Annotated in this window: 45 protein-coding genes and 1 tRNA gene (1 of these 46 running past the window's edge); 14 read left to right on the top strand and 32 right to left on the bottom strand. The window is 70.2% G+C overall.

The window, feature by feature from the left end:
• Positions 1-476: 476 nt before the first annotated feature.
• Together murA and ACXVUM_RS15875 are read right to left on the bottom strand one after the other, a co-directional pair.
• Positions 477-1,760: a UDP-N-acetylglucosamine 1-carboxyvinyltransferase gene (murA, locus tag ACXVUM_RS15880; RefSeq protein WP_458522732.1), complete on the bottom strand. Its 1,284-nt coding sequence runs from the start codon at positions 1,758-1,760 to the stop codon at positions 477-479.
• Between the two features lie 58 nt (positions 1,761-1,818).
• A complete protein-coding gene (locus tag ACXVUM_RS15875; RefSeq protein WP_458522731.1) occupies positions 1,819-2,295 on the bottom strand; it encodes an SRPBCC family protein in 477 nt (158 codons plus the stop codon).
• Between the two features lie 90 nt (positions 2,296-2,385).
• Here ACXVUM_RS15875 and ACXVUM_RS15870 point away from each other — a divergent pair, with 90 nt between their 5' ends.
• Positions 2,386-3,003, top strand: a complete 618-nt coding sequence (locus tag ACXVUM_RS15870; protein WP_458522730.1) for a cob(I)yrinic acid a,c-diamide adenosyltransferase — start codon at positions 2,386-2,388, stop codon at positions 3,001-3,003.
• Here the strand turns inward: ACXVUM_RS15870 and ACXVUM_RS15865 are convergent.
• The 15 genes from ACXVUM_RS15865 to rpmE form a co-directional block, all read right to left on the bottom strand.
• Positions 2,980-3,423, bottom strand: coding sequence for a DUF2550 domain-containing protein (locus ACXVUM_RS15865; RefSeq protein WP_458522729.1), 444 nt, complete (start codon positions 3,421-3,423; stop codon positions 2,980-2,982). The two genes, ACXVUM_RS15870 and ACXVUM_RS15865, sit on opposite strands and share 24 nt — an antisense overlap.
• A gap of 307 nt (positions 3,424-3,730) precedes the next feature.
• Positions 3,731-4,117: a F0F1 ATP synthase subunit epsilon gene (locus ACXVUM_RS15860; protein WP_458522728.1), complete on the bottom strand. Its 387-nt coding sequence runs from the start codon at positions 4,115-4,117 to the stop codon at positions 3,731-3,733.
• A 9-nt stretch (positions 4,118-4,126) separates the two neighbouring features.
• Positions 4,127-5,578, bottom strand: a complete 1,452-nt coding sequence (atpD, locus tag ACXVUM_RS15855) for a F0F1 ATP synthase subunit beta (protein ID WP_458522727.1) — start codon at positions 5,576-5,578, stop codon at positions 4,127-4,129.
• A gap of 84 nt (positions 5,579-5,662) precedes the next feature.
• A complete protein-coding gene (locus tag ACXVUM_RS15850; protein ID WP_458522726.1) occupies positions 5,663-6,592 on the bottom strand; it encodes a F0F1 ATP synthase subunit gamma in 930 nt (309 codons plus the stop codon).
• A gap of 49 nt (positions 6,593-6,641) precedes the next feature.
• Positions 6,642-8,273, bottom strand: a complete 1,632-nt coding sequence (gene atpA, locus ACXVUM_RS15845; RefSeq protein WP_458522725.1) for a F0F1 ATP synthase subunit alpha — start codon at positions 8,271-8,273, stop codon at positions 6,642-6,644.
• A 64-nt stretch (positions 8,274-8,337) separates the two neighbouring features.
• The gene (locus ACXVUM_RS15840) at positions 8,338-9,690 is read right to left on the bottom strand and encodes a F0F1 ATP synthase subunit B/delta (RefSeq protein WP_458522724.1); all 1,353 of its coding nucleotides are present in this window, start codon (positions 9,688-9,690) and stop codon (positions 8,338-8,340) included.
• A 3-nt stretch (positions 9,691-9,693) separates the two neighbouring features.
• Positions 9,694-10,248 (bottom strand): F0F1 ATP synthase subunit B, encoded by a 555-nt coding sequence (locus ACXVUM_RS15835; RefSeq protein WP_458522723.1) that lies wholly within the window; start codon positions 10,246-10,248, stop codon positions 9,694-9,696.
• Between the two features lie 35 nt (positions 10,249-10,283).
• Complete coding sequence (locus ACXVUM_RS15830) at positions 10,284-10,535, bottom strand: F0F1 ATP synthase subunit C (RefSeq protein WP_045822205.1); 252 nt, start codon at positions 10,533-10,535, stop codon at positions 10,284-10,286.
• Between the two features lie 103 nt (positions 10,536-10,638).
• Positions 10,639-11,406, bottom strand: a complete 768-nt coding sequence (atpB, locus tag ACXVUM_RS15825) for a F0F1 ATP synthase subunit A (protein ID WP_458522722.1) — start codon at positions 11,404-11,406, stop codon at positions 10,639-10,641.
• The gene (locus ACXVUM_RS15820) at positions 11,403-11,819 is read right to left on the bottom strand and encodes a hypothetical protein (RefSeq protein WP_458522721.1); all 417 of its coding nucleotides are present in this window, start codon (positions 11,817-11,819) and stop codon (positions 11,403-11,405) included. Before ACXVUM_RS15820 ends, atpB begins: the two co-directional genes overlap by 4 nt.
• A gap of 245 nt (positions 11,820-12,064) precedes the next feature.
• A complete protein-coding gene (locus tag ACXVUM_RS15815; RefSeq protein ID WP_458522720.1) occupies positions 12,065-13,255 on the bottom strand; it encodes a glycosyltransferase family 4 protein in 1,191 nt (396 codons plus the stop codon).
• Positions 13,256-13,338: 83 nt separating this feature from the next.
• Positions 13,339-13,992, bottom strand: coding sequence for an L-threonylcarbamoyladenylate synthase (locus tag ACXVUM_RS15810; RefSeq protein WP_458522719.1), 654 nt, complete (start codon positions 13,990-13,992; stop codon positions 13,339-13,341).
• A 4-nt stretch (positions 13,993-13,996) separates the two neighbouring features.
• Entirely contained in the window at positions 13,997-14,884 is an 888-nt protein-coding gene (prmC, locus tag ACXVUM_RS15805) for a peptide chain release factor N(5)-glutamine methyltransferase (protein ID WP_458522718.1), read from the bottom strand.
• Positions 14,884-15,957 carry a peptide chain release factor 1 gene (gene prfA / locus ACXVUM_RS15800; protein ID WP_458522717.1) on the bottom strand — a complete coding sequence of 358 codons (1,074 nt, stop codon included), beginning with the start codon at positions 15,955-15,957 and terminating at the stop codon, positions 14,884-14,886. The genes prmC and prfA overlap by 1 nt, the downstream gene beginning before the upstream one ends.
• Before the next feature lie 108 nt (positions 15,958-16,065).
• Complete coding sequence (gene rpmE / locus ACXVUM_RS15795) at positions 16,066-16,296, bottom strand: 50S ribosomal protein L31 (protein ID WP_458522716.1); 231 nt, start codon at positions 16,294-16,296, stop codon at positions 16,066-16,068.
• A gap of 287 nt (positions 16,297-16,583) precedes the next feature.
• Between rpmE and ACXVUM_RS15790 the strand changes: the two genes are divergently transcribed.
• Positions 16,584-17,267 (top strand): DUF3105 domain-containing protein, encoded by a 684-nt coding sequence (locus ACXVUM_RS15790; protein WP_458522715.1) that lies wholly within the window; start codon positions 16,584-16,586, stop codon positions 17,265-17,267.
• A gap of 3 nt (positions 17,268-17,270) precedes the next feature.
• Here ACXVUM_RS15790 and rho read toward each other — a convergent pair whose 3' ends face one another.
• From rho to argS, 6 genes are all read right to left on the bottom strand, one after another.
• Positions 17,271-19,400 carry a transcription termination factor Rho gene (gene rho / locus ACXVUM_RS15785; protein WP_458522714.1) on the bottom strand — a complete coding sequence of 710 codons (2,130 nt, stop codon included), beginning with the start codon at positions 19,398-19,400 and terminating at the stop codon, positions 17,271-17,273.
• A gap of 372 nt (positions 19,401-19,772) precedes the next feature.
• Positions 19,773-20,696, bottom strand: a complete 924-nt coding sequence (gene thrB, locus ACXVUM_RS15780; protein ID WP_458522713.1) for a homoserine kinase — start codon at positions 20,694-20,696, stop codon at positions 19,773-19,775.
• Positions 20,697-20,735: 39 nt separating this feature from the next.
• The gene (gene thrC / locus ACXVUM_RS15775; protein WP_458522712.1) at positions 20,736-21,836 is read right to left on the bottom strand and encodes a threonine synthase; all 1,101 of its coding nucleotides are present in this window, start codon (positions 21,834-21,836) and stop codon (positions 20,736-20,738) included.
• Complete coding sequence (locus ACXVUM_RS15770) at positions 21,829-23,142, bottom strand: homoserine dehydrogenase (RefSeq protein ID WP_458522711.1); 1,314 nt, start codon at positions 23,140-23,142, stop codon at positions 21,829-21,831. The genes thrC and ACXVUM_RS15770 overlap by 8 nt, the downstream gene beginning before the upstream one ends.
• Positions 23,139-24,563: a diaminopimelate decarboxylase gene (gene lysA, locus ACXVUM_RS15765; protein WP_458522710.1), complete on the bottom strand. Its 1,425-nt coding sequence runs from the start codon at positions 24,561-24,563 to the stop codon at positions 23,139-23,141. The genes ACXVUM_RS15770 and lysA overlap by 4 nt, the downstream gene beginning before the upstream one ends.
• Positions 24,560-26,251 carry an arginine--tRNA ligase gene (gene argS / locus ACXVUM_RS15760; RefSeq protein ID WP_458522709.1) on the bottom strand — a complete coding sequence of 564 codons (1,692 nt, stop codon included), beginning with the start codon at positions 26,249-26,251 and terminating at the stop codon, positions 24,560-24,562. Before argS ends, lysA begins: the two co-directional genes overlap by 4 nt.
• Before the next feature lie 148 nt (positions 26,252-26,399).
• Between argS and ACXVUM_RS15755 the strand changes: the two genes are divergently transcribed.
• From ACXVUM_RS15755 to ACXVUM_RS15740, 4 genes are all read left to right on the top strand, one after another.
• Positions 26,400-27,302: a DUF3105 domain-containing protein gene (locus tag ACXVUM_RS15755; protein WP_458522708.1), complete on the top strand. Its 903-nt coding sequence runs from the start codon at positions 26,400-26,402 to the stop codon at positions 27,300-27,302.
• Between the two features lie 4 nt (positions 27,303-27,306).
• Positions 27,307-28,038 (top strand): DUF305 domain-containing protein, encoded by a 732-nt coding sequence (locus ACXVUM_RS15750; protein ID WP_458522707.1) that lies wholly within the window; start codon positions 27,307-27,309, stop codon positions 28,036-28,038.
• 56 nt (positions 28,039-28,094) lie between these two features.
• On the top strand, positions 28,095-29,123 hold the full coding sequence (locus tag ACXVUM_RS15745; protein WP_458522706.1) for a fused (3R)-hydroxyacyl-ACP dehydratase subunits HadA/HadB: 1,029 nt from the start codon (positions 28,095-28,097) through the stop codon (positions 29,121-29,123).
• 139 nt (positions 29,124-29,262) lie between these two features.
• Complete coding sequence (locus tag ACXVUM_RS15740) at positions 29,263-30,132, top strand: cyclopropane mycolic acid synthase family methyltransferase (RefSeq protein ID WP_458522705.1); 870 nt, start codon at positions 29,263-29,265, stop codon at positions 30,130-30,132.
• 28 nt (positions 30,133-30,160) lie between these two features.
• Here the strand turns inward: ACXVUM_RS15740 and ACXVUM_RS15735 are convergent, their stop codons facing one another.
• From ACXVUM_RS15735 to ACXVUM_RS15720, 4 genes are all read right to left on the bottom strand, one after another.
• Entirely contained in the window at positions 30,161-31,450 is a 1,290-nt protein-coding gene (locus tag ACXVUM_RS15735) for a glycosyltransferase (protein WP_458522704.1), read from the bottom strand.
• A gap of 20 nt (positions 31,451-31,470) precedes the next feature.
• Positions 31,471-31,546 (bottom strand) — tRNA-Arg (locus ACXVUM_RS15730).
• 71 nt (positions 31,547-31,617) lie between these two features.
• A complete protein-coding gene (locus ACXVUM_RS15725) occupies positions 31,618-34,602 on the bottom strand; it encodes an AAA family ATPase (protein WP_458522703.1) in 2,985 nt (994 codons plus the stop codon).
• A complete protein-coding gene (locus tag ACXVUM_RS15720; protein ID WP_458522702.1) occupies positions 34,599-35,864 on the bottom strand; it encodes an exonuclease SbcCD subunit D in 1,266 nt (421 codons plus the stop codon). The genes ACXVUM_RS15725 and ACXVUM_RS15720 overlap by 4 nt, the downstream gene beginning before the upstream one ends.
• A 68-nt stretch (positions 35,865-35,932) precedes the next feature.
• On the opposite strand from ACXVUM_RS15720, the gene ACXVUM_RS15715 reads away from it, so the two are divergent.
• Positions 35,933-37,456, top strand: coding sequence for a molybdopterin-dependent oxidoreductase (locus ACXVUM_RS15715; protein WP_458522701.1), 1,524 nt, complete (start codon positions 35,933-35,935; stop codon positions 37,454-37,456).
• Here the strand turns inward: ACXVUM_RS15715 and ACXVUM_RS15710 are convergent.
• The 3 genes from ACXVUM_RS15710 to ACXVUM_RS15700 are packed head-to-tail and all read right to left on the bottom strand — an operon-like array spanning position 37,449 to position 40,427.
• The gene (locus ACXVUM_RS15710; RefSeq protein WP_458522700.1) at positions 37,449-38,153 is read right to left on the bottom strand and encodes a TetR/AcrR family transcriptional regulator; all 705 of its coding nucleotides are present in this window, start codon (positions 38,151-38,153) and stop codon (positions 37,449-37,451) included. The genes ACXVUM_RS15715 and ACXVUM_RS15710 overlap by 8 nt on opposite strands.
• 34 nt (positions 38,154-38,187) lie before the next feature.
• Positions 38,188-39,735 (bottom strand): MFS transporter, encoded by a 1,548-nt coding sequence (locus ACXVUM_RS15705; protein WP_458522699.1) that lies wholly within the window; start codon positions 39,733-39,735, stop codon positions 38,188-38,190.
• On the bottom strand, positions 39,732-40,427 hold the full coding sequence (locus tag ACXVUM_RS15700; RefSeq protein ID WP_458522698.1) for a PadR family transcriptional regulator: 696 nt from the start codon (positions 40,425-40,427) through the stop codon (positions 39,732-39,734). The genes ACXVUM_RS15705 and ACXVUM_RS15700 overlap by 4 nt, the downstream gene beginning before the upstream one ends.
• A gap of 107 nt (positions 40,428-40,534) precedes the next feature.
• Between ACXVUM_RS15700 and ACXVUM_RS15695 the strand changes: the two genes are divergently transcribed.
• From ACXVUM_RS15695 to ACXVUM_RS15680, 4 genes are all read left to right on the top strand, one after another.
• Complete coding sequence (locus ACXVUM_RS15695; protein WP_458522697.1) at positions 40,535-41,638, top strand: glutathione S-transferase family protein; 1,104 nt, start codon at positions 40,535-40,537, stop codon at positions 41,636-41,638.
• Positions 41,635-42,333 carry a hypothetical protein gene (locus ACXVUM_RS15690; protein ID WP_458522696.1) on the top strand — a complete coding sequence of 233 codons (699 nt, stop codon included), beginning with the start codon at positions 41,635-41,637 and terminating at the stop codon, positions 42,331-42,333. The genes ACXVUM_RS15695 and ACXVUM_RS15690 overlap by 4 nt, the downstream gene beginning before the upstream one ends.
• Positions 42,330-46,154, top strand: coding sequence for an ABC transporter ATP-binding protein (locus tag ACXVUM_RS15685; RefSeq protein WP_458522695.1), 3,825 nt, complete (start codon positions 42,330-42,332; stop codon positions 46,152-46,154). The genes ACXVUM_RS15690 and ACXVUM_RS15685 overlap by 4 nt, the downstream gene beginning before the upstream one ends.
• 303 nt (positions 46,155-46,457) lie before the next feature.
• Positions 46,458-50,333, top strand: a complete 3,876-nt coding sequence (locus ACXVUM_RS15680; RefSeq protein WP_458522900.1) for a multifunctional oxoglutarate decarboxylase/oxoglutarate dehydrogenase thiamine pyrophosphate-binding subunit/dihydrolipoyllysine-residue succinyltransferase subunit — start codon at positions 46,458-46,460, stop codon at positions 50,331-50,333.
• An 88-nt stretch (positions 50,334-50,421) separates the two neighbouring features.
• On the opposite strand, the gene ACXVUM_RS15675 is transcribed toward ACXVUM_RS15680, so the two are convergent.
• Positions 50,422-51,063: a TetR/AcrR family transcriptional regulator gene (locus ACXVUM_RS15675; protein ID WP_458522694.1), complete on the bottom strand. Its 642-nt coding sequence runs from the start codon at positions 51,061-51,063 to the stop codon at positions 50,422-50,424.
• A gap of 69 nt (positions 51,064-51,132) precedes the next feature.
• On the opposite strand from ACXVUM_RS15675, the gene ACXVUM_RS15670 reads away from it, so the two are divergent.
• The 3 genes from ACXVUM_RS15670 to ACXVUM_RS15660 all read left to right on the top strand — a co-directional run bounded on the left by ACXVUM_RS15670 (position 51,133) and on the right by ACXVUM_RS15660 (position 54,415).
• Entirely contained in the window at positions 51,133-52,653 is a 1,521-nt protein-coding gene (locus tag ACXVUM_RS15670; protein WP_458522693.1) for a flavin-containing monooxygenase, read from the top strand.
• 20 nt (positions 52,654-52,673) lie between these two features.
• Positions 52,674-53,504 (top strand): SDR family NAD(P)-dependent oxidoreductase, encoded by an 831-nt coding sequence (locus ACXVUM_RS15665; protein ID WP_458522692.1) that lies wholly within the window; start codon positions 52,674-52,676, stop codon positions 53,502-53,504.
• A 71-nt stretch (positions 53,505-53,575) separates the two neighbouring features.
• Complete coding sequence (locus ACXVUM_RS15660) at positions 53,576-54,415, top strand: alpha/beta hydrolase (protein WP_458522899.1); 840 nt, start codon at positions 53,576-53,578, stop codon at positions 54,413-54,415.
• Positions 54,416-54,428: 13 nt separating this feature from the next.
• On the opposite strand, the gene ACXVUM_RS15655 is transcribed toward ACXVUM_RS15660, so the two are convergent.
• Positions 54,429-54,847: the 3' portion of an HNH endonuclease gene (locus ACXVUM_RS15655; protein ID WP_458522691.1), read on the bottom strand. Its footprint extends 853 nt past the window's final position; the window shows 419 of its 1,272 coding nt (coding positions 854-1,272); the start codon falls outside the window, past its right edge; the stop codon is at positions 54,429-54,431.

Below are 54,847 nucleotides of genomic sequence, written 5' to 3'. Positions count from 1 at the left end.
CTGAGCCAGGATCAAACTCTCCATGAAAAAACACTGAAACCACCAGGAAAACCCGGCATCTCAACACAATCAGGAAAGCAAAACCTGACCAAACAATCCAAAAAACCCACAGCCTCCACTGACGAAAAACTGCAGGCAAACAAAAACTCACCAACAATTGTCAACACACTATCGAGTTCTCAAAGAACACACACCCACGAACCGTTTGCCCTGCTCAGGCTCGTTTTCGTGAACTGTAGTCCGGTCGTTGCCCCGTCTCCGGAGCAACTCTTCCAGCCTAGCAGAGTCGCCCTGTCCGGTCCAAATCGCTGTCGCGTCCGATCCGGGGCTCCCCGCGCGCCATCACCTGCCGATTGTCTCGGCCGGTGGTGGTGGCTGGATGTCCGCGCAGGCCCGGTTTCCGGCTTCCCGGAGAGATCCGGGGCGGCGCCGTGGCGCGCTGACTGGGGAAAAGTTACGCACGTGGCGCGCTGACGTCAAATCGCCTGGTCAGGGGCGCTGCCATTGGTACCGACGCGTCGCACGTCCGCACCGAGGGCCCGCAGCTTCTCGATGAACTCCGGGTATCCCCGGTCGATGTGGTGCACGTCGTGCACCTCCGTCACACCGTCGGCCACCAGGCCCGCGAGCACCAGGCCGGCCCCGGCTCGGATGTCCGAGCACCAGACGGGGGCGCTCGAGAGTCGCTCGATCCCCCGGATCACGGCGTGGTGACCGTCGGTCCGGGCGTCGGCCCCGAGACGGACCATCTCCTCGACGAAGCGGAACCGGGCCTCGAAGACGTTCTCCGTGATGACCGACATGCCGTCGGCGACGGTCGCCAACCCGATAGCCATCGGTTGCAGGTCGGTCGGGAACCCCGGGAAGGGCAGCGTCGACACGTTGACCGCACGTGGACGCTCCTGCTGACGGACGCGGAACCCGTCGGGCATCCGCTCGACCTCGGCGCCGGCGTCGGCGAGCTTCTGCAGCACGAGGTGGAGATGCGCGGGGTCGACACCACGCACGCGGATGTCGCCGCGCGTCATCGCCGCGGCCACCCCCCACGTCGCGGCGACGATCCGGTCGCCGACGACGCGATGGGTCGTCGGCGACAGTCGTGCGACCCCGGTCACGGTCAGCGTGGACGTGCCGGCGCCGTCGATCCGTGCGCCCATCTGTCGCAACATCTCGCAGAGGTCGATGATCTCCGGTTCGCGTGCCGCGTTGTCGATGGTCGTCGTGCCCTCCGCGAGGACCGCGGCCATGAGGATGTTCTCCGTCGCACCGACGGAGGGGAACTCCAGTGCCACGGCCGCGCCCACGAGGCGGTCGGCGTCGGCCACCACACACCCGTGCTCGATCGCGCTGTGCGCGCCGAGCGCACGCAGGCCGGCCTGGTGCATGTCGAGGGGACGGGACCCGATGGCGTCACCACCGGGCAGGGCGACCACGGCGCGGTGGCACCGGGCGAGCAGTGGACCGAGCACACACACCGACGCCCGGAACTGCTTCACGGCGTCGAAGTCGGCGTGGAACTTCGGCTCCGCGGGAGTGTCGATGGTGACGACGTCCCCGTCGATCTCGACCGTCGTCCCCAACCCGCGCAGCACGTCGGCCATCAACGGCACGTCGGCGATCTCGGGACAGTTGGTGATGGTCGTCCGCCCCTCGGCCAACAATGCGGCGGCCATCAGCTTGAGGACGCTGTTCTTGGCCCCGACGACGGCGACCTCACCGACCAGACGGGCGCCGCCGGTCACCAGGAAACGATCGCTCACGCTTTCGAGCCTAACGAGGCCGTGGACCGGCACCGACGCCACCCACGACAGGTCGCCGTCACCTCTGCCCGCCGGTGGTCACGGCCGCGTCCAGACGGTCCAGTCCGCGTTCGAAGTCGCGGCCGACGAGTCGATCCATGGGGACCACGCGGGAGAAGACACCTGCGAGCCCGGACGTCTCCCCCGCCATCGACCAGGTGACACGTGTCGCCCCGCCCGTGTCGACCAGATCGAAGCGCACCGTGTTGGCCGCTCTCATGGGCCGGGAGAAGACCAGCCGGATCTCGATCGACCGAGGGTCGTCGAGCGCGACGATCTCCATCGATCCCTCCCCGGCCTTCCGGTTCCCGGACCACGTGTAGCGCGCCCCGACACCCGAGTCCGCCCCGCCGTATCGGCGTGACATGTCCGGGTCCGCGTCCTCCCACGGCGACCAGGTCGTCCACCGCCGGAAGTCCCGCAGTTCCGCCATGATGTCGGTCGCCGGCGCGGCGATTGTGTGACTGCGCTCCACATGGAAGGGCCTCGGCGTCATGTCGGGAGACTATCGCCCCGACCGGGGCCCGTCGGCCGCTCACCGCTCCTCGCGCCCGGTCGAGACCGCACCGTCACCTACGGTTGGACCATGGCAGTCCACCTCACCCGGATCTACACGCGGACCGGCGACGACGGCACCACGGGCCTCAGCGACTTCTCCCGGGTACGCAAGACCGACGTCCGTGTCGTCGCCTACGCGGAATGCGACGAGGCCAACGCCGCGATCGGCGTCGCGATCGCCCTCGGCTCCCCGGACGAGGCCATGACCCGGATCCTGACGACGGTGCAGAACGACCTGTTCGACGCCGGCGCGGACCTCGCGACACCGCTGGTCCCCGACCCGGAGTACCCCCCGCTGCGCGTGAAGCAGGAGTACGTCGACTCGCTCGAGCGGTGGTGCGACGAATACGGGGACCCGCTCCCCCCGCTCGACTCGTTCATCCTGCCCGGCGGGTCGCCTCTCGCGGCGCTGCTCCACACCGCACGGACGGTCACCCGCCGCGCCGAGCGCGCTGCGTGGGCCGCGGTGCAGGAGTACCCCGACACGACGTCGGTGCTGCCCGCCCGGTACCTGAACCGGTTGTCGGATCTGCTCTTCATCCTCGGCCGCGCGGCGAACGGGGGCGACGACGTGCTGTGGCGTCCCGGTGGCGACCGCCAGCGCAACCCGGGCGACGAGGCGTCAGGCGGAGCGACGTCGGCGTGACCGCTCGGACGGGCGCGACTCGACCCAGGACTGGAACGCCGTGACCGCACCCGGCGACATGGCCAGCTCGAAACGATTGCGACCCGCGGTGATCTCGACGACGGTCATGTCCTCGATGACGTCGATCTCCGTCCCCTGCGGCGCACGACGGCGTTCGACCTCGATGGCCTGACGCTCGATCACCCGGCTGGGCCCCGCACGCAGGCTGGAGAGCCGGTAGTAGACCAGCGCGTCGTCGTGGTACCGCACGATGCCGTGGCGCCAGCCACGATCCGCGCCCGCGGGAAGCACCCGGAACAGCACTGCGGTCCCCCGGGTGCGGAGCCGGGCGACACGAACCGCGACGCCGACGGCGAGACCTGCGAGGACGACCACGAACGCGACGAGGACGACGACCGCGATGACAGTCGTCCCGCTCATCCGCGCCTCCTCCGTGTCCCGGTCGAGGCCGGATANCGGGTGCGGAGCCGGGCGACACGAACCGCGACGCCGACGGCGAGACCTGCGAGGACGACCACGAACGCGACGAGGACGACGACCGCGATGACAGTCGTCCCGCTCATCCGCGCCTCCTCCGTGTCCCGGTCGAGGCCGGATACGGGGCGATCCCCGCAAACTCTGCGGTTTGCGGGGATCGCGACCCGTGATCTACGGCCCTGTCACCGGTTGGTGTGTGGTCACCAGCTTGCCACGACGGCCCGGACCATGGTCCGGGCCGTCGCCGACATCACTTCTCGTTGTTCAGTTGCTCCACCGCACGGATGCGGGACAGAGCGCGCTCGTACTCCTCGGATCCCTCCTCGGCCGACTCGAGCGCGCTGCGCGCCGCGTCGGCGTCGATGTCACGCGCCCATTCGGCCGACTCGGCGAGAACGGTGACCGAGTCGCCGGTGACCGACAGGAACCCGCCCTGCACCGAGGCCACGCGACGCTTGCCGTCGGTCTGCTCGATGAGGACGAAGCCCCCGGGGATGAGCTGTCCGAGCAGCGGCTCGTGGTGGTTGAGGACGCCCAGCTCACCCTCGGTGGTCTGGGCGATGACGAACGTCGCCTCACCGGAGTAGAGCCGCTCCTCGACCGAGACGACCTCGACCGGAAAGCCTGTGTCAGCCATGGGCCCGCGTCACTTCCCGGAGATCTTCTCGGCCGCGGCCTCGACGTCGTCGAGTCCACCGCAGCTGTTGAACGCCTGCTCCGGAAGGTGGTCGAACTCGCCCTTGCAGACGCGGTCGAACGCCTCGATGGTGTCCGACAGCGGCACGACGGACCCCTTCTGACCGGTGAACTTCTCGGCGACGATGAAGTTCTGGCCGAGGAACTTCTGCAGGCGGCGGGCCCGCTGGACCGTCACCTTGTCCTCCTCGGAGAGCTCGTCCATACCGAGGATCGCGATGATGTCCTGCAGCTCCTTGTACTTCTGCAGGATCTGCTTCACCTGGTTGGCCACCCGGAAGTGCTCGTCGCCGACGATCGAGGCCTCGAGGATGCGCGAGGTCGAGGTCAGCGGGTCGACGGCCGGGTAGATGCCGAGCTGCGAGATGGGACGCGACAGCTCGGTGGTGGCGTCGAGGTGGGCAAACGTGGTCGCCGGGGCCGGGTCGGTGTAGTCGTCGGCGGGGACGTAGATCGCCTGCAGCGAGGTGATCGAGTTGCCGCGCGTCGAGGTGATGCGCTCCTGGAGCTCACCCATCTCGTCGGCCAGGGTCGGCTGGTAACCGACGGCCGACGGCATACGACCGAGCAGGGTCGACACCTCGGAACCGGCCTGGGTGAACCGGAAGATGTTGTCGATGAACAACAACACGTCCTGGTGCTTCTCGTCGCGGAAGTACTCGGCCATGGTCAGGGCCGACAGCGCGACGCGCATACGCGTGCCCGGCGGCTCGTCCATCTGGCCGAACACCAGGGCGGTGTCCTGGAGGACGCCCATCTCCTCCATCTCGAGGTGGAGGTCGGTGCCCTCACGGGTGCGCTCGCCGACGCCGGCGAACACCGAGGTGCCGGAGAACTCGCGCGCGATACGCGTGATCATCTCCTGGATGAGGACGGTCTTGCCGACACCGGCACCACCGAACAGGCCGATCTTGCCGCCCTTCACGTAGGGCGTGAGCAGGTCGATGACCTTGATGCCGGTCTCGAGGATCTCGGTCTTGCCCTCGAGCTGGTCGAAGGCCGGCGGCTTGCGGTGGATGCTCCACTGCTCGCCGTCACGACCGGTACCCGGCGCGTCGAGGCAGTCGCCGAGGGCGTTGAACACGTGGCCCTTGACCACGTCGCCGACGGGCACGGTGATCGACTTGCCGGAGTCGACGACCTCGGCCCCGCGGACCAGGCCGTCGGTGGGCTGCATCGAGACGCAGCGCACGAGGTTGTCACCGAGGTGCTGCGCGACCTCGAGGGTCAGCGTCTTCGCGACGGCCTCGAGCGTGATCTCGGCGTGCAGGGCGTTGAACAGATCCGGGACGGCGCCGCGCGGGAACTCGACGTCGACGACCGGACCGATGACTCGGACGACGCGGCCGGCCGCGTCGCGTGACCCCGACGTGGTCGGGGCCTCGGTTGTTGCAGTGCTCATGGTGGTCACTTCCTGGCCTGGGGGCCGTTCACTGGAGTGGGTGTCGGGGGGCGGCGAGGCGGTGACCCCGCCGCGAGGGCGTGCTCACTTCGCCAGCGCGCTCGCCCCTCCGACGATCTCGCTGATCTCCTGGGTGATCTGCGCCTGACGCAGCTGGTTGGCCTGACGCGACAGGTCGGTCACCAGTTCGTCGGCGTTGTCCGTGGCGGCCTTCATGGCCGTGCGGCGGGCCGCCGACTCCGAGGCCGCGGACTCGAGCAGTGCCGCGTACACCCGGGTCGCGACGTACTTCGGCAGCAGTGCCGACAGCAGCGTCTCGGCACCGGGCTCGAACGTGTAGTTGCGCCCTTCGTCCGAGCTGTCGTCGTCGGAGTCGTCGGACTCCGAGACGACGAGCGGGGCGATGCGACGCACCTCGGGCACCTGACTCAGCATCGAGGCGAAGCGGGTGTAGACGAGGTGCAGCTCGTCGACGCCCTCGAGCGTCGGCGTGTCCTCGTCGCCCTGGACCTCGGTGCCCGACCCCGCGACGAACAACTCGACGAGTCGATCGGTGGCGGTCTTGGCATCGGAGTATCGCGGCTGCTGGGAGAACCCGGTCCACGACCCCGCGACCTCCATGTCGCGGAAGGTGAAGTAGCCCAGGCCCTTCTTGCCCATCACGAAGATGATGGGTTCCTTGCCCTCGTCGCGCAGCAACGTCAACAGCTCACGGGTCTCCCGCAGCACGTTGGAGTTGTAGCCGCCGCACTGACCGCTGTCGCTGGTGACGACGAGGACAGCTGCCCGCTTGGGCTGCTCCCGCTCGTTGAGCAGCGGGTGGTCGAGCGTGCCCGACCTGCTGGCAAGCTCGGTCAGGACCGAGGTCATCTCCTCGGCGTACGGCTTCGAGGCGTTCACGCGCGCCTGCGCCTTGGTGATGCGCGAGGTGGCGATCAGTTCCTGGGCCTTGGTGATCTTGCGTGTCGACTGCACCGATCGGATACGCGATCGCAGCTCACGGATGCTCGCCATGTCTCACGCTCCTCGGGGGTCTCGTCGATCTCGGCACACGGTCATCGTCTCAGGACTTCCGCAGCTTGATCTCTTCGTTGGTCACCTCGTCGGCGTTCAACGCCTCGGGATCCTCGTCGTCGACCACACGGGAACCGTCGGTGGTCGAGAAGCCCTGCTTGAACTTGTTCACCTCGTCGACGAGGGACTCGGCCTGGTCGTCCGCGAGGACCTTGCCGCCGGCCAGCGAGTCGTAGACGCCCGACGCGCTGTGGTGCAGGTGCGTGAGCAGCTCGCCCATGAAGCGCTTGACGTCCTCCACAGGGACCGAGTCCAGGTGGCCGGCGCCGCAGAGGTAGATCGACACGATCTGGTCTTCGACCGACACCGGGCTGAACTGGTCCTGCTTGAGCAGCTCGACCCACCGGGCACCGCGCTCGAGCTGCGCCTTCGACGCGTCGTCGAGGTCGGAGGCGAACGCGGAGAACGCTTCCAGCTCACGGAACTGGGCCAGCTCCAGACGGAGCGAACCGCTGACCTTCTTCAGACCCTTGGTCTGTGCGGCGCCGCCGACGCGCGACACCGAGGTGCCGACGTTGATGGCGGGGCGGACACCCTTGTTGAAGAGGTCCGACTCGAGGAACACCTGACCGTCGGTGATCGAGATGACGTTGGTCGGGATGAACGCCGAGATGTCGTTCGCCTTCGTCTCGATGATCGGCAGACCGGTCATCGAACCGCCGCCGAGCTCGTCGGACAGCTTCGCGCAACGCTCCAGCAGACGGGAGTGCAGGTAGAAGACGTCGCCGGGGTACGCCTCACGGCCCGGCGGACGACGCAGCAGCAGCGAGATCGCGCGGTAGGCCTCGGCCTGCTTGGTGAGGTCGTCGAAGACCACCAGGACGTGCTTGCCCTGGTACATCCAGTGCTGGCCGATGGCCGAACCGGTGTAGGGCGCGAGCCACTTGAAGCCGGCCGAGTCCGAGGCGGGCGCGGCGACGATGGTGGTGTACTCCATCGCGCCGGCGTCCTCGAGCGCCTGCTTCACGCCGGCGATCGTCGAGCCCTTCTGGCCGATGGCGACGTAGATGCAGCGCACCTGCTTCTCGGCGTCGCCGGTCTCCCAGTTCGCCTTCTGGTTCAAGATCGCGTCGATGCAGACGGCGGTCTTGCCGGTCTTGCGGTCGCCGATGATGAGCTGGCGCTGACCACGCCCGATGGCCGTCATGGCGTCGATGGCGGTGATGCCGGTCGCCAGCGACTCCTCGACGGGCTGACGCTCGAGCACCGAGGCGGCCTGCAGTTCCAGGACGCGCTGCTCGCTGGACTCGATGTCGCCCTGGCCGTCGATGGGCTGGCCGAGCGGGTTCACGACGCGACCGAGGAACCCGTCGCCGACGGGGACCGAGAGGACCTCGCCGGTACGGCTGACCTGCTGGCCCTCCTCGATGTGCTCGTAGTCGCCGAGGACGACCGCGCCGATCTCGTCCTCGTCGAGGTTCAGCGCGACGCCGAGGACGCCGCCGGGGAACTCCAGGAGCTCGTTGGCCATCGCGCCGGGAAGGCCACTGACGTGGGCGATGCCGTCAGAGGTGTCGGTGACGACACCGACCTCCTCCCGGGAGGCCTCGGCCGTGAACGACGAGACGTACTGCTCGATTGCACCCTTGATCTCGTCCGATGAGATCGTCAACTCCGCCATGGGTATCAGTCTTCCTTGCGTTGGGGTAGGTCCGTGTGGTGTGGGGGGCGACCGTTCGATCCGGTCATGACGGCAGGTCGCTCGCCGCGCGCTCCAGCTTGGTCGCGACGTCGGCGTCGATGACCTCGTCACCGATCGCGACCCGCAGGCCGCCGAGCAGGTCGGGATCGACCTCGATCTGTGTGGAGATCTCCCGACCGTAGATCCGACCGAGCACTCCGGCGATGCGTTCGCGCTGGCTGTCGGTGGGCTCGATGGCCGCGATGATGTGGGCGACGGTCTCACCGCGACGAGCGGCGGCGAGTTCGGCGAGGTCGGACACGGCCGACGCGGCCGACTGACCGCGCAGGAGACGGACCGTCTGCGCGACGAGTGCCTCGGTGGTCGGGTCGACCTTGCCGTCGATCACCGAGTCGAGCAAGGACAGGCGCCCCTCGATGGAGGCGTTCTGATCCGACAGCAGCGCCGAGACTCGTGGTTCGGCGACGAGCAGGCGGCCCAGCCGGAACAGTTCGTCCTCCACGTCGTCGATGGTCGACGCACGGTCGGCCACGACGAGGAGCGCGAACCGGGCGAGGCGCTCGAGGGCCTGCGTCAGGTCGGCGGTCTCCGACCAACGCCCGACGGCTGCGGTGCGCAGCAGCGCCTGGGTCTCCTCACGCACCGACGACCCGAACACGGCGTCGACGAGACGCCTCTTCGACTCGGCGTCGTCGGAGGGCTCCCCGAGGTGCTTGCGCAGCACGTGCTCCCGGGTCAGCACCGCGACCACGTCCGCGAGGTCGGCGGCCACGGCACGCAGGCCGTCCTCGTCCAGATCCGCTGTGCGGCGGTCGAACTCCTGGGTCAGCTCACGGACGACCTCGCGACTGCCCGCACGCATCGAGTGGAGTCCGACGAGATCGGACGGGGCGGAGACCCGCGACCGGTCGTCGTCGGATCCGACCATGGTCTCGAGCTCGTCGATGACCCGGTCGATGGAGTCCTGGCGCGCGGAGGAGTCCTGCAGGTGCTCCCGCACCACCGAACCGGCGAGCTCGACGGAGGCCAGACCGAGGTCGGCGCGCAGTCCGCGGACGAGGTTGGTCCGGTTGAGCTCGACCTGCGCCGTGCCGTGCTCGCGGATGCGGGCCACCTCGGCGTCGGCCTGTGCGGCGAGTTCCTCGGCGATGGCCTGGGCGTCGCCCCGTGCCTCCTCGCGGATCTGGCTCGCGGTCGCGCGAGCCTCCTCGACCGCGTTCGCGTGCGCGTCGCGGGCCTCCTGCAGTCGCTTCTTGGCCTGCTCGCTCTCGGCGATCTGGGTGGCGACGGCGTCCTGTTGGGACTTCATCGCCTTGGCGACCGGCGGCCGGACGTACCGGAGCAGAACCGCGACGATGACGACCAACCCGATGAGGTTGACGATGACGATGGACACGAGCTAGCTCCCCGTCCCGCTCGGCTGCCGCGTCTCGGTCGACGCGGACCCTGATGTGGATGTCCCCGACGCGGACGGCGCGGTGAACTTGCCGGCCAGGCGGGGGTCGGCGCTGACGTCGAACCCGAGGACGCGACCGGCCAGGTCGGCGGACAGTCGCCCGACGTCCTGACGAGCCGCCGCGGCGGCCGTCTCACCGTCGCGGCGCAACTGGTCGGTCGCCTCCGCGACCGCGGCGTCCGCCTCGGCGGTGGCACGCGAGCGCATCTGCTCCAACGTCTCGCGTCCCTTGGCCCGGGCCTCGTCACGGATACCGGTGGCCTCGCCGCGGGCGGACTTCATCGCCTCGCGGTACTCGCGCTCGGCGGCCTCGAACTCCTCGGTCGCGGTCCGGTTGTCGCGGCCGGTCTGCGCGACCTGCTCATCCCGCTCGTCGAGCACCTGCTTGATCGGTGGCACGACGAACTTGCTGATCACGACCAGCACGATGAGGAAGATCACCAGCACGACGAAGAACGTCGCGTTGGGGATGAGGAAGTTTCCTGCGGCGAGAGCCATGGTGTGAGTTCCCGATTCCGTGGTGAAGCCCTGTGTCAGGACGCCGAGATCGGCGTGGCGAACACGAAGAGGGCCATGAACGCCAGGTTGATGAAGTACGCGGCCTCGACGAGACCGACGGTGATGAAGAACGGGGTGAACAGCCGGCTCTGCGCCTCGGGCTGCCGGGCGATGCCGGCGATCAGCTGCGCACCGGCGAGACCGTCACCGATACCGGCGCCGATGGCGCCGCCGCCGAGGATGAGGCCGCCGCCGATCAGTGCGCCCATGCCGATCGTTGGATCCATGATTCGTTCCTTTCGATGTACCGGCAACGGTTGCCGGGTCGTGTTGTGCGGGTGACGGCGTCGCCGTCACGCCGGTGTCGGGCCCGAAGGCCCGGTGGTCAGGTCAGTGCGCGTCCTCGGACTCCATGGACTGGCTGAAGTAGAGGATGGTCAGGAGCGCGAAGATGAACGCCTGGATCAGACCGACGAACAGGTCGAACAGCTTCCAGATGGCGTTCGGGCCCCACGCGATGTAGGCCGGGAACAGCGTGATCAGCGAGATCATGATGCCGCCGGCGAAGATGTTGCCGAAGAGTCGCAGCGAGAGCGAGACCGGCTTGGCGATCTCCTCGATGATGTTGATCGGGGCGAGGAAGACGACGTGGCCCTTGATCAGCTTCTTGGGGTAGCCCAGGAAGCCGCGCTGCTTCACGCCGGCCGCGTGATACCAGACGAAGACGACCACGGCGAGCGCGTAGACGAAGTTGACGTCGGACGCCGGGGGCTTGAGCCACTCCGACGCGGTCCCCTCGGACGTGCCGTACTGCGCCGGGATGACGGCGAGCCAGTTGGAGATGAGGATGAAGGTGAACAGGCCGACGGCGAGCGGGAGGACGAACGGCGCGACGCGCATGCCGATCGCACTCTCGATCTGTCCGCGGAACTGCGTCGTGACGGTCTCGAAGAACAGCTGCACACCGTTCGGGACACCCGAGGTCACCTTGGCCCGCAGGTAGAACGCGAGGCCCAGCAGGATGATCGCGGCCACCGAGGTGCCGATGATCGTGTCGAGGTAGAACTCGAGACCCCCGATGGAGACCGAGATGTGGTGTCCGACCTCGATCTTGGAGTCGCCGGATTCCTCGGCGGCCAACGTGTAGACGGCGCTCATGACTGCTTGCGGAGTCCTTTCATGACGGGGATCACCGTGGAGAGCACCACGATCACCTGGCCGAGGGCGAGGCCGAACATGACCCCGAGCCCTTCCGGCCGGAACACGAACGCGATGGCCAGCGCCGCGACCGTGATGACGGCCAGGCGGACGGCGGTGTTGAGGACGACTGGCTTCTTGCGGCCCGTGTCGCCCTCGGTGGCCGCCGCGACACTCGCCTGCACCATCTTGGAGTTGGCGAGGATCAGGGCGATCCCGGCCGCGAAGAAGACGCCGAACAGGACGTGGCCGAGGACGGCGGAGACGATGAGCGCGATCACCGCGGCCACACCGGCGATGATCGCGGGACGGCGCAGCGACAGCGGGATCGCGGGATAGAACTGGTCCGACGAGCTGGGGGTCGACGTCGTCATCGGCCTCTCCTCGGGTCGGAGTGCTGCACTCGTCGTCGAGTACAACATGGGCTGTCGGTGTGGGCAGCGTCCATCGAGCGTGCGATCCGCTGGGGTAAAGCGGTCGTAAGCTCGCCGGTCAGGATGACCCTACCAACGCGTACGCAGCGAGTCGTCTGTGGGGGCCCGGTCACACTCACCGGAGGTTCCTCGCACGTCAGACTGCTACTACGCGCCATAGTACTACACCAGGTGGTATGCCTGGTTCAGGGAGTTCGCGCACCTGTTCGACGGGTTCGCGCGACGACCGCGCGCCGACGCAGTCGCGGCACGACGGTCGCGACGAGAGCGACGACGAGACCCGCCGCCAGCGACGGGACCACCACCGAGATCGAGAAGACCGTGCTGGCCGCGACGCTGAACGCGAGGACGGCGACCCAGAGGTAGATGACCAGCACGACGCGTCGCTGCGAGTGCCCGAGCTCGAGGAGCCGGTGGTGCAGGTGCATCTTGTCCGGTGTGTAGAAACCGACACCCGCGCGGGTCCGGCGGATGACGGCGAGCAGCATGTCGAGCATCGGGATGAACATCACCGCGGCCACCAGGATAAGGGGCGACAGCAGCGAGAAGAGGTCGGCCGGGCCGTAGGCGGTCACCGCGATACGGCCCGAGGCGCTCGTCGAGGCCGTGGCCAGCATGAGCCCGATGAGCATGGACCCCGAGTCGCCCATGAATATCCGTGCCGGTTGGAAGTTGTGCGGGAGGAACCCCAGGCAGGCACCCGCCAGCGCGACGGAGATGAGCGCGGGCGGGTAGTAGCTCACGTCGCCGCCCTGGTCCCGGAGCAGCCCGAGCGAGAACAGCAGGATCGCCAGCGCGGCGATGAGCGCGAGCCCCGCGGCGAGGCCGTCGAGACCGTCGACGAAGTTGATCGCGTTGATCGTCGCCACCGTCAATGCGATGGTGACCAGCCCCGACTGCAGCGGATCGAGGACCACGGTGTCGATCCCCCCGAACGGAACGGGGATGACCGTCCAGCTGACACCCATCAGCACCAGCACACCCGCCGCGGTCAGCTGCCCCACGAACTTGGTGAGCGCGTCGAGTCCCCACCGGTCGTCGATGATCCCCACCACGACGATGACCAGGGCCGCGACGACGACGGCGTCCATGTCGTCGGTGTAGGCGAACCCGCGGGTGAGGGCGGGGAGCTGCTGGGCGATGAGGATCGCGGCCAGCACACCGAGCAGCATCCCGACGCCGCCGAGCCGCGGGGTCGGCACCGCGTGCACGTCCCGGGCGCGCGGCACGGCGACCGCCCCGGTCCGCGTCGCGACGACGCGGACGACACCGGTGGCGAGGTAGGTGATCAGCGCTGCGCTCATGCCGACGAGGGCCAACTCGCGCAACGGCACACCTGCACCGTTGTTCGAGACGGTCGTCGCGGCGAGGAGCACCCGTCGAATCTACTGGTGCGCCCGGGAGATCAGCGTGGCGCGGCCGATTGCCCGTGTCGCCGCGAGACGCACGGATGTCCGGGTCAGTCGAGCAGTTCCGCGGTGTCGACGCCCAGGACCTCGGCGATCTGTTCCGGCGGGATCGCACCGGACCGCAGGATCGCCGGGCGCGGGCCGGACAGGTCGACGATCGTCGACGGGGTGGCGTGATCGGCGGGTCCGCCGTCGAGATAGACCGCGACGTCGTCGCCGAGCTGCGACCGCGCGTCGTCCGAGGTGGCGGCAGGCGGGTTCCCCGACCGGTTCGCACTGGAGACCGCCATCGGCCCGACCTCACGGAGCAGTTCTATCGCCACGGGGTGCAACGGCATGCGGACCATGACCGTCCCACCGGCGTCGCCGAGGTCCCACGCCAGCGACGGGGCCTGCTCGACGACGATGCTCAGCCCGCCCGGCCAGAAGGCCCGCACCAGCTCGCGCATCCGCGGGGACACCGACAGGACCAGCCCGTCGATCGTGTCCCACGACCCGACGAGCACCGGGACGGGCATGTCACGTCCCCGGTTCTTGGTCGCCAGCAGAGAGGCGACGGCATCGGAGTCGAAGGCGTCGCACCCCAGCCCGTAGAGCGTGTCGGTGGGGAGGACGACGAGACGTCCGGACTTGACGGCGCCGACCGCGGCGCGGATGCCGGCGGCGCGCGAGTCGACCTGGCTGCAATCGAACACCGTGCTCACGTCGTCATCTTCCCACGCCGTCCGCCGCGACCGACCGTCGGCGCGCGGTCACGAAGCGCGGGCGCCCCGCGAGGTCGCGGTGCGATCGGACATCGTCGAAGGCGCCGGTCGACTCCACGGCGTCGACCACCCGTGCCGCGGTGCTGTCGTCGTGCTCGACGGCGAACCGGCCGCCGGGGACCAGCGTCGCGGCGATCACGGCGAGCATCGGTGTCATCACCGCCATCCCGTCGGCACCGCCGAAGACGGCGATCGCGGGGTCGTGCTCGGCGACCTCCGGCGGGACCTCCGTGGTGGTCGGCACATACGGCGGGTTGGCGACCACGACATCGACGCCGGGATCGCCCGGCGAGCGCCAGTCGAGCGTGGTCGCGTCCCCCTGCCGGACCCCGATCCGCCGACGACACGCCTCGGGGGCGTCGGAGACGTTGCGCTGCAACCACCTCAGCGCCGCCGGATCCTTCTCGACGGCGACGACGGTGGCGTCGGTGAGCGTGGCGACACCGAGCGCCAGCGCGCCGCTCCCGCTGCAGAGGTCGACGACGTGGGGGGACGTGCCGGCGTCCGCGCATGCCCGCACAGCCCAGTCGAGGAGGAGTTCGGTCTCCGGTCGGGGGATGAACACCCCGGGGCCGACTGCGAGTTCCAGGGGCCCGAACGGCGCTGTGCCGAGGACGTGTTGCAGGGGTTCGCGCGTCGCGCGTCGCTCGACGAGCGTCTCGACCGCGCGGTGCTGGTCGTCGGTCATGCTGTCCACCACGACGAGCCGCCCGCGGTCGACGCCCAGGACGTGGGCGACTAGCAACTCGGCCTCGACGCGCGACCCGTCGACCCCGGCCGTGCCGAGTCGCCCTGTGGCCCAGTCGATCACATCTCGGACGCGGATCCCCATCAGGCCTGCAGCCGCGCCTGACGATCGGCCGTCACCAGCGCGTCGAGCAGTGCGTCGAGATCGCCGTCGAGGACCGCGTCGAGGTTGTGGGCCTTGAACCCGATGCGGTGGTCGGTGATCCGGTTCTCCGGGAAGTTGTAGGTCCGGATGCGTTCGGAGCGGTCGACGGTTCGGATCTGCGCGGCGCGGCCCTGCGCAGCCTGCTCCTGCGCCTCGTCCTCGGCGAGGGCCTGGAGTCGGGCGGCGAGGACCTGCATCGCGCGGGCCTTGTTCTGCAACTGCGACCGTTCGTTCTGGCAGGTGACGACGATCCCGGTCGGCAGGTGGGTGATACGCACCGCGGAGTCGGTGGTGTTGACCCCCTGCCCACCCTTGCCGGAGCTCCGGTAGACGTCGATGCGCAGGTCGGACTCGTCGATCGCGACCGCCTCCACCTCGTCGGGCTCGGGGTAGGCGAGCACGCCGGCCGCCGAGGTGTGGATACGCCCCTGCGACTCGGTGACGGGCACGCGCTGGACGCGGTGCACCCCGCCCTCGAACTTCATGCGCCCCCACACGCCGTCGGTGGACCCCCCGCGCGCCTTGATGGACAGCGTGGCGTCCTTGAAACCACCGAGGTCGGATTCGGTGACGCCGAGAAGTGTTGCCGCCCAGCCCCTCCGCTCGCAGTAGCGGAGGTACATGCGGGCGAGGTCGGACGCGAACAGCGCCGACTCCTCCCCTCCCTCACCGGATTTGATCTCGAGCACGACGTCGTCGCCGTCATGCGGATCGCGGGGGGCGAGGAGGTCGGCCAGGGTCGCGTCGAGTTCGGCGACGGCGGTCTCGAGCGCGGTCACCTCCTCGGCGAACGACGGGTCGTCGGCGGCGAGCTCCCGCGCGGCGACCAGGTCCTCCCGTGCCGCGACCAACCGGTCGTGCACGGACTTGACCTGCGCCAGTTCGGCGAACCGCTTGCCCACCCGACGGGCGGCGGCGGGGTCGTCGTGCAGGGACGGATCGGACATCTGCGACTCGAGGCCGGCGTACTCGGCGAGGACGTCGTCGACGGCGGACGGTTCCGTCGTGCTCACGCGGCCTCCTCGGGGTCTCGATCTCTCGCCGCGCCATCGGCGGGACGGGTGCAGACACACACCACGCCCGCCCTGCGCTGTGCGCGGGACGGGCGTGGCGTGAGCGTGCTACTGGGCGTCGGCGCCCTTCGGGGTGCGCTTGCCGTAGCGCTTCTCGAAGCGCGCGACGCGACCACCGGTGTCGAGGATCTTCTGCTTGCCCGTGTAGAACGGGTGGCACTGCGAGCAGACCTCGACCGTGATCTGGCCGGTCTCCCGCGTGCTCCGCGTCTGGAATGTGTTGCCGCAGCCGCACACCACTGTGGTGTCGACGTACTGCGGGTGGATGCCCTGCTTCATCTGGTGTCCCTTTCGTGGCCGCCGGGTCACCGCTGCCCCCGCAGGGGACATCACGGTGTGAACCGGAACCGGACGGTGATGATGCGCACCGAGGTGGTGCACAACCTTGCCGAGTATGCCAGAGGCCAGGTCAGAGACCCAATCGGTCTCCGATCCGGCCCTGCTCACCCGGGCAGACTCCTCAACCACGCTCGAGGTCTGTGCATTCCCCGGCGTGCGGCGTACCTACCATGGGCGGTTCCCGCAGGCGATCGACCCGGTCGTGAGCGGATCGAGGGAGGTGGTCGATGCGTCGCCGACCGGTGATCGTGGTGACAGTGGCGGTCGTGGCCCTGCTCGCGGCGGGGGTGACGGCCGTCTCGCTCACGCGGGGCGACGACACCGTGCCACGAACCGACGTCCCGTCCGCGTCCGACCCCGACCCGGCGATGCGCATCCCCGGCGTCGTCCGTGCGTTCTACCGCGGCGGCCATGTCGGGCCGGGCAAGCGCGTGGCGTACCGGTTCTCCCCACCGATCGGGGGCAGGCACGACGCAGTGTGGGCGACGTGTACGGGTGTCGTCTATCCACAACCCTTGCGGGTGGAGAACGCCGTGCACTCCCTCGAACACGGAGCCGTCTGGGTGACGTACTCGCCGTCACTGGACGCACGGTCGGTCGCGGCGCTGGCCCGCCGCGTCACCGGGATCGACCACATGCTGATGTCGCCGTACCCCGGTCTCGAGCGGCCGGTGTCCCTGCAGTCGTGGGGGCACCGACTCATGCTCGATCGTGCCGACGACGACCGGATCGACCGGTTCATCACGGCCACCCGGCTCAACACCCAGAAGGGTGTCTACCCGGAGGACCCGACTGCGACGGCGTCGCCGGAGCCGACGGGCACGTGCGCGAGCAGTGGCGTGTTCGACGTGGACGACCCGCCGCCACCGGACACCGCTCCCCTGCCGGCGACAGCCGTGCCCGACGCCTGAGGGTCACTCCTCGGAGAGCTGCCCCGGGGCGTTCTTCTGCACCTGCATGAGGAACTCGATGTTCGTCTTCGTCTTCCGCAGCTGCGAGATGAGCAGGTCGATCGACGCCTGCGCGTCGAGCCCGGCCAGCAGGCGGCGGAGCTTGTGGACGATCGCGAACTCGTCCGCCGACATCATCAGTTCGTCCTTGCGCGTACTCGACGCGTTCACGTCGACCGCGGGGAAGACGCGGCGCTCGGAGATCTTGCGCGAGAGGTGCAGCTCGGCGTTGCCGGTGCCCTTGAACTCCTCGTAGATCACCGTGTCACCGGTCGAACCGGTCTCGACCAGCGCCGAGGCGATGATCGTCAGCGAGCCGCCGTTCTCGATGTTGCGCGCAGCGCCCAGGAACCGCTTCGGCGGGTACAGCGCAGTCGAGTCGACACCGCCGGACAGGATGCGACCGGACGCCGGGGACGCGTTGTTGTAGGCACGTCCCAGGCGGGTGATCGAGTCCAACAGGACGACGACGTCCTTGCCCGACTCCACGACGCGCTTGGCGCGCTCGATCGCCAACTCGGCGACCGAGGTGTGGTCGGACGGCGGACGGTCGAACGTCGAGGCGATGACCTCGCCCTTCACCGATCGGGTCATGTCGGTGACCTCTTCGGGACGTTCGTCGACGAGGACGACCATGAGGTGGCACTCGGGGTTGTTGATGGAGATCGCGTTCGCGATGTCCTGGATCACCGTCGTCTTGCCCGCCTTGGGCGGGGAGACGATCAGCGCCCGCTGGCCCTTGCCGATGGGCATGATCAGGTCGATCACGCGCGTGGACAGCCGCTCGGGCGTGGTCTCCAGCCGCAGACGCTCGTTCGGGTAGAGGGGCGTGAGCTTGCCGAACTCGGGGCGCTTGCGCGCGGTCTCCACATCGCCGCCGTTGATCGTGTCGAGGCGGACCAGCGGGTTGAACTTCTGACGCTGGTTGTTCTGTTCACCGTCCCGCGGGAGCTTCACGGCGCCGGTGATGGCGTCACCGCGGCGCAGCCCGTTCTTGCGGACGAGGTTCATGGAGACGTAGACGTCGTTGGGACCCGCGAGGTATCCCGAGGTGCGGACGAACGCGTAGTTGTCCAGCACGTCGAGGATGCCGGCGACCGGCTGCAGGACGTCGTCCTCGTTGACCTGCGGTTCGACGTCGTTGCCGCCGCCGTCGCGATCACGCCCGCGGCGGCGCTCGCGGAACCGGCGACCGCGCCGACCGCGTCCGCCGCCCTCGCCGTCGTCGTCCTGACGGTTGTTGTTGCCCCGGGGGCCGTTGCCGTCCCCACGGTTGTCGCCGCCCCGGTTGTCAGTGCGGTGGTCACCGCCCCGGTTGTCATTGCGGTTGTCGCCACCGCGGTTGCCACGGTTGCCGTCACCGCCCTGGTCGCCGCCACGGTTGTCGCCACCACGGTTGTCGCCGCCGCGGTTGCCGCGGTTGCCGTCGCCACCCCGGTTGTCGCCACCCTGGTTGTCGCCACCGCGGTTGTTGTCCCCGCGGTTGCCGCGGTTGCCCTCACCACCCTGGTCGCCGCCACGGTTCTGGTCACGGTTGCGCTGCCCGCGCTCGCGGGTGCGGGCGGGTCGTTCACCCTGGTCGCCGTCCCGGGTGTCGTCAGAGGACGAGTCCTGGTCCCGTGCGGGACGCCGCTCGCGGCGCCCCTCCCCCTCGGCGGTGTCCTCGTCGGGCGTCGTCGTGGACCGGTCGCTCGCCGATCGATCGGCATCGGTCGCGCGGCCCGCGGTGGCGGGTCGGCTCCGCGGGGCCGACCCCGTCGAGGTGTCCGCGCCCGGGGCGTCCGATGCCGGTGCGTCCGGCGTCGAGGCGGGCGGAGTCGTCTCGGCGGACGCGGACGGGGCGCCGTTCCTGCCGTTCGCCTGCCCGGCCGAGGAGCCCGTCGACTGGCGCGCCGCGATGGCGGCCACCAGGTCACCCTTGCGCATACCCGAGGTACCGCGGATGCCCAGCTCACCGGCGAGTTGACGCAGCTCGGTGAGCACCATGGCGTTGAGTCCGGTCCCGCGGGAACGGCCGCTGCGGGCGGTCGTGTCGGCGGCGCCCTCGGAGGCGGCCGCAGGGGCCGGAGAAGAGATGAGGTCCGTATCGGTCACGGATGTCCTTTCATTCCCCCACCGTGAGAAGAACCGTGGAGGTTCGCGATCCCCGCCAACGATGTCGGCGGTTGTCCCCACCCGTCAGATCGACGTGGCCGGAAGTCGTGTGGTCCGCACCGGGTCGGCGCGCCGTCAGGCAGCGGGCGCACACGTGGGTTGTGTGCGGACGTCGTGGACGGGCCACGCCGGGGCGGTGGTGTCCCGTGTGCAACCCGCACGATCTGCGGCCGACATCGCGCTCGGTACCGACGGGGTCGGGATCTCGGGAGAGAGGTGAGCGCGACCGGACGAACAGACGTCCGCTGCGAGACGCCCACATCGTATCCACCCGGAGGTCCTGCGGCAACACCCCCGTCGTCGGCGCGTCGCTCAGGTGATGGAGACGGGCCCCGCCACACGGAGCACGCGCGCGTCGAAGCCGACGTCGGCCGCCAGGGCCACGCACTCGTCGGGGATCGGCCGGTCGTGCAACGCGAGGACCGACGGCCCGGCCCCCGAGACGAAGGCCGCGACCCCCCGCGCACGCAGTTCGGTGACGATCCCGGTGGTGTCGGGCAGGACCGGCGCCCGGTAGTGCTGGTGCAGACGATCGGCGGTCGCCGGCAGCAGGCACGAGGGATCGGTCGTCAGCGCGACGACGGCCAGGGCGCTGCGGCTGAGGTTGTGCACGGCGTCGAGGCGCGGCACCGCGTCGGGCAGGAGTCCCCGGGTGAGGACCGTCGACGACTCGTGCTGCGGGACGAACGCGGTCACCACGATCGACGGGTGCACCGGCAGGGGCCGTGCGTGGTACGACGGCGCGCCGTCGACCTCCTCGGTCCACGAGACGATCGCCGATCCCAGCACGCTGGCGGCGGCGTTGTCCGGGTGGCCCTCGAACTCCGCAGCCAACTGGATCAGTTGATCGGGCGAGAAGCCCTGCCGCACTCCGCTTTTCGTCATCAGCCCCGACGCGGCGGCGAGTCCCGACACCACGGCTGCGGCCGACGAGCCCAGCCCGCGCGAGTGGGGGATCGCGTTGCGGCAGACGATGTCGAGACCGGGGGCCTGCACGCCGCCGGCCTCGAGGCCGCGCAGCAGCGCGCGGACGACGAGATGGGTGTCGTCGAGGGGCACCGCCCCGGCGCCCTCACCGTCGACCGCGACCCGCACACCGGTCGGCGTCACCCGCACCCGCAGGTCGTCGTAGATGTCGAGCGCGATGCCCAGGGAGTCGAACCCCGAGCCCAGGTTCGCCGACGACGCCGCGACCCGTACGTCGGTGACGACACCGTCGGGCAGAGCCGGGAACATCAGGGCCGTCCGCGGCGGACGAGGCGCGTCGGCGACATGTCAGCCGACCTCGAGGGCACGGGCGACCGCCAGCGGGTCGACGTCGATCGCCTTCACCTCCGGCATGCCTGCGAGGGCGGTGTCGGGATCCTTGAGGCCGTTGCCGGTGACGGTGCAGACGACGGTCTCCCCCGCCGACACCCAGCCCTCCTCGCGCGCGGCGAGCAGACCCGCGACGCTCGCCGCCGAGGCGGGTTCGACGAACACACCCTCCCGGCCCGCTACGAGCCGGTAGGCCTCCAGGAGCTTCTCGTCGGTGGCCGCGCGGAACACCCCGCCCGACTCGTCCTTGGCGGCGACGGCCTGGGTCCAGCTGGCCGGTGAGCCGATGCGGATCGCGGTCGCGACGGTCTCCGGGTTCTTCACCGGGTGACCGCTGACCAGCGGCGCCGCGCCGGCGGCCTGGACGCCGAGCATGCGGGGCCGCGACGACGCGACGCCGTCGGCGTGATACTCCGCGTAGCCCTTCCAGTACGCCGTGATGTTGCCCGCGTTGCCGACCGGCAGCGCGTGCACGTCCGGCGCGCGACCCAGCACGTCGACGATCTCGAACGCGGCGGTCTTCTGCCCCTCGATGCGGGCGGGGTTCACCGAGTTCACCAGTTCGATCTCGGAGAACTCCGCCGTCGCCTTGCGGGCGAGTTCGAGACAGTCGTCGAAGTTCCCCTTGACCTGGATGATCGTCGCGCCGTGCATGACGGCCTGGGCGAGCTTGCCCATCGCGATCTTGCCGGTCGGGATCAGGACCGCGCAGGTGATCCCCGCGCGGGTGGCGTAGGCGGCGGCCGATGCCGAGGTGTTGCCGGTGGACGCACACAGCACGGCCTTCTTGCCGTGGGTGACGGCCATGCTCACGGCCATCGTCATCCCGCGGTCCTTGAACGACCCGGTCGGATTCGCGCCCTCGACCTTGAGGTACACCTCGCAGCCGGTGATCTCCGACAGGTGCGGCGCCGAGATGAGCGGCGTGCCGCCCTCCAGCAGTGTCACCACGCGGGTGTCGGCGTCGACGGGGAGACGGTCCCGATAGGCCTCGATCAGACCCGGCCACCGGGTGTGCACCCCGTGGGCCTCCTGCGCTCGGAAGCTGTTGTCAGACATCGGTTCCCTCCAGGCGGAGCACACTCGACACCGAGAGCACGGAGTCGAGGCCGTTGAGCGCGTCCACGGTCTCTGCCAGCGCGGAGTCCGGAGCACGGTGGGTCACCACGATGAGGCGGGCGTCGTCGCCGGCACCCTCCTGGCGCACGGTGGCGATGCTGACGCGGCGCTTGGAGAACTCCCCCGCGACGGTGGACAACACCCCGGGACGGTCGGCGACCTTCATCGACACGTAGTACCGGGTGTTCACATCCCCCATCGGCGCGATCGGCAGGGACGCATACGTCGACTCCAGCGGGCCACGACCGCCGTGCACCTTGTTCCGTGCGGCCATGACGAGGTCACCCATCACCGCCGACGCGGTCGGCGAACCGCCGGCGCCCTGGCCGTAGAACATCAGTCGTCCGGCGTTCTCGGCCTCCACCACGACCGCGTTGAACGCACCGTTGACCGAGGCGAGTGGGTGGGAGTTGGGCACCAGCGCCGGGTAGACGCGGGCCGAGATCCGCTGGCGGCCCATCGAGTCGTCGATCCGCTCGCAGATCGACAGCAGCTTGATGGTGCACCCGAGCGTCGCGGCCGACTCGTGGTCGTCGGTCGTGATCGTCGAGATCCCCTCCCGGTACACGTCACCGGCGGTGACGCGGCTGTGGAAGGCGATGGAGGCGAGGATCGCGGCCTTGGCGGCCGCGTCGTACCCCTCGACGTCCGCGGTGGGGTCGGCCTCGGCGTACCCGAGCCGGCCGGCCTCGGCCAGCGTGGAGGCGTAGTCGTCGCCGTTCTCGGCCATCGCCGACAGGATGAAGTTCGTCGTGCCGTTGACGATCCCCGCGACACGCTGGACGGTGTCCCCGGCCAGCGACTGCATGAGCGGGCGGATCACCGGGATGGCACCGGCGACCGAGGCCTCGAAGTACAGGTCCACACGCGCCTGCGCTGCGATCGTCGCGAGTTCGCCGGTGTAGTCGGCCAACAGCGCCTTGTTGGCGGTCACCACCGACTTGCCGTGCTCGAGCGCGGTGCCGATCAGGGTGCGCGGCAGGTCGATCCCGCCGATCAGCTCGACGACGACGTCGACGTCGTCCCGGACGACCAGCGAGGCGGCGTCGTCGGTGAGCAGCGACGGCGAGCACCAGGACCGCGCCTTGCCGAGATCGCGCACGGCCACCCCGCGGATCTCGAGTGCGGCGCCGACGCGGGCCTCGAGGTCGGAGGCGCTCTGCTGCAGGATGCGGACGACCTCGGCGCCGACGTTGCCCATCCCGAGCACCGCCACACCGATCGTCCGGCGTGCGTCGTCGGTCATTGATCCACCTCCAGGCTCATGAGATCCGCGAGCGTCTCGCGTCGCAGAAGTGTGCGCGACGCGCCGTCACGGACGGCGACGACGGCCGGGCGGGCCGCCATGTTGTATCGGCTGGACATCACGTAGCAGTAGGCGCCGGTCGCCGCGACGGCGAGCAGGTCGCCGGGTGCGACGTCGTCGGGAAGCCAGCAGTCCTTCACCACGATGTCACCGCTCTCGCAGTGCTTGCCGACCACCCGGCTGCGGGTCGCGGTCGCCTCGCTCGCGCGCGACACCAGTCGGACGTCGTACTCCGCGCCGTAGAGCGCGGTGCGGATGTTGTCGCTCATCCCGCCGTCGACCGAGACGTAGCGGCGGTGCCGGCCGCTGCCGATCGCGACGTCCTTGACCGTCCCCACACGGTAGAGCGTGACCGTGCCCGGGCCGGCGATCGCCCGACCGGGCTCGACCGCGAGGATCGGCCGCGGCAGACCGAGTTGTTCGGATTGGCGGGTGACGATGTCGGCCAGTGTCGCCGCGACCTGACCCACCGGTGGCGGGTCGTCACCGGACACGTACGAGATACCCAGTCCCCCACCGAGATCGAGCACCGAGAGCTGGGCGGTCTTGTCGACGCCGAACTCCTCGATCACGTCGCGCAGCAACCCCAGGACGCGATGGGCGGCCAGTTCGAAGCCGTCGAGATCGAAGATCTGCGACCCGATGTGGCTGTGCAACCCCACCAGTCGCAGGTTGTCGGCGGCGAACACGGTCCGCACCGCCTCCATCGCCACGCCCTCGCCCAGCGAGAACCCGAACTTCTGGTCCTCGTGCGCGGTGGAGATGAACTCGTGGGTGTGGGCCTCCACACCCACGGTGACGCGGACGAGGACGTCCTGCACGACACCGGCCGCGCCGGCGGCGGCATCGAGGCGCGCGATCTCCACGGCGGAGTCCACGACGACGTGGCCGACCCCGGCGGCGACCGCCGCCTCCAGCTCCTCGGTCGACTTGTTGTTGCCGTGCAACGCGATCCGCTGCGCCGGGAACCCGGCCCGCAGCGCCAGTGCCAGCTCGCCGCCCGAACAGACGTCGAGGCTCAGCCCCTCCTGGTCGACCCACCGCGCGATCTCGGTGCACAGGAACGCCTTCGACGCGTAGTGCACCCGTCCGGTGGCCCCGAACGCGGCGAGCATGTCCGCGCAGCGTGAGCGGAAGTCGTCCTCGTCGACGACGAACAGCGGCGTCCCGTGGTCGGCCGCGAGGTCGTGCACGCTGCGCCCGGCGAGGGTCACGGTGCCGTCGGCGTCGCGACGTGCGTTGCGGGGCCACACGTGGTCGGGCAGCTCACCCATCTCCGCGACGGTGGCCGCACGTCCGTCGGCGTCACCGCGCGACGTCTGTCCCTCCGCGTGGCGCGGACCGGCGGGGTGGGCCATCACATCCGCTCCGGCGCACTGACGCCCACGAGGTCGAGGCCGTTGGCGACGACCTGTCGCGTGGCGTCGCACAGCGCCAGTCGCGCGCCGTGCAGGGCGGTCGGCTCCTCGTCGCCCTGCGGCAGGATGCGGCAGCGGTCGTAGAAGCGGTGGTAGGTCCCCGCCAGCGCCTCGAGGTACCGGCAGATCCGGTGCGGCTCACGCAGAGTCGAGGCGGTCTCCACGACGGCCGGGAAGTCGCCGAGAGTGCGGATGAGGTCGCCCTCGGCCGGCTCGGTCAGCAGATCGAGCGCATCGGCGGCGGCACCGATGCCGAGCTCGGCCGCGTTGCGGGCGATCGCCGACAGGCGCGCGTGCGCGTACTGCACGTAGTAGACGGGGTTCTCGTTCGAGGCGGTCGCGAGCAGGTCGAGGTCGATGTCGAGGTTCACGTCGACCGACGACCGGATCAACGAGTAGCGCGCGGCGTCGACACCCACCGCGTCGACGAGGTCGTCGAGGGTGATGACGGTGCCCGCCCGCTTGCTCATCCGCACCGGCTTCCCGTCGCGGACGAGGTTGACCATCTGACCGATGAGCACCTCGAGCGTGGCCGGGTCGTCCCCGAGTGCGGCGGCGGCGGCCTTGAGCCGCTTGATGTATCCGTGGTGATCGGCCCCGAGCATGTAGATGCACAGGTCCGCGCCGCGCTTGCGCTTGTCCCGGAAGTAGGCGATGTCGCCGGCGATGTAGGCGGCCTCGCCGTCCCGCTTGATCACGACGCGATCCTTGTCGTCGCCGAAGTCGGTGGACCGCAACCACCACGCGCCGTCGTTCTCGTAGAGGTTGCCGTTGGCCTTCAGCTCGGCGATGCACTCGTCGACCGCGCCGGTGGTGAACATCGAGTTCTCGTGCGTGTACACGTCGAACCGGGTGCCGAAATCGGCCAGGCTGGACTTGATCTGGTCGAACATGGCGTCCACGCCCACCGCGCGGAACGTCTCGAGCCGCTCGTCGTCGGGGAGGTCGAGGACGTCGGGCCGTTCGCGACGCACGTGCTCGGCGATCTCGCCGATGTAGGCGCCTGCGTAGCCGTCCTCGGGCGCGGGTTCACCCCGCGCCGCGGCGAGGAGCGACCGCGCGAACCGGTCGATCTGCGTCCCGTGGTCGTTGAAGTAGTACTCCCGGGTCACGGCTGCACCCTGGGCGGCGAGTACCCGGCCCAACGCGTCGCCGACGGCCGCCCACCGCGTACCCCCGAGATGGATCGGCCCGGTCGGGTTGGCCGAGACGAACTCCAGGTTGATGGCCGTACCGGACAGCGTCGTGCCGCGCCCGTACGCGACGCCCGCAGACAGCACGTCGGAGACCACGACGTTCTGACTGGCGGCGGCCAGGCGGAGGTTGAGGAAGCCGGGCCCGGCGATCTCGGCGGTCGCGATGCCGTCGACCCCGGCGAGTTCGTCGGCGAGCCACTGCGCGAGATCCCGCGGCGGGGTCGCGACCTTCTTCGCGATCTGCAGCGCGATGTTCGTGGCGTAGTCGCCGTGGTCGGGGTTGCGGGGCCGCTCGACGACCACCGTCTCCGGCACCACGGAGGTGTCCAGTCCGCGTCGCGTCAACACGGCGGTCGTCGCGTCGCGCAGCACGTCGGGGAGTTCCGTGGGAGTCACGGGACACCATCCTATGGGCCCGACCCGCGACGACCACATCCGCACGTCGTGCCCTGATCCGCAGGTGGGCGGCCGGTCGTCGACTGCGGTGGTGGCCGACTGCTCAGGGTCACCTCAGAACGCGTCCGTACGATGGGCTGCTCCCCGAGCAACACACCGATGGAGGACGAATCCACCGATGGCCAGCATGAGCAGCCCGCACGACGCCGCGAAGCCGGACGAGACGGCCTCGACGACGGGTGCGGGTACGCCACCCGGGGCTCCGAAGGGCTCGACGAAGCCGCCGAAGAAGAAGAGCCGACCGGGCACCATCCCGGCGACGGCCGCCGGTCGCCGTCGCTCGATCCCGTGGGCGACTCTCGCCGCGGTCGTCGTGGTGATCGCCGTCGCCGGCGGGATCGCCGCCTACCTCGTCCCCAAGTACACGGTCCGGGAGGAGGCACAGAAGTTCGTCCCGTCGGCGTCGAACCCCGACCCGTCGGACGCCATCCCGGGCGTGGTCAAGCAGTTCTACCCCGCCGGTCAGCACGTCTCCCCCGCCCAGCGCGTCGCATACGACCGGTCGCCACCGTTCGGCGGTCCCCACGACGCCGTCTGGGCGACCTGCACGGGGGTGGTCTACCCGAACCCCCTGCGCACCGAGAACGCCGTGCACTCGCTCGAACACGGTGCGGTGTGGATCGCCTACAACCCGCAGACCGTCTCGGCCGCCGACACGGCGACGCTGGAACGCAAGGTCTCCGGCAGGCAGTTCATGCTCATGTCCCCGTATCCGGGCCTCGACGAGCCGATCTCGCTGCAGTCCTGGGGCCACCAGCTCAAGGTGTCCTCGGCGAGCGACCCCCGGATCGACCAGTTCATCACCGCGCTGCGGCTGAACGCGCAGACGAACGTCTATCCCGGGCAGCCTCGGCAGACCTCGTTCCCCGAGGTGGGCGCGTCGTGCGCGGCGATCCCCGGGTCGTTCGACCCGAACAACCCGCCCGCCGCCGACGTGGGTCCGGTACCCGCGAACGCCGTCCCGATGAACGGGGCCGGGACGCAGCAGGCGACGGACGAGCCGGGCGTCGCGCCCGCACCTGCGGGCTGATCCGGTGGACAGCACCGGGAACCCGCAGACCGAGCCGGCCCCCGCGTCCGACCCGCGCCCGGGATGGCGACGCCAGGTGCCCGCACTGATCGGGCTGGGTGTGGTCGCCCTGCTGCTCGTCGGGTTCGGCGTGGGCCTGCTGGTGGGCCGGACCGTCCCGTCCGACGACGCGGCCGCTCCCGCATCGGACTCCGCGGCGGTCGGCTTCGCCCAGGACATGTCCGAGCACCACGCGCAGGCGGTGTCGATGGCCGCGATCGAGATGGATCGCGGCACCGACGAGCAGGTCCGGTCGTTGGCGTTCGACATCCTGACGTCGCAGTCGAACCAGATCGGTCAGATGCAATCGTGGCTGCAGCGCTGGGGGCGTCCTCTGACGTCGATGCAACCGGCGATGTCGTGGATGACCGGTGACAACGCGATGGGCATGGGGGTGTCGATGACCGCGGGCGACGGCGTGACCACGCCGATCATGCCGGGCATGGCCACCGAGCCCGAGCTGCGCCGCCTCCGATCGTCGACGGGGTCTGCTCTGGACACCTACTTCCTGCAGCTGATGCTCCGCCACCACCAGGGCGGCCGGCACATGATGGAGTACGCGGTCGACCCAGAGCACGTGTCGCAGGACTACGTGCGCGACCTCGCGCAGCAGATGAACAACGTGCAGTCGACCGAGGCCGACACCATGACGCAGATGCTCGCCGAGCGTGGTCAGACGCCGCTGCCGATGAACTAGGAACCGTCACCGATCGTCGGCCCGGTGGTCACATCGGGTGCTGAGCGTGTGCAACCATGAGCGCCGTGAAGCCCGAGGACGTGAGTTCCGCCGAGCGGGACTGGACGCAGTACTACGCGCCGGACGACCCCTACGAGATCGGCCGCGAGGAGATCCGCGAGTTCGCCCGTTCCATGAAGGACGCCAACCCCGTCCACTGGGATGAGGCCGCCGCGGCGGACCTGGGGCATCCGGCGCTGATGGCGCCCGTGACGTTCACCGCCCGCCTCGCCGGCAGTGGGTTGAACTGGCTGCTCGACGAGGTGCTCCTCGAGTACGACACGAGCGCGTTCGTGCAGACCGACCAGGTCTTCACCCAGCACCGTCCGATGCACGCCGGTGACCGGCTGGGTCTGACGATGGGTCTGCGTCCGATCCGCCAGAAGGCCGGTGGCGACACGATCATCGTCGAGGGCCTCCTGATCAACGACGACGGCGAGGTCGTGCAGTCGCTGGTGACGACGGCCGCCGGCCGACGCGGTGCCCACGCCGAACCGGCCCTCGCCGCCGCACTGGCCGACGTGATGATGGGCGACTTCACCCCGCCCGCCACACGGACCTGGACAGAGGTCGACGGCGTGCCGACACCGCCGATCGCCCCGTGGGACGTCCCGGTCTCCCCGTCGGTCCCCTCGTTCGACGACGTGGCGGTCGGAGACGAACTGCCGAGCCGGACGGTGACGCTGCGACGCGGCGACCTCGTCAACTACGCCGGGATCTCCGCCGACTACAACCCGATCCACTGGAGCGAGCGGGTGGTGTCGGTCGTCGGCCTCGAGACGGTCGCCGCCCACGGCATGCTCACCATGGGCATCGGCGGTTCGTTCCTCTCCGGGTGGCTCGGTGATCCCGCCGCGATCCGCGACTACCGTGTCCGGTTCACCGGGATCGCCTACGTCGCCGACGACGAGCCCGCCCAGGTCGAATACACTGGTCGCGTCAAAGAGCTCGATGCGGCCTCACGAACGGCTACCATCGCGCTCGGTGCCAGTTTCCGCGGCAAGCGGATATTCGGCCGGGCGACAGCCACGGTGCAGCTGCGCTGATCGCAGCAGTCGGCGCCGCGTCCCGGCTCGGCACCCATCGGGGGGCGACTCGTCGGGGGACGGTCGCGGCCGAGGAGTCCACCACACGACCGTCATGCCGCCGGAGCGCCGGTGGGTGCACACACCAGAAAGGTTCATCTTGACCACCGAGACCCCGTTCTTCGAGGACGTCCAGGCGCACTACGACCTCAACGACGACTTCTTCGCCCTCTTCCTCGACGAGTCGCGCACCTACAGCTGCGCGTACTTCAAGGAGGAGGACTACAGCCTCAACCAGGCGCAGCTGGCCAAGATCGACCTGTCGCTGGGCAAGCTCAACCTCGAGCCCGGCATGACGCTGCTCGACATCGGCTGCGGCTGGGGCGCGACCGCCCTGCGCGCCATGGAGAACTACGGCGTCAACGTCATCGGCCTGACCCTCAGCGAGAACCAGCACGCCCACGTCAAGGGACTCGTCGAGAAGAAGGCGGCCGAGACCGGCCTGTCCGGTGAGGTCCGCCTGCAGGGCTGGGAGGAGTTCGAGGGCAAGGTCGACCGCATCGTGTCGATCGGCGCGTTCGAGCACTTCCGCTTCGAGCGCTACGACCAGTTCTTCGACTTCGCGTACAACACGCTCCCGGACGACGGCCGGATGCTGCTGCACACGATCGTCGCGTACGGCCTGTCGCACCACCACGAGACCGGCAACAAGATCGGCAAGGACGACTTCGCGTTCCTGCGGTTCATCGCGACCGAGATCTTCCCCGGCGGGCAGCTCCCGCTGCCCAAGCAGGTCACCGACGGCGCCACCAAGGTGGGCTTCGAGATCGAGCGCATCCAGCCGCTGCAGCTGCACTACGCCCGCACCCTGGACGCGTGGAGCAAGAACCTCGGCGAGCACCGCGACGAGGCCATCGCCCTGTGCGGCCGCGCGAACTACAACACCTACGTCAAGTACCTGAGCGGCTGCGCTGCGGCGTTCCGCAAGGACATGATCGACGTCATGCAGTTCACCTGCGTGAAGGGCTGATCAGCTCCACGCCCACCGGCGACGGCGCTCACCGCTTCACGGCGGTGGGCGCCGTTTCCGTTGCGTCGGCCGCCGACGTGACAGCGGCCGACGGTGTGACCAACCGATCCCGCAGCCTGCTCACCCGTGCTCGGACGGCCGGGTCGAGCACCACGGCGAGTCCGTCCTCCAGCCCCTCGGCGTCCAGTCGACCCAGGCGCGTCGACGTCCCGAGTCCCAGCGCGCGAATCCGCGCGCCCCAGTAGGCCTGGTCGGCTCCCGCGGCACACACCAGGATCGGCAGCCCGGCCCGCAGTGTCGCTGCGGTCGTCCCCGCCCCGCCGTGGTGCACGGCGGCGACGCATCGCGGCAGCACGGTCGCATGGTCGACGCGACGTGCGTGGAAGACGTGGCCGTCGTCGGGGTCCGGACCCTCGCCGTCGGCGAGTCCGACGACGAGTGCTCGCAGGCCACGCGCCTCGGTGGCCGCGACGACGGCGGCGCGTAGCCGAGCCGCATCGCGGATCGGGGCGTTGCCGAACGACACGAACACCGGCGCCGGACCGGCGGTGAGCCACCGGTCGAGCGCCGGGTCCACACGGTCGCCGACGCCCTCCCGGACGTCCTCGGGCAGGTCGAGGAAGCCGACGAGCGGTCGCGACGGACCCCACTCCTCGGCGAGGCCGGGGAACAACGCGGCGTCGTAGGCCTGCACCTGCACGACCCTGCGCTCGGCGAGGCGGACGGGCAGGGGGCTCGACACCGGCGGTAGCCCGAGTCTGGCGCGGAAGCGGTTCTCCGCCCCCCGGGTGGCCAGCCCGGTCATCCGGTCGACGAGGCGCCATCCGGCGCGGTTCATCACCGCCGGCAGCGGCCTCGCGGTGGGGACGACGCCCATGACGCCGTTCTCCGACATCGCGCAGAAACGCATCGTCGAGAGGGTGGCGTCGTGGTGCTCGGCGAGAGCGAGGCACCTGTCCTGGCCGAGCGGTCCGCTGACGATCAGGTCCAGCGCCGCCTCGTCGGCGAGCGTCGCCACCGCATCCGACAGTCCGGCGTCGAAGCGCGCGAACCCCTCCCGGACCTGCTCCCGCGCGAGGCGCAGCTTGGTGGCCGGGTTGCGGGTCGCCAGGGTCGCGCGACCACGTTCGGACTCCCAATAGGATTCGCTGTCCGCACCGACGCCGACGGCGCGCAGACCCATACCGGCGACGAAGTCGACGTAGTTCGGCGGGACGAGAAGCGTGACGTCGTGACCGCGCCGGGACAGTTCGTGACCGAGGCAGGCTCCGGGCTGGACATCCCCCCGGCTGCCGTAGAACGACAACGCGATCCGCATGGCGCCAGGCTAGTGCGGTGTGGTGCCCCCGGCAGGATTCGAACCTGCGGCCTTCTGCTCCGGAGGCAGACGCTCTATCCCCTGAGCTACGGGGGCTCATCGGGCGGTCAAAGACTAGCGCACCGCCGCGACGCCGCCCAAAGCCGGTGGTCGCCCGAGTGGCGGTGTCAGCCGGCGACGCCGAGCAGCTCGACGTGGGACCCCGATTCGGTGCGCACGACGTGCAACTGGACCGGGATCCGGCTCCGCATCTCGTCGACGTGGCTCACGAGACCGACCACCCGACCACCCGACCGCAGGTCGTCGAGCACACCCATCACCCGCTCCAGGGTCTCCGGGTCGAGGCTGCCGAACCCCTCGTCGATGAACATCGTGTCGAGCACGCGCCCACCCGCCTCGGCCGAGACCACGTCGGCGAGACCGAGGGCCAGCGCGAGGGACGCGAAGAACGTCTCGCCGCCGGACAGGGTCGCGGCGGGTCGGACCGCACCGGTGTACTCGTCCCGCACGGCGATGCCCAGCCCACCGCGGCGCCCGTGTGTTCCGGCGGCATCGGAGTGCTCGAACTCATATCTCCCGCAGGACATCTCGCGAAGCCGCGATGACGCTGCCACGACGACCTCCTCGAGTCGCGCCGCGAGCACATAGGACCGCAGCGACATCGCCCGGTTGTTGGATCCGCGGCCCGACACGACCTCCGCGAGTCCGGTCACCTCCGCGGCACGGGCACGGGCAGGGGCGATGTGGTCGGCCGCGGCCCAGAACTGCGTGCACAGCTCCTCCAACTGCGACGAGCGGTGTGCGGTCAGCGCCGCACGACCCCTTGCCTCGTCCCGGACGCCGCGGGCGGCGTCACGCTCGGCGACTGCGGCGCCGAGGTCGACCGGGCCGGCCGCACACGCGGCGATCACGTCGGGATCGTCCACCACCGACCGTGCGGCCGATCGTCGAGCAGCCAACCGCTCGAGCACCGATTCCCACTCGTCGATCTGCCCGGGGTCGGCGAGGGCGTCGCGCGCGGCTGCCGTGTCGCTGAATCCGGCTTCGACGGCCGATCGCTCGGCGCGCTCGGCGGCGGCGACGGCGCGCTCCTCGACGGCGCGGGATTCCGCCATCCGATCGCGAAGGTCGATCGCGGCGCGACAGAGGCGGGCGAGGTGCGCACGACGGTCATCGATGCTCTCGGCACCGCCTCGGGCCGTGTCGATCTCGGCATCCAGCTCGGCGAGGCCGACGCGGAGGGCATCGGCACGCTCGGCCCGTCGCGACTGCTCCTCCCGGAGTGCGGCGTGCTCGGCAGTGAGCCGCTCGGCAGCGGTGTCCGCGGCGGCGACCGCCGCGGTGAGATCCGGGAGTTCCTCTGCGAGTCGCGCGGCCTCGCCGACGGCCGTCCGCGCCCCGGTCACCGCGGCGGCGAGGTCGGACGCGGTGCGGTCGCCGAGGCGAGCGGCAAGGGCGTCGTGGTCGGCGGTGATCTCGGAGAGCGCGACCTCGGCGCGGCGCGCCCTGTCCCCGGCTGCCTGCTCGGCAGCGGTCGCCCGACGCTCGTCGTCGTCACCGACGGGCGGCGCGTCGGTGTGGGCGGGGGTGGGATGCTCTGCCGATCCACATGCCGGACACGGTCGACCGGGCACGAGTGCGGCGGCCAGCTCGGCGGCCATGCCGGCGATGCGCCGCTCGCGGACCGTGACCAGGGCCTCGCGGGTCTCCAGATGGGCGACACGGGCCCTCTCGGCCTCGAGCCGCGCCTGCGCGAGCGGTTCCCGCAGGGCGTCACGTCGCGTGCAGTCGGCGACCAGTCCCGCCGCGACCGACTCCTCGGCCCGCAGACCGGGGAGGGCGGCCCGGGCCGCGGTCGCCGCCGACACACGCGCGGCCAGCTCGGCGCGACGAGACGGCGTCTCCTCGAGATCCGCCGCGATGGCGGCCATGTGGCGTGCGCAGTGCGCCGAGCGGGTGGCGAGGGTCGACAACTCGGACACCATGTCCGCCCGGCCCGCGGCGCGCCGTGCCAGGGGTTCGAGACGACCGGACTCGGCCGACCAGGCGTCGACGGCCGCGTCGATCGCGGCGGCGGCGTCGGCGCCGGGTGTGTCGGTGACCGCGGCGACCAAGACGGCGCCCTCGGGCGTCGTCGCGAGGGAATCGGCGGCTGCGCGAACGGCTCCCGACGACTCCCGACGACGTCGGCCGCTGTCGTCGGCATCGTCGAGAGCGGACCGCACACCGGCCGCACGCCTGGCGGCGTCGAGCGTCCCGCGTGTCCGGTCGACCAGATCGGCGTCGGCGTCGAGGCGGGCGATCTCGGCCCGCGCGCTCTCGGCGCGGCGGAGGAGTCCGTCGCGGCGGGTGCACTCGTCGAGATGGACCTGGGCACGATCGGCCGCTGCGGTCGCGGACGCCGTCTCGGCGCGCGCCCTCGCGGCGTCTGCGCGCGCCGCCTCCAGAACATCGGTGGCCCAGGCGATGTCGGGTTCGGCCGGCGCCTCGACCTCGGCGATCACGGCGATCTGACCGGCCAACCGGTCGAGCGTCTGCGCCATGGTGTCGACCTCCGCGCGGACGGTGCGGGCGCGCTCGCGCAGCCACTCCTCCACGCCCGCGAACCGCTCGGTGTCGAACAGTCGCTCCAGCAACGCCTCCCGTTGCTCGTTCTCCGCGCGGAGGAAACGGGCGAAGTCGCCCTGCGGCAACAACACCACCTGGAAGAACTGATCCGCGGACATGCCGAGCAGTCGGGTGACCACCTCGCCGATCTCGGGAAGGCGGGTCAGATCGGGTCCGGACCCGTCCACCCACACCAGGGTGCCGCGCGCCTGGATCCTGCGGACGCCGTCACCGCGGCGCTTCGGGCGCTGATGCTCCGGCGACCGGTCGATCCGGAGACGGCGGCCGGCGAGCGTCGCCTCGAGCACGACGCGCGGGACGGCCGCGGGGTCGGCATGATCGGAGTGCAGGCGACGACCCTCGTGCCGCACACCCGGGACACGTCCGAACAGCGCGAAGGCGACGGCGTCGAGGACTGTGGTCTTCCCGGCACCGGTCTGGCCGTGCAGGAGGAACAGCCCGTCACCGCCGAGTGCGTCGAAGTCGACGGTGACCTCGTCGGCGAACGGTCCGAACGCCTCCATGGTCACCGAGTGCAGTCTCACGCCGACACGTCCTCGTCGGCAGGCAGGGCGAACAGCGCGAACGCACCGTCCTCCTCGACCACGGCCGCATCCGCGACGGGCCCTGCGGGGTCCTCGACGACCGGTGCCCGGCGCACCTCCGACACCTCCGCCGCGGGTTCGCCGACCACCGCGCGCAACGCCTCGCCGACGAGGGTCATCTCCGCCGACGTCGGCACGGTGCGGACGTCGGCGAGGAACGAGCGCACGACGTCGGTGTCGGCGCGACCGTGCACACGGGAGCGGTAGTCCCCGGTGTCGACGGCGGCCGGGCGGAGCCATTCGACGTGGACGGTGTGCGGGAACCGAGCGCGCAGGCGCCGCATCGCGTCGACCGGGCGGACAGGGTCGGTCAGTTCCGCGCGCACGTAGGAGTCCTCGTGGACCGCATGCGTCCCGTCGGACAGCAGGTCGTCGAGATCGCCTCGCAGAGAGACCAACTCGCGCACGACGTCCAGATCGTGACGGCGAACTCCGACGAGTCCGTCGGATCCGACGTCCACGATCCACACGGCCTTGCGATGGGACCGCTCGCCGAACGAGTACGGCAGCACCGAACCGCTGTACCGCACCGCGTCCGAGACCACCTGTGGGGCATGCAGATGCCCCAGGGCCACGTAGTCGACACCGGAGAACGTCTGCGCCGCGACGGTCTCCACGCCACCGACGCTGATCGACCGCTCCGACCCGGTCGCCTCTCCCCCGACGACGAAGGCGTGGGCGACGACGACGGAGCGCCGAGGATGAGCGACGAGGTGCGCACGGACACGGTCCATCGCCGCCGTGAGGACGTCCTGGTGACACGTGGCGTCGGGGACGTCGAGATGCGCACGGGCGGCGTCGGGTTCGAGATACGGGATGCCGTAGACGGCGATCTCGCCCACGTCGTCGGCGAGGACGACGGGGCGGTCGATGTCGGCGCAGGTGGTGCGCAGGTGCAGGCCGCCCGCCTCGGAGAACCCGGCGCCGACCCCGAGACGCGTCGGCGAGTCGTGGTTGCCGGAGGTGACGACGATCTGTGCGCCCGCGGCGCGGATGGCCACCAGCGCCTCGTCGTAAACCGCGACCGCGTCGGCCGAGGGGACCGAACGGTCGTACACGTCCCCGGCCACGATGACCACGTCCACCGATTCCGCCTCCACGACGTCGGCGAGATCGGCCAGCGCACGGCGTTGATCGTCGAGGAGATCGACGCCGTGGAAGGTCCGGCCGAGATGCCAGTCGGAGGTGTGCAGGAACCGCATGGGCTCACCGTAGGGCCCGGCCCCGACAGGACAGGGGAAGCGGCACGGGTGTGTGGATACTGGACCGGGTGAGATCCCCCGCACCGGAGCGAGCCCTCGCCGCGACGACCGGTGTCGTCGCCGCGGCGGTGGTGCTCGGCGTCGGCCAGTTCGTCGCCGCGTTCCTCGACCGTTCCGCGGGTCCGCTGCTCGCGGTGGGCTCCGCCGTCGTCGACAACACACCGGCACCGGTGCGGGAGTTCGCCATCGACACGTTCGGCACCGGCGACAAGACCGCGCTCATCGTCGGGATGTGCATCGTGATCGCGCTGCTCGCCGCCGTCGCCGGCCTCGTCGAACGCCCCCGGCGCCCCTGGGGCAGCATCGCTTTCGTCGTCTTCGGGATCCTCGGGGTCGTCGCGGCGACGACCCGTGCGGATTCCGGGATCGCGTGGTTCCTGCCCACGGTGGTCGGCGTCGCTGCCGGGATCGCCGTGCTCCGCGCCGGGACCGGCCGCCTCACCTCGCCCCGCACCCCCACGGCAGCCGGGACGCGGACCGACCGACGGACGGTGCTCGTGGGACTCACGGGGGCCGGGGCGGGGGCGGTGCTCGCCGGGGTCGTCGGCACCGTCCTGGACCATCTGCTCAACGACGTGGGCCGCGACCGGTCCGGGTTCCAGGTCCCCCGCGCGACCGCATCCCTCGACCCGCCCTCGGCCTCGGGGGACGCACCCGCGGGCTTCATCACGCCGCCGGCGGACTTCTACCGGATCGACACCGCTCTGCGTCCGCCGCAGGTGACCGCGGAGTCGTGGTCGCTGCGCATCCACGGCATGGTGGCGCGCGAGGTCGTCGTCGACATGGCGGCGCTGCGGGAGATGCCCGCGGTGGAGAAGACGGTGACCCTGACGTGTGTGTCCAACGAGGTCGGCGGGGATCTCATCGGGAACGCCCGCTGGACCGGGTACCGCCTGCGGGACCTGCTCGCCATGGCCGGGCCGTCGTCGGACGCGGACATGGTGTTGTCCACCAGCACCGACGGTTTCACCGCCGGTACACCCCTGCAGGCCTTGACCGACGATCGTGGGGCGCTGCTCGCCGTCGGGATGGACGGGCAGCCGCTGCCCATCGAACACGGCTATCCCGCCCGGATGGTCGTGCCGGGGCTCTACGGCTACGTCTCGGCGACCAAGTGGGTGGTGTCGTTGGAGGTCACCCGCTTCGACCGGGCGACCGCGTACTGGACCGAGCGCGGCTGGGCGGAGAAGGGGCCGATCAAGATCGGTTCGCGGATAGACGTACCGAGCTCGGGCGACCGGGTGGGGCGGGGCCGCGTGCAGGTGGCCGGCGTCGCGTGGGCCCAGGGACGCGGGATCAACGCCGTGCAGGTCCGCGTCGACGACGGCGCGTGGCAGGCGGCGACGGTGCTCGCGCCCGACATGCTCGACGCGTGGCGTCTGTGGCGCTGGACGTGGGATGCCACCCCGGGTGACCACACGCTGACCGTGCGGGCATTCGACGGGGACGGGCGTCAGCAGTCCGCGATCGTCGCGCCGCCCATCCCGGACGGGGCCTCCGGCCTGCACTCCGTCAGCGTCACCGTCACCTGACGGCACTCAGCGGCGACATCGGGGTCTCCGCCGCGTCGAGTTCGACGGCCTGGTCCACCGCCCAGTCCACGAGCAGTGCGGCCGAGCGTGCCGCCGCCTCGTCGTCCCGGTCGACGAGCCACCACTGGAACACCCCGTGGATGGTCTGCACCGCGAACCGCACGATCTCGGCCTCGCGGCCCCGCCAGTGCATGCCGGTCCGGGCGCCGACCGTCTCCAGGAACCGCAGGCCGTACTGCTCGGCGAGGGCGTGGTGATGTCGGGTGTTGGCCCACGCCGGGGAGTCGGCGGGGGTGCGCAGCGAGACGACGATCGACTCGACGAGGACCATCCACCGCCCCGGGGACTCCCGGGTGAGCGCCAGCACCGAGGAGACGGTCGACGAGACCGTGGCGTGCAACGCCTCCCGACCGGTCGCGACCGTCGCGCCGTCGTCGTGGCCCGCCATCGCCGGGATGTCGTCGATGAAGGCGTCCAGGTGACGCGCCATCGCGGTACCCACGACGGCGCCCATCAACTCGTCCTTGTCGGCGAAGCAGTAGTGGACGATCCCGAGGGACACCCCGGCGGCGTCGGCGACACCGCGGACGGTCACCGCACCGACGCCGGCACGTTCGGCGATGCCCAGCGCGCAGTCGATCAACTGCTCTCGCCGCTGGTCGATGGTGAGCCGGGACAGCATGAGAGCAGTCCACACCGCCCGGTCCACCTGGTCAATCCGGCAGATGGCCTCAGACCCGGGTGGTGACACCCCCGGCGGGGTCCGGCGCCGACACCGCGCCCGGCGGCGCGGGCACCGCATCGGGTGCGGGGGCGAGCGGAGTCGACGGTGCGGCCTTCATGTGGTGCGGCCGGGCGAAGCACGCCGCGGCGATCACACCGAGCAGCAGCACCGCCGCCGGCAGGTAGATCGACTGTCCCATCGCGTCGGCGAAGCCGGGCTTGGCTCCCGCCGGGAGCGTGCCCGTGGACCCCGCCGCGACGTCGACGCCGGGGAACTCCGCGGCCAGTCGGGTCTGCAGGAGAGCGCCGACGGCGGCGCTGCCGAGGACCGACCCCACCACACGCAACGTGTTGTAGACACCGGCCCCGGCGCCCGCCTGGGTCATCGGCAGGTTGCGGTTGGCGGTGGCGGCCAGCGGCGCCCAGATGCCGGCGCTCGCGATACCCGTCAGACACACCGGGATGATCAGCTGCCACACCGGCGTCTCCGGCGTGGAGAGGTACCCGAGCAGTGCGATGGCGAACGCGTTGAGGAGCAGCGACCCGCCGATGATCCACCGCGGATGCATGGTGTCGACGAGGCGCCCGACGATCGGCGCGAGCACGCCGGTGAAGACGGCCATCGGGACCAGCACCAGGGCCGACCGCGTCGGGGACATACCGCCGACGAGCTGCAGGAAGAACATCATCGGGACCATGAGGCCCGCCGTCGCGAAGCCCATCGTCGCGATCCCGATGTTGGCCAGCGAGAAGTTGCGGTCGCGGAAGAGGGACAGCGGTACCAGCGGCTGCCCCCGGACCTTGGACTGCCACCATACGAAGACGCCCAACACGGCGACACCGGCGACGGCGAGGATCCAGATCCAGGCGGCCCAGTCGTACTTCTCCCCGTCCTGTATGGCGAACACCAGTGCACCGAGACCGACCGCACTGAGGACGACGCCCACGATGTCGAAGTCGCGTCCGACCGTGTCGACCGTGGGGACCAGCCACCACGCGAGGATCAGCCCGACGACGCCGACGGGCACGTTGACGAAGAAGATCCACTGCCAGCCGAGACTGTCGACGAGAACGCCACCCGCGAGCGGTCCGACCAGGGTCGCCACACCCGCGACGGTGCCCCACACACCCATCGCGGTACCGCGACGTTCGGCCGGGAACATCCGGGTGATCAGGGACATGGTCTGTGGGGTGATCAACGCGGCACCGAGACCCTGCAGTGCGCGGGCCGCGATCAGCTCCCCGATCGAGCCCGACAGGCCGCACCAGACACTCGCGCCGGTGAACACGACCAGTCCGGCCTGGTACATGAGCTTGGGACCGAACCGGTCACCGAGACGCCCGGTGATGAGCAGTGGGACGGCATAGGTGAGCAGGTAGGCACTGGTCACCCAGATGACCCCGTTGAAGTCGGTGCGCAGCTTCTCCTGGATGTCGGGCTGCGCGACGGCGACGATGGTCATGTCGACGAGGATCATGAAGAACCCCACGCACAGCGCCATGAGCGCCGCCCACGGTCGGTTCGTGACGGGGGTGAACGGTCTCGGTGCGGTCATCGCGCGAACTCCTGTACGGGATGGGCGGGCGGGCTGTCGGGGGGTGGGACGAAGTCCTCGTCGGTGAGGGGGCAGTCGGCGTGCGTGGTGTCGGACTTCCACGCCAGCGACCCGTCGGCGACACGGCCGCGCAGGGTCACGAGGTGATCGATCTGGGCGCGCAGGGTCGCGCTCCGCGAGCCCAGGTCGAGCAGGTACATCTCGGGGACACCGCGGGTGAGCGCCTGGTCGAGCGCGGCGTCCCACCGGGCCAGGTCGGCGTGCATGTGCGTGAGCCGGGTGTCGAGGAGCTCGACGACCTGCTCCCGCGGTAGCTCGTGTGCCTCCGCCAGTGCCAGATGCAGGTCGCTGAACTCGACCGCGGGTGTCGCGAGCATCGACGCGATGTGCTCCCGGACGACGCGGGCGCCGTCGTCGGTGACGGCGTAGGTGGTGCGTTCGGGGCGGTTGCCCGCCCGCCCGACGTCGTCCACGCGGACGAGTCCGCGCTCCTGGAGGCGGGACACCGTGTGGTACAGCGTGCCCGGCCGGATGTTGGCGAAGCGGTCCTCCTTGCGACCGATCAGCAACTGCAGCATCTCGTACGGATGCATCGACCGCTCGCCCAACGCGCAGAGGACCAACACCGCCAGCGGCGTCAGACCCTGCCGATCGCAGGGCGACGGTTCGTCCTGACCGCGTCGCGCCGCCATGGAGACCTCCTCGCCTCGGCACAGATGTTCCACGCGGAATATTCGCACGCAGAACAGCACGCCGCAACGCGGGCTCCGTGTCCGGCCCGCGGGCTAACCTGGACGGGATGAGCGAACACGGATCAGCGACCGGATCACCGGCGGACAGCACATCCCCCGAGGCACACGACGGCGGCGGCGAGGACGAGACCTGGTCGACGCCGGGTACATACGTCAACCCCGGCTCGGACTTCGTCCGCGACACCAACTACATCGAGACCCGGATCACCCGCGACGGCGCCGACGGGTACCCCGTCGAACCCGACCGCTACCGGCTCGTGGTGGCACGGGCCTGCCCCTGGGCGAACCGGGCGATCATCGTGCGGCGACTGCTCGGTCTCGAGGACGCGATCTCGATGGGGATGTGCGGTCCGACGCACGATCCCGACTCGTGGACCTTCGACCTCGACCCCGGCGGCGTCGACCCGGTGCTGAAGATCCCCCGCATCAAGGACGCCTACCTCGCCCGATTCCCCGACTACAGCAAGGGCATCACCGTCCCGGCAATGGTCGACGTGCCGACCGGGCAGGTGGTGACCAACAACTTCCCGCAGATCACGATCGACTTCTCGCTGGAGTGGACCGAGTACCACCGCGACGGCGCGCCGCAGCTCTACCCCGAGCACCTCCGGGCGGAGATCGACGAGGTGAACGCCGGGGTGTTCACCGAGATCAACAACGGCGTCTACCGCTGTGGCTTCGCCGGAAGCCAGCAGTCCTACGAACGGGCGTACGCGCGGCTGTTCGACCACCTCGACGTGATCGCCGACCGCCTTCGCGACCAGCGATACCTCGTCGGCGACACCATCACCGAGGCCGACGTCCGCCTGTTCACCACCCTGGTCCGGTTCGACCCCGTGTACCACGGCCACTTCAAGTGCAACCGGATGAAGCTCAGCGAGATGCCGGTGCTGTGGGCCTACGCCCGGGACCTGTTCCAGACCCCCGGCTTCGGCGACACCGTCGACTTCACGCAGATCAAGCGCCACTACTACGTCGTCCACTCCGACATCAACCCGACGGGGATCGTCCCGCTGGGCCCGGACCTGCGCAGCTGGCACACCCCGCACCACCGCGAACAACTCGGTGGACGCCCGTTCGGCGACGGCACGCCCCCGCCGCCGCCGCGCCCGTCGGAGACCGTCGCCCTGCAGGACTGGGCACCCCGGTGAGTCAGGACTCCGGCGGCGCCATCGTCGGTGTCATCGACCGGGCACAGCGGCTGCAGGCGCCGGCTGTCGCCGCCTACGTGCGACGCCTGCGAACCGCGCACCCCGACGAGTCGCCCGCGCAGATCATCGACCGCCTCGAACGCCGCTACCTGGTGACGGTGACCTCGTCCGGTGGGGCGGCAGGTGCCACCGCCGCCGTCCCCGGGGTCGGCACCATCGCCTCCATCGCCGCGATCGGTGGCGAGTCGGCGTTCTTCGTGGAGGCGTCGGCGCTGCTGGCACTGGCAGTCGCCGAGGTGCACGGCATCCCCGTCGAGGAGGCGGAGCGGCGGCGGACGCTGGTTCTCGCCGTGGTGCTCGGCGAAGAGGGGCTGGCCGCGCTCGCGAAAGCGCTCGGCTCGCGGCACAACCCACTCGGTCGGGTGGCCGGCGGCGCCCTGAACGGTCCCGCGTTGCGCAGCCTGAACAAGACGTTGCTCAAGCGCGTGGTCAAGAAGTACGCGGCCCGCCGTGCGCCGCTCATGGTGGGCAAGATGCTCCCCGCGGGCATCGGCGCCGCGGTCGGCGGTGTCGGCAACCGCGCACTCGGTCGACGGATCGTCGCCAACGCCCGGTCGTCGTTCGGTGCGCCGCCGGCCGTCTGGCCGGACACGACGCCGGTGATCGCGCGCGACGCGCACACCCACGATCGGTGACGCGGGGCTGGATCGCGCGTCTCGCGGCGGAGTGCGCGCGGCATCGGGCATTGCTCTCGATCACACTGGGCGTCACCGCGGTCGGTGTCGCCATCGATCTCTCCGTGCCGCTCGTCACCCGGGCCGCGATCGACACCGCGACCGGCACTGCGTCGCACGGGTTCTCCATCGCCGCACTCGGCGGTGCACTCGTCGTCCTCGGCGTCGTCCGCTTCGTCGCCCAGTTCTTCCGACGGCTGACCGCCGGCCGCCTGTCGCTGACCGTGCAGAACGACCTGCGCACGTCGATCCTGTCCACCCTGTTGCGCCTCGACGGGCCGTCGGTCGACCGCATCGTGACCGGTCAGGTCGTGTCGAGATCGATCTCCGACCTGCAACTGGTGCAGGGCCTGCTGTCGATGGTGCCGCTGTCGCTCGGCGCGGTCGTGCAGGTGGTCCTCGCGTTCGTCGTGATGGCATACCTGTCCCCACTGCTGACGCTGGTCGCACTGCTGGTGGTCCCGGCCGTGGCCGTCGTCGCGTTCCGGACACGTCGATCACTGTTCGCCGCGACGTGGTCGGCACAACAGACGGCCGCCGACGTCGCCCAGCACGTCGAGGAGACGGTGACCGGGGTGCGGGTGGTGAAGGGCTTCGGACAGGAGGAGCGGTCGGTCGACGAGCTCGCCGACCACGGACGTCGCCTGTTCTCGCAACGGATGCGATCGGCGCGCATCAACGCGCGCTTCTCGCCGACGATGAACGCCATCCCGCAGCTCGCCCTCGTCGCGATCGTGGCGCTCGGCGGGATCCTCACCGCGCGGGGTGACATCACCGTCGGCACCTTCCTCGCGTTCGCCACCTACGTCACCACCATGACCGGGCTGGCGCGGCTGCTGACGAACCTCGTGGTGTCGGCACAACTCGCGCGGGCCGCGGTCGAGCGCGTCTACGACGTCATCGACCACCCCACCGATCCGCGCCACCTCGACGAGCACGCCGCGACCACGGCGGGCACCGCCCTGCCGGGCGGACCGCCGCCGGCACCCGTGGGGATCCGTGTCACCGACGTCGAGGTCGATCTCCCCGACGGGACGGCGCTGTTCCGCGGTCTCGACCTGTCGGTGGCGCCGGGCGAGGCGGTCGCCGTCGTCGGGCCACCGGGTTCCGGGAAGTCCACCCTCGCGGCGGTCCTCGCCGGACTCGCCCCCGCCGCGACGGGGTCGGTCGAACTCGTCGACGGGGCGACCGGTGACGGGATGGACGTCGCCACCGCCGATCTCGACGCCATCCGATCCCGGATCGGGATCGTCTTCGACGACCCGTTCCTCTACTCCGACACCATCGCCGCGAACATCGCACTGGGGCCCACCGCATCCGACGACGACCCGCGGGCGGTCCGCGACCGGGTCGAACGGGCCGCACGCCGTGCCGCCGCGCACGACTTCATCACCGCACTACCCGACGGCTACGACACCGTGGTCGGGGAACGCGGACTGACACTCTCCGGCGGCCAGCGTCAACGCATCGCCCTGGCCCGGGCGTTCTTCGTCGACCCCCCGGTGCTCGTCCTCGACGACGCGACCTCGGCGGTCGACGCCACCACCGAGGCCGCGATCCTCGCCGAGCTGCGACACACCCCCGGTCGGACCCTCGTCCTCATCGCCCACCGTCGCTCGACGCTCGCCCCCGCCGATCGGGTGGTGGTGCTCGACGAAGGCCGCGTCGTCGAGTCCGGTCCGCCGGCCGACGTCGCCGCCCGATCGGCGCTGTTCCGATCCCTCATGTCCGACCCCACGGCCGTCGCGGGACCGACACCGGACGACACGACCGTCGCCGCGGTTCCCGCCCGAGACACGTTGTGGCCCGACGACACCGAGGTACCCGACCCGGCGACCGGGGACCGTGTGCGCCCGGCCGCCCCGCCCCGGGCCGGCCGCCGTGGTGGCGGCGGGGTGTCGAGCGCGCTCGGGTCCATGCCCGCGACACCCGCGCTCCTCGAGGCGGTCGCCCAACTGCCACCCGCGATGGAGGACCCCCGGGTCGACGAGGACGAGGCCCGCGCCCCCGACCCGGGCTTCTCGCTCCGCGGACTGCTGCGTCCGGTGCGGTTGTTGTTGCTGCTCGCGATCGTCGCGGTCGCCGTCGACACCGCCGTCGGTCTCGCGTTCCCCACCCTCGCCCGGCTCGGCGTCAACGCCGCCACCGACGACCGACTGTCGACGTTGTGGCTCACCAGCGCCGTCGGCCTCGTCGCCGTGGCCATCGGGTGGGTCGCGTTGTCCGTCACCACCATCACCAGCACCCGCGCGGGTGAACGCGTCCTGTTCCGGCTCCGCGTGCGGAGCTACGCGCACCTGCAGCGGCTGGGCCTGGACTACTACGAGCGGGAACTGTCCGGCCGCATCATGACGCGGATGACGACCGACATCGACGCGTTGTCGTCGTTCCTGCAGACCGGCCTGTCCACCACGGTGATCGCACTGCTCACCATCGTGGGCGTCGCCGCGGCTCTCATCGTCACCGACCCGACGCTGGGATCGGTCGTCCTCGTCGCGCTGGTCCCGCTGGCCGTCGCCACGGTGGTGTTCCAACGCGTCGCCTCCCGCGCCTACAGCAGGTCCCGGGAACTGGTCAGCGCGGTCAACGCCGACTTCCAGGAGAACGTCGCGGGTCTGCGCACCACCACCAGCTACCGCAACGCCGATCGCGCCCGTGCACGGTTCGGCGATCTCGCCGGGCAGTACGTCGCCGCTCGGATGGTGTCGCAGAAGGCGATCTCGCTGTACTTCCCCTTCATCACCTTCGTGTCCGACATGGCGACGGCCGCGGCGGTCGGCCTCGGTGCCTCGCAGGTGGCGTCGGGGCAGACGCAACCGGGGACCATCGTCGCCTTCGTGCTGTACCTCGGGATGCTGTTCAGCCCGGTGCAGCAGCTCAGCCAGGTGTTCGACGGCTACCAGCAGGCGGTCGTCGGGCTGCGCCGCATCGGCGACCTGCTGCGGACGCCCAGCAGCCTCGAGTCCGACCCCGCCACGGCCGTCGGCGAGGTGGGTGCCCCTGCCGCCGCCGGCCGATCGGGACACGCGGCGCTCGACGCCGTGCGGTTCCGTTACAGCGGCGCCGCCGACGACGCCCTGCGCGGCGTCGACCTCGACATCCCGGCGGGGTCGTCGCTGGCACTCGTCGGGCAGACCGGCGCGGGGAAGTCGACGATCGTCAAACTCCTGGCCCGCTTCTACGACCCGACCGACGGTGTGGTGCGGGTCGACGGTCGCGACATCCGTGACATCCCGCTGCGCGCCCATCGCAGGCGACTCGGTGTGGTCCCGCAGGAACCGCACCTGTTCACCGGGACCATCGCGTCGAACATCGCCTACGGCGACCCGACCGCATCGCGGGAGCGCATCGAGGCGGCCGCGGCGGCGGTCGGCGCCCTGGACACCATCGCCGGGTTGCGCGGCGGGATGACCCACCGCGTCGGCGAACGTGGTCAGGGGCTGTCGGCCGGAGAGCGGCAGCTGATCGCGCTGGCCCGCGCCGAGTTGGTCGACCCCGATCTCCTGCTTCTCGACGAGGCGACCGCGACCCTCGACCAGGCGACCGAACGCCGCGTCCTGGACGCCGGACGTCGCCTCGCCCGCTCTCGGACAGCCGTGATCGTCGCCCACCGGCTGGCCACCGCGGCACGCGCCGACCGGATCGCCGTCGTCGCCGACGGACGCATCGTGGAACTGGGAAGTCACGAGGACCTGTTGGCGTTGAACGGCAGGTACCGGATCCTCTGGGACACCGGGTCGGCGACGGGACCGACAACCGCGCAAACCGCCGACGCAGGCTGATCCGCGGCGAGCATGTCGCGGCCGTGGGCGAAGACACCGAGCCCGTATGCGTCGCAGGTGGGCGGGGACTAACCTTGCCGTGGTACCTCGAACGACGAGCAGCCGGACCAACGCCGGCGCGGCCCGCTTCGCGCGTGGTGCCCGACAGGACGACGCCGGTGTCCCGGGCAACCCCCGGACCACCGACAGGTTCGGACACGACAACACATCCGACACGACGCGACGATCAGGGAATAGAGGCGAGAATCTGCCGTGAGCAGTTCGGTTTCAGACTTCGGACAGAACGAGTGGCTGGTGGAGGAGATGTACCAGCGATTCCGTGAGGATCCCGATTCGGTCGACCGGAGCTGGCACGACTTCCTCGAGTCCTACACGCCCCCCACCGACTCCCCCGCCCCGTCGGCGAACGGCAACGGCGCGCGGGCCGGATCGTCGAACGGGTCACGGAACGGCTCCGGCTCGCCGGCGAGCGTGACCGAGGCGCCTGCGACGAAGGCCGCGTCCGGTCATGCCGTCCAGAGCCGCGACGGGTCGGCCGCCTCGGCCGCCGACACGCCGTCGACGGGAACCGCCCCGCACAGCACGACCCCGGTGCGCACGAAGTCCTCCGACACGAAGGACAGCACGGCCGAGAACGCCGCGCCGGCGAAGGACGCACCCGCCAAGTCGGACGAGAAGGCCCCGACGCCGAAGGCGACCGGCTCCGGTGACGGCTCGACGAAGTCCACCGGGTCCAAGAGTTCCGCGAAGCCCACCGGGGGGTCGAGCTCCGACAAGCCCGCGCCGCCGACGCCCGCCCCCTCCGAGGACTCCGCGAAGGTCCTGCGTGGCGCCGCGGCCGCAGTCGCGAAGAACATGGCGGCGTCGCTGCAGATCCCGACCGCCACCAGCGTGCGGGCGGTCCCCGCCAAGCTGATGATCGACAACCGCGTCGTCATCAACAACCATCTCGCCCGCACCCGGGGCGGCAAGATCTCGTTCACCCACATCCTCGGGTATGCGATCGTGCAGGCGGTCAAGTCGTTCCCGAACATGAACCGTCACTTCGAGGAGGTCGACGGCAAGCCGAATGCGATCACCCCGGCGCACACCAACCTCGGCCTCGCCATCGACCTGCAGGGCAAGGACGGCAACCGCTCGCTCGTGGTCGCGGCGATCAAGAACACCGAGACGATGGACTTCGGCGAGTTCCACGCCGCCTACGAGGACATCGTCCGTCGCGCCCGGGACGGCAAGCTCACCGCCGACGACTTCGCGGGCGTGACCATCTCGCTCACCAACCCGGGCACCATCGGCACCGTCCACTCGGTGCCGCGCCTGATGAAGGGCCAGGGCGCGATCATCGGCGCCGGCGCGATGGAGTATCCGGCCGAGTTCCAGGGTGCGAGCGACGAGCGCATCGCCGAGATGGGTGTCGGCAAGTTGATGACGCTGACCTCCACCTACGACCACCGCATCATCCAGGGCGCGGAGTCCGGCGACTTCCTGCGGACCATCCACCAGCTCCTGCTCGACGACGCGTTCTACGACGAGATCTTCACCGCGTTCCACATCCCCTACGAGCCGATCCGCTGGCGCAAGGACATCGCGTCGCCGTCGGTGGACAAGAACGCGCGGGTGCTCGAGCTGATCGCGGCGTACCGCAGCCGCGGGCACCTCATGGCCGACATCGACCCGCTGATGATCGACTCCGATGCGCGGGCGGCCCACCCCGATCTGAACGTCCTCACCTACGACCTGACGCTCTGGGACCTCGACCGCGAGTTCACGGTCGGCGGGTTCCACGGTCAGGACCGCATGAAGCTGCGCGACGTCCTGTCCGTGCTGCGCGACGCCTACTGCCGTCACGTGGGTGTCGAGTACACCCACATCCTCGAGCCCGAGCAGCAGGAGTGGCTGCAGGAGCGGGTCGAGATCAAGCACGCCAAGCCGCCGGTGGGCGAGCAGAAGTACATCCTGAGCAAGCTGAACGCCGCCGAGGCGTTCGAGACGTTCCTGCAGACGAAGTACGTCGGGCAGAAGCGCTTCTCGCTCGAGGGCGCCGAGACCGTCATCCCGATGATGGACGGTGTCATCGACCAGAGCGCGGAGCACGGTCTCGACGAGGTCGTCGTCGGCATGCCGCACCGCGGGCGTCTCAACGTGCTCGCCAACATCGTCGGCAAGCCGTACTCGAAGATCTTCACCGAGTTCGAGGGCAACCTGAACCCGTCGCAGGCGCACGGCTCGGGTGACGTCAAGTACCACCTCGGCGCCGAGGGCAAGTACTACCAGATGTTCGGCGACAACGAGATCAACGTCTCTCTGACGGCGAACCCCTCCCACCTCGAGGCGGTCAACCCCGTCCTCGAGGGGCTGGTCCGGGCGAAGCAGGACATGCTCGAGCGGCCCGACGAGGCGTTCACGGTCCTGCCGCTGATGCTCCACGGCGACGCCGCGTTCGCCGGCCAGGGTGTGGTCGCCGAGACGTTGAACATGGCGATGCTCCCCGGCTACCGCACCGGCGGCACCGTGCACATCGTCGTGAACAACCAGGTCGGGTTCACCACCGCACCGGAGCACTCCCGCTCGACGGAGTACTGCACCGACGTCGCGAAGATGATCGGCGCGCCGATCTTCCACGTCAACGGCGACGACCCCGAGGCGTGCGTGTGGGCCGCGAAGCTCGCCGTCGACTACCGGCAGGCGTTCCACTCCGACGTCGTCATCGACCTCGTCTGCTACCGCCGCCGGGGACACAACGAGGGTGACGACCCCTCGATGACCCAGCCGGCCATGTACGACGTCATCGACACCAAGCGCGGAGTCCGCAAGAGCTACACCGAGGCGCTCATCGGTCGTGGCGACATCTCCACCAAGGAGGCCGAGGACGCGCTCCGCGACTACCAGGGCCAGCTCGAGCGGGTCTTCAACGAGGTCAAGGAACTCGAGAAGTTCTCCGCCGCGCCGAGCCCGTCCGTCGAGTCCGATCAGCAGCTCCCCGCGAAGCTGATGACGGGCATCGACCGCTCCGTGGTCGAGGCGATCGGCGACGCCTTCGCCTCCGTACCCGAGGGGTTCTCGCCGCATCAGCGCGTCAAGCCCGTGCTGACCCGCCGCCAGCAGATGTCCCGTGAGGGCGGCATCGACTGGGCGTTCGGCGAGTTGCTGGCGTTCGGGTCCCTCGTCCACGAGGGACGCACCGTGCGACTGTCCGGTCAGGACTCGCGTCGCGGCACCTTCAGCCAGCGGCACTCGGTGGTCATCGACCGCAAGACCGGCCAGGAGTACACACCGCTCAACCAGCTCGTGCAGACCGAGGGCGACGACGCCGGCGGCCGGTTCCTCGCCTACGACTCGCCGCTGAGCGAGTTCGCGGTCGTCGGTTTCGAGTACGGCTACTCGGTCGGCAACCCCGACGCCCTCGTGCTGTGGGAGGCGCAGTTCGGCGATTTCGTCAACGGCGCGCAGTCGATCATCGACGAGTTCATCTCCTCCGGCGAGGCCAAGTGGGGTCAGCTGTCGGACGTCGTGCTGCTCCTGCCGCACGGCCACGAGGGCCAGGGACCCGACCACACGTCGGGCCGGATCGAGCGGTTCCTGCAGCTGTGCGCCGAGGGATCGATGACCGTCGCGCAGCCGTCGACGCCGGCGAGCTACTTCCACCTGCTGCGTCGCCACGTGCTCGACGGCATCAGCCGACCGCTGGTGGTGTTCACGCCGAAGTCGATGCTGCGCAACAAGGCGGCGACGAGTCCGGTGGAGGAGTTCACCGGCGGCAAGTTCCTCTCGATCATCGACGACCCGTCGGTCACCGACGACGCCGCGGCCGAGAAGGTCACCCGCGTCCTGCTGGTGAGCGGCAAGCTGTACTGGGAGTTGGCTGCCCGCAAGCAGAAGGAGGAGCGCGAGGACATCGCGATCGTCCGGGTCGAGCAGCTGTACCCGATCCCGCACCGTCGCCTGGCGCAGACGCTCGACCGATACCCGAACGCCACGGACAAGCGGTGGGTGCAGGACGAGCCGGCGAACCAGGGCCCGTGGCCCTTCCTCGGTCTGAACCTGCCCGAGGTGCTCCCCGAGCACTTCGGCACCGGCTTCACCCGGGTGTCGCGGCGTGCCATGTCGGCGCCGTCGTCCGGCTCGAGCAAGGTCCACGCCGTGGAGCAGCAGGAGATCCTCGACAAGGCATTCGACTGACCCTGTCGGATCGGGTCGCTCGACCGACCTGATCTGCTCGGCATCCGGCCGCTCGCCCGAGATCGTCTCGGGTGGGCGGCCGGACCGGTCAGGAGGGGGCGTTCGCCAAGGTCATGGACGACGTGTCGTCGCCGGACATCTCACCGGCGACCGCACCGAGGCTGGGCAGCGCGACGGTGATCAGCTCGAGGAGTTCGTCGCGGGAGACCGTGGCGTCGGTGAGCCAGCGGATGGTGACGTCCTCGGAGAAAGCGATCCACCCGTTGATCGCGAGCTCGACGAGCGGCGTCGGTGCCAGTCCGACGAGCTGTACGTTGTCGAACGTGCGACGCACCATCACCGACCGCGTCTCGTCGAACACAGCCTGCATGGCGGGATCCGACGACGCCGACCCGCGCATCAACGCCAGGTACAGACTCCGGTTCTCGGTGACGAAGTCGACGAACCCGCGGATGGTGCCACGCAGCACCTCGATCGGGTCCCCCAGCTCGAAGTCCGGCTCGGTCGCCACCAGCATCCGGTGCGACTGCTCGCGAGCCATGGCGACGTGGAAGTCCTGCTTGGTGTCGAAGTAGTGGAAGATGAGCGCCCGCGACACCCCGACCGCCTCGGCGACGGCCTCGACCGACACCTGGTCCAGCGGGCGGTCGGCGGCCATCGCCAGACCCTCTTCGATCAGCTGTAGTCGCCGCGCCTCGGGGGTCATGCGGGTGCGCTTCGGGCCGGCCATGCCCACATAGTACTGACTGATGGTCAATAGTCTATTGACCCGGCGTCAATACTGTGTACGATCTTACCCATGAACGATGTCAAGGTCGCCGTCGTCGGTGCCGGGTTCTCCGGTTTGGGCGCGGCCATCACCCTCAGGCAGAACGGTTTCGACGACTTCGTCGTCCTCGACCGCGGCTCGGACTTCGGCGGCACCTGGCGCGACAACACCTACCCCGGTGCTGCCTGCGACGTCCCGTCGCACCTCTACTCCTACTCGTTCGAGCTGAACCCGGAGTGGTCGCGCTCGTTCTCCAAGCAGGCCGAGATCCACGAGTACATCAACCGCGTGGCCGACAAGTACGACCTGCACAGCCGGACCCGGTTCCGCACCGAGGTGACCGACGCACGCTGGGACGAGAGCCAGGGCCGCTGGATCGTCAGCACCGACCACGCCACCGACGGTCCGCAGGAGATCCGCGCGGAGATCCTCGTCGGTGCGATCGGCCCGCTCTGCGAGCCGCGCCTCCCCGACATCGAGGGCATCGAGGGCTTCCAGGGCGCGATCTTCCACTCCGCTCGGTGGGACCACGACACCGACCTCGCCGGCAAGCGTGTCGCGGTGATCGGCACCGGCGCCTCGGCCATCCAGATCATCCCCGAGCTCGCCGGGACGGTCGGCCACATGGACGTCTACCAGCGCACCGCGCCGTGGGTCCTGCCCCGCGCCGACCGGGAGTACACCGGACTCGAGCACTGGATCTTCGCCAACGTGCCCGGCGCACAGCGCTTGTCGCGTACCGGCATCTATCTCGCGCACGAGCTGGTGTCCTACGGTCTCACCCACCGACCCGACGTGCTGCGTCCCGCCCACGCCGCCGGTCGGATCAACATCCGACGCGGCATCTCCGATCCGGTGAAGCGCGCGAAGGTGACCCCGAAGTTCAAGGTCGGCTGCAAGCGGATCCTGCTGTCCAACACGTACTACCCGGCCCTCGGTCAGGACAACGTCGACGTCGTGACCGACGGGATCGCGAAGGTCACCCCGACGGGGATCGTCACCAAGGACGGCACCACCCGCGAGATCGACGCGATCGTCGTCGCCACCGGGTTCCACGTCACCGACTCCCCCGGCTTCGAACACATCATCGGCCGCGACGGCGACAGCCTCGCCCAGGTGTGGGCCCGCACCGGCATGGCCGCCTACAAGGGATCGACGGTCCACGGCTTCCCGAACATGTTCCTCATGATCGGGCCCGCCACCGGCCTCGGCCACACGTCCATGGTCTTCATGATCGAGTCGCAGCTGAACTACCTGGCGGACTGGCTGAAGACCGTGCGCCGCAACGACATCGCCCGTACCGAGGTGCGTGCCGACGTCCAACGTGACTACAACCGCGAAGTGCAGTCCACCCTGGCGACGAGCGTCTGGGAGAACGGCGGCTGCTCGAGTTGGTACAAGGACCAGTTCGGCAACATCACCACCCTGTGGCCCGGCTTCACCTTCAATTTCCGGAAGGCGACGAAGAAGTTCGACCTCGCGGCGTACGAGACACGTCGCGACGAGTCCACGAGCACATCGACCCCGCAGCCGGCGTCGGCGACGGTCTGAGAAGGAAGGGACCAGATCAGATGAAGGACTTCTCCGGAAAGGTCGTCGTCGTCACCGGCGCGGCCAGCGGGATGGGCCGCGACCTCGCACTGCAGCTCGCGGACAGGGGCGCTCGGCTCGCGATCTCCGACATGAACCCCACGGGGCTCGAGGAGACGGCGGCGATGCTGGAGGCCAAGGGCGCCGACGTCCACTCGCAGCTGCTCAACGTCGCCGAGCGGGAGGCGGTGCTCGAGTACGCCGAGACCGTCGCCGCACACTTCGGCAAGGTCAACGCGATCTTCAACAACGCGGGCATCGCACACCACGGCGAGGTGGAGCTCACCGACTTCAAGACCTACGACCGCATCATGGACGTCGACTACTGGGGCGTCGTCAACGGCACGAAGGCGTTCCTGCCGCACATCATCGCCTCCGGCGACGGGCACATCGTGAACACCTCGTCACTGTTCGGCCTGATGTCGACGCCGGGGCAGAGTGCCTACAACGCGGCGAAGTTCGCCGTGCGAGGGTTCACCGAGTCGCTGATCCAGGAGATGCGACTGTCCGGGCACCCGGTGTCGGTCTCGTGTGTCCATCCGGGCGGCATCAAGACCGCGATCGCGCGGAATGCCACGGTGAACGAGGGCTCCGACGCCGCACAGTTCGCGGCCCTCTTCGACAAGAAGCTGGCACGGATGAGTTCGCCTCAGGCCGCGTCGGTGATCCTCGCCGGTGTCGAGAAGAACAAGCCGCGCATCCTCGTCGGGTCCGACGCCAAGTTCCTCGACAAGCTCGTGCGTGTTCTCGGTGCCGCGTACATGCCGGTGGTCGCCAAGGCCGCGGGCGCGACCCTCAAGCCGCGGTCGTGAGCGCGGCCCCTGCGGGGGTGTCGCTCCCGATCGCGCTGGTGGAACCGGCGACCCGGGCGCTCTACGGGGTGATGCTGCATCCCCGCCTGCCGGTCAGGTGGCAGCGCCGCCTCGCCGACCACGCACTCGACGTCGATCCCCTTCCCGCCGACACCGTGATCCGGCACCTCACGTTGGGTGGGCGACCCACCGAACGGGTGACCGTCGGCGCGACCGAGAACCCCAGCGCAGTGCTGTATCTGCACGGCGGCGGCTACGTGATCGGTTCTCCGCGCTCGCATCGTCGGCTGGTCGCGCGTCTCGCCGCAGTCACCGACGCGACGGTGTTCGCGCCGGATTACCGCCTGGCACCGGAGGATCCGTTTCCCGCGGCGGTCGAGGACGGCGTGGCCGCGTTCCTCGATCTGGTCGGCCATCACGACCTGACGCCCGATCGCATCGCGATCGCCGGCGACTCCGCCGGCGGTGGGCTGGCGGTGGCCGTCACCCGGCGGCTGATCGACGATCACGACATCACCCCCGCCGCACTGGGACTCATCGCCCCGTGGGTCGATCCGACGCAGGACGTCGGCCCCTCGGGTCACGCGACCGACATCGTGGTCAACCACGGGTGGTCGCGGGCGTGCGCGGAGGCCTATCTCGGCGGCGGGGACCCGTCGGACCCGGGGTATGCACCGCTCAACGGTGACCTGAGCGGCCTTCCGCCGACGGTGGTCCACATCGGGGTGCGGGAAGCCTTACACCCGCAGACGGTCACGTTCGTCGACAAACTCCGGGCGTCCGGCGTCGACGTCGAGCTCCGGGAGTTCCCGCGGCTGTGGCATGTCGGCCACCAGCAGGCCTCCATGCTCGCCGAGGCCGCCGACGCGGTCGACCACCTCGGTGCGTTCCTGCGCACTCGCCTCACCTGACGCGAGGCGGCAGTCACGCCGCGTCGTCGGATCGCTGCGCGGGTGCGCGGGATCGGTGTTCGTGTCCGGTGGGTGTGCGGACCAGGGCTTCGTGTCGGCCGTGGTCGTCGAGGCCGGTGGTGACCTGCCAGCCGGGGTTCTCTTTCTGCCGGTTGTGAGTCCGACATTCCCCCAGTCCGTTGTCGGCGGTGGTCGGCCCGCCGGTGTGGTGGGGGTGGGCGTGGTCGATCTCGGCGATCGGGGCGTCGCAGTACGGGATCCGGCACGACACATCGCGGCGGGTCAGGAATTGGCGCAGGCCTGTCGGGAACAGCCTGGCTCTCGACTCCATCGCGACCAGCGCGCCAGTCTCGGGTGCGGCGAACAACCTGCGCAGAGTGACTGTCGTGTCGTGGTCGAGGGCGTCGGCGATCAGATCCCGCGCGGTGTCGG

Source organism: Williamsia sp. SKLECPSW1, assembly GCF_054332755.1.
The sequence above is the reverse complement of the archived record's forward strand: the minus strand, read 5'-3'. Positions and strand labels throughout refer to the sequence as shown.

Excerpts from the sequence above, each read along its gene's own strand:
- ACXVUM_RS15875 (WP_458522731.1), bottom strand. The coding sequence starts at position 2,295 with ATGACGCCGAGGCCCTTCCATGTGGAGCGCAGTCACACAATCGCCGCG.
- ACXVUM_RS15870 (WP_458522730.1), top strand. The coding sequence starts at position 2,386 with ATGGCAGTCCACCTCACCCGGATCTACACGCGGACCGGCGACGACGGC.
- ACXVUM_RS15865 (WP_458522729.1), bottom strand. The coding sequence starts at position 3,423 with ATGAGCGGGACGACTGTCATCGCGGTCGTCGTCCTCGTCGCGTTCGTG.
- ACXVUM_RS15860 (WP_458522728.1), bottom strand. The coding sequence starts at position 4,117 with ATGGCTGACACAGGCTTTCCGGTCGAGGTCGTCTCGGTCGAGGAGCGG.
- atpD (WP_458522727.1), bottom strand. The coding sequence starts at position 5,578 with ATGAGCACTGCAACAACCGAGGCCCCGACCACGTCGGGGTCACGCGAC.
- ACXVUM_RS15850 (WP_458522726.1), bottom strand. The coding sequence starts at position 6,592 with ATGGCGAGCATCCGTGAGCTGCGATCGCGTATCCGATCGGTGCAGTCG.
- atpA (WP_458522725.1), bottom strand. The coding sequence starts at position 8,273 with ATGGCGGAGTTGACGATCTCATCGGACGAGATCAAGGGTGCAATCGAG.
- ACXVUM_RS15835 (WP_458522723.1), bottom strand. The coding sequence starts at position 10,248 with ATGGCTCTCGCCGCAGGAAACTTCCTCATCCCCAACGCGACGTTCTTC.
- ACXVUM_RS15830 (WP_045822205.1), bottom strand. The coding sequence starts at position 10,535 with ATGGATCCAACGATCGGCATGGGCGCACTGATCGGCGGCGGCCTCATC.
- atpB (WP_458522722.1), bottom strand. The coding sequence starts at position 11,406 with ATGAGCGCCGTCTACACGTTGGCCGCCGAGGAATCCGGCGACTCCAAG.
- ACXVUM_RS15820 (WP_458522721.1), bottom strand. The coding sequence starts at position 11,819 with ATGACGACGTCGACCCCCAGCTCGTCGGACCAGTTCTATCCCGCGATC.
- prmC (WP_458522718.1), bottom strand. The coding sequence starts at position 14,884 with ATGGGGATCCGCGTCCGAGATGTGATCGACTGGGCCACAGGGCGACTC.
- rpmE (WP_458522716.1), bottom strand. The coding sequence starts at position 16,296 with ATGAAGCAGGGCATCCACCCGCAGTACGTCGACACCACAGTGGTGTGC.
- ACXVUM_RS15790 (WP_458522715.1), top strand. The coding sequence starts at position 16,584 with ATGCGTCGCCGACCGGTGATCGTGGTGACAGTGGCGGTCGTGGCCCTG.
- thrB (WP_458522713.1), bottom strand. The coding sequence starts at position 20,696 with ATGTTCCCGGCTCTGCCCGACGGTGTCGTCACCGACGTACGGGTCGCG.
- thrC (WP_458522712.1), bottom strand. The coding sequence starts at position 21,836 with ATGTCTGACAACAGCTTCCGAGCGCAGGAGGCCCACGGGGTGCACACC.
- ACXVUM_RS15770 (WP_458522711.1), bottom strand. The coding sequence starts at position 23,142 with ATGACCGACGACGCACGCCGGACGATCGGTGTGGCGGTGCTCGGGATG.
- argS (WP_458522709.1), bottom strand. The coding sequence starts at position 26,251 with ATGTGGTCGTCGCGGGTCGGGCCCATAGGATGGTGTCCCGTGACTCCC.
- ACXVUM_RS15755 (WP_458522708.1), top strand. The coding sequence starts at position 26,400 with ATGAGCAGCCCGCACGACGCCGCGAAGCCGGACGAGACGGCCTCGACG.
- ACXVUM_RS15745 (WP_458522706.1), top strand. The coding sequence starts at position 28,095 with ATGAGCGCCGTGAAGCCCGAGGACGTGAGTTCCGCCGAGCGGGACTGG.
- ACXVUM_RS15735 (WP_458522704.1), bottom strand. The coding sequence starts at position 31,450 with ATGCGGATCGCGTTGTCGTTCTACGGCAGCCGGGGGGATGTCCAGCCC.
- ACXVUM_RS15720 (WP_458522702.1), bottom strand. The coding sequence starts at position 35,864 with ATGCGGTTCCTGCACACCTCCGACTGGCATCTCGGCCGGACCTTCCAC.
- ACXVUM_RS15705 (WP_458522699.1), bottom strand. The coding sequence starts at position 39,735 with ATGACCGCACCGAGACCGTTCACCCCCGTCACGAACCGACCGTGGGCG.
- ACXVUM_RS15700 (WP_458522698.1), bottom strand. The coding sequence starts at position 40,427 with ATGGCGGCGCGACGCGGTCAGGACGAACCGTCGCCCTGCGATCGGCAG.
- ACXVUM_RS15695 (WP_458522697.1), top strand. The coding sequence starts at position 40,535 with ATGAGCGAACACGGATCAGCGACCGGATCACCGGCGGACAGCACATCC.
- ACXVUM_RS15680 (WP_458522900.1), top strand. The coding sequence starts at position 46,458 with ATGTACCAGCGATTCCGTGAGGATCCCGATTCGGTCGACCGGAGCTGG.
- ACXVUM_RS15675 (WP_458522694.1), bottom strand. The coding sequence starts at position 51,063 with ATGGCCGGCCCGAAGCGCACCCGCATGACCCCCGAGGCGCGGCGACTA.
- ACXVUM_RS15670 (WP_458522693.1), top strand. The coding sequence starts at position 51,133 with ATGAACGATGTCAAGGTCGCCGTCGTCGGTGCCGGGTTCTCCGGTTTG.
- ACXVUM_RS15665 (WP_458522692.1), top strand. The coding sequence starts at position 52,674 with ATGAAGGACTTCTCCGGAAAGGTCGTCGTCGTCACCGGCGCGGCCAGC.
- ACXVUM_RS15660 (WP_458522899.1), top strand. The coding sequence starts at position 53,576 with ATGCTGCATCCCCGCCTGCCGGTCAGGTGGCAGCGCCGCCTCGCCGAC.